This is a genomic window from Nostoc sp. PA-18-2419, from assembly GCF_005869855.1.
GTDB lineage: Bacteria > Cyanobacteriota > Cyanobacteriia > Cyanobacteriales > Nostocaceae > Nostoc.
In genome coordinates this window covers 57,672-115,342 of sequence record NZ_SZNH01000016.1, presented here as the reverse complement: position 1 = coordinate 115,342, position 57,671 = coordinate 57,672, and the positions used below count along the sequence as shown (strand labels likewise).

The following is a 57,671-nucleotide window of genomic DNA, read 5'->3' as shown; positions in this document are numbered from 1 at the left end:
CATGGCAGGAATTAACAGCTCAAGCCTACGATGCACCCCACCGTTGCGCGGCCCTCAAGGAAATTGACAAAGTAACAATTGATTACGAAAAAGGCAACCCAGCACAAGCATTGCTGTTTTTGGGTTGGCTGGCAAGTCGGTTAGAATGGCTGCCAGTTTCCTATCAAAAGGAAAGTGGAGATTATGACATTACTAAAATTCGCTTTGTTGGCCACGAGCAGCGACAAGTAGAAGCCGAGTTAGGCGGAGTACCTGTTGCCGATATTGGTGAGATTATTGGTGACTTGATTGCTATCCGCCTGAGTTCCACAAATCCCCAAGCAGATTGTGGTACAGTCATCTGCTCAGAAACAGGTGGTTGTATGCGGATGGAAACACACGGTGGTGCCCAAGCCGCAGGTCTATTTCAACAAGTGAGTTCACTTTCGGAACAAAAGGCGGAAGCATTGCTGAGTCAGCAGGTGCAACGCTGGGGTCGGGAGTCACTTTTTGAAGAAAGTCTCGGAGTGATCACGAAAACTTTTAAGATTGAGAGTTAAAAGTTAGGAGTACAGACAAGGGTTAACCTTTGTCTGCACAACAGTTAGGAGTTATAATTCATAACTCCTAACTCCTAACTTTTTTATGTCTGTAATCATTGCTGGAGAACGTAGTGGGGTGGGCAAGACAACAGTTACGCTCGCCCTTTTAGCATCTTTATGTCGTCGCGATCGCTCCGTGCAATCTTTCAAGGTTGGCCCAGATTACATCGACCCCATGTTTCATCAACATGTAACTAATCGTGCTTGTCGAAATTTAGATCCAGTACTAACTTCTGAAACTTACGTGCAACAATGTTTTGCCCGTCATAGCCAACTAAGTGAATATGCCGTAGTAGAAGGAGTAATGGGGCTATTTGATGGAATTGGACATAGGGAATCTGGCATGGAGCATGGGAAAGAAAAGCGAAAATCAACTGATTTTGCCAGTACCGCACACATCGCGCGACTATTAGATTTACCTGTGGTGTTGGTAATTGATTGTAGCCGTTTGTCTGGCTCTGTGGCCGCGATCGCCCACGGCTACAAATCTTTCGATCCCCAAATTAAAATCGCTGGGGTAGTTTTAAATCGAGTGGGGAGCGATCGCCATCTATCTCTGCTCAAAGACTCCTTAAAATCCCTACAATTACCGATTCTCGGTGTGCTGCGGCGTCAAGATAATATTACAATTCCCGATCGCCATTTGGGTTTAGTACCCACAGCCGAACTTCGCCAACTCGATGCTGTTATCAATCGCCTTGCCGATTTAGGAGATACCTGCTTCGATTGGCAGAGCCTATTACCCTTGTTAAAATCAAAACCTCTCCCCATCTCCTCATCTCCTCATCTCCCTACTCCATACTCCCCAGTCCGAATTGCCATTGTCCGCGATCGCGCTTTTAATTTCTACTACCAAGACAATCTCGATTTGCTGCAACAACTTGGTGCAGAACTAGTTTACTGGAGTCCTCTAGTAGATGCTGAACTACCAAAAGATGTCCAAGGAATGTATTTTGGGGGTGGTTTTCCAGAAGTTTTTGCTCAGCAATTAGCAGAAAATATCACCGCCCGTAATGCGGTGAAAACAGCAATTCTCAAAGGAATGCCCACAATTGCCGAATGTGGTGGATTAATGTATTTGTGCGAGCAAATTACCGATTTTGAAGCTAAATCTTGGCCAATGGTGGGAGTTTTACCAACGTCTGCTCTGATGGGTGGACGTTTAACTTTAGGATATCGGCGTGCTGTAGCTTTGCAAGATAATCTTTTGGTGAAGGCGGGTAAAACTATTTATGGACACGAGTTTCATCGTTCCCGTTTAACTTCAACTCCCAATCAGCCCCTATTTGACACTTCTCGCTACGATTCTGAAGAAAATATGGGATACGAAGGATGGGGTTTGCCTATGAACGTTTATGCTTCTTATGTTCATTTGCATTGGGGAGAAAGTGTAGAAATACCACAGCAGTTTATTCAGCAATGTAGAAGTTATAGCAGTCTTATTTGAATAATAAAATTATTATTCATTAAAAGCTTTTGTTATTCAAAAACTGTAATTCGTAATTTATAATAAATATAAAAATTATTTAAATATAGCTGTACTCATACCCTTTAGGATATTTTGAAAGGATGAATGCTAGGAATAGTAGTAGTTCTACCTCCTGCCTTGTCTTCGACACGCTACGCGAACTGTCTCCTGCCTCTTGCTATATTGATAGAATTAAATAACTATGAAGCGTTAACATCAACATTCTCATTCAGCTTGCGAATCAACCGCGATAACTCACGAATGATATTCACTGCAATATCTGGGGTTTCTTCAATGGCATCATACAATTGCTCTTGAGTTAGTTCTAAAAATTCACAAGGTTCCAAAGTGGTGGCAGTGGCGGAACGAGGTTGAGTATCAAATACTGCCATTTCACCAAAGTATTTTCCTTGTTCTACCTCTGCTAGCTTTTTATTGCCGATGTGAACTTTGACTCGGCCCGAGACGACAATGTAGAGCGATCGCCCTTCTTCTCCTTGCCTAAAAATCGTGTAATTAGCTGGAAACGATAGTTCGTTCATCACTGAAGTCAGCCGTACAATAAAATCATCCCGCAATTCCTTAAAAATCGGGACTCGGCGGACAAATAATAAACGGTCAACACTAGTTAGCATAATTACAAGTTGAAAAAATTAAACGTTACTAATACTATGTAGGGGCGTACAACTGTATGCTCCTACATAGTATTAGTAACCGGATTTACTGTAAAGTCAGAGCGCGATTAGTTATATTAACCGATGTCGATCGCTAGTTGCCAAGAAGATTTCAGACTTGAGTGACAGAAATTTACTTAGCATTTAACGAAATCCATCTTGAATTTAATTCATAATTATTAATTAAATTTGGAGTGCCTAAATTCTGGATTGGCTGAGATTTGAACTTTGATGAGTCAGGACTCACTACTGAGTAAGGTAAAACTATTAATCACTTTAATTTATCATTTTAAAAAACAAGAGTATTTGCTCTTATTCGGTTAAAAGTCATAATATTGACACCATGAACTCCCAGGGTACCTTGCTGAGAAAAAAATCACCAATTTGATGCGAATTTAATTGGAGGCGTAGTTTACCACCGTAGGCATCACTCTTCAAAATCCTCAAAATTGGGAAATTGGCTAATGACTAGCGAACTTCAATTAATTGTCGCTAGGCAAAACAATCACAACATCTCCTAAACTGCCATCACATCGAGAAGCAGAGAAGGACTTCGAGCAAAGAGCATTGAATCATTGTGAGTAACGACCATGAGTTGGCTAATTAGTACGGTAATTATTGGGGTCTCTGTCGCTTTTGCAACTACCTTTGACGACAATTTATATTTGACGGTTTTTTTTGGAAAAGTTAATCGCACCTTTCGTCCTAAGCATGTTATTATCGGTGAATTTCTCGGATTTACTACATTAGTTTTTGCTAGTCTCCCTGCTTTCTTCGGTGGTCTGGTTATTCCAAGTACCTGGATTGGTTTATTAGGTATACTTCCCATCGCCATTGGTATCAGTAATTTGATCGGTCGAGAAGACAGTGGAGAGATAGTGCAAGATGTGTCAATAAATTTACCCTCTCTTAGCAAATCTGGGCGGCAGAAAAAATCATTGTTGGCAATTATCCGCGACCCACAAACATACCGTGTTTCAGCAGTTACTATTGCCAATGGTGGAAATAATATTGGGATCTATGTACCATTGTTTGCTACTAGCAATCTTCCAAGTTTGAGTGTAATTGTGTGTGTTTGCTATTTGGCTATTGGAGCGTGGTGCTTACTTTCTTATAGCCTAACTCGTAATCCTTTGATGACTCCCGTTCTAACTCGCTATGGTCGAAAAGTCTTTCCCTTTATCTTAATTTACTTGGGACTGTCTATCTTGATTAAAAGTGAAACATATCGACTTTTACCGAGTTTGGCAATGCTTTCCCATTAGGCATAACACCATCGCCTCATGCTTTACTTCCTACATTGGGATACTATACTTTTTGATTCGCCGCTATGCATCTGTGCAATTAGCTACTCAAAACTCTTGATGGGTATCATGTAGCTGATTTGCTCAAAAAATCGACCTCTGGTTTCCCATCTGTAAAGCATTTATTCATCACCTGTATTTATTATTTTGAATAAAAATAATATTTGCTGTTATCAATTAGTATATTTAAAGTGAAAATCAAGCACATTATTGGTAGCTCATACAAAAGTAAGTTCATCACTGCAAATGACAATAGAGAGGAACTAATGAATAAACCAAATCTAAAAAAATTAACTCAGCGGATCTTAACTGCCGTATTTCTAGTACTTGTAGTAGCATTTTTATTAGTTGACCAGCCTAGCGCTAAAGCTAAAACACTAACACCATCCATACCCAAACAATCCCAACCAGCTTTAGAACCAGCTCCGGTAATACCTCCAACTGTATCGCCAGTTTTGGAACCAGCTCCGGTAATACCTCCAACTGTATCGCCAATTTTGGAACCAGCTCCAGTAATGCCTCCAACTGTATTACCAGTGGAGTCGGTAGCAGCGAACGTTAAACGTTTACTAGCAACCAAAGAATGTGTCGGGTGTAATTTGACTGGTGCAGTTCTTAAAGATGCAAATCTGCAAGCGGCAAACTTGGAAGGTGCAAATCTACAAAAAGCAGATTTTGAAAGAGCGAACTTACAGCAAACAAACTTGCAAGGARCAAACTTACAAGGAGCAGATTTAGGCAAAGCAAACATCGCCGGAGCAAATTTGGCGGGAGCAAACCTGTTTGATGCAGACTTAGAGAAGGCTAACTTATTGGGAGCTAACCTCCAAGCGGCAAACTTGCAGGACGCAGACTTAGAAAACACAAATCTCACAAACGCAAATATGCAGGGAGTAAACCTGATGGGAGTTGACTTGGAAGACGCCATCAGACCGGAAGGATTCGTTGTTCAGTAATTAAAACTGCACATCTACAGCGCGAAATCAACGTGCCTGTGCTACTTTTATCAGCGAAATAACTCCACATAATCAAAGTATTGACAATCCCATTGGCTAAAGTCGGTGGGATTGTTGCTTCATAGTCTTTTGTGAGGACTAGAATTATGAAAAGTACTAGATTGGCTGCCAGGGAATGTTCTGGAAATGGAGCTTTAGAGTATTTATCGTATTCCTGGGGTTCTGGGTACTCCTGGATTTAGTTTCCCGCTTGGGAGCAGAAATTTTTTGGTTTGAGGAAGTCGGCTACCTGCGAGTATTTCTAGTCCGGCTAGTGACTCGTGGTATTTTGTGGGTAGTGGTAGCTAGTGTTAGTGCCGCCTATCTACTGATAAACCTGGCTCTAGCACAACGGCTAAAGTATCCCCGGTCTTTGAAGATTGAAGAAGTTAAGCTTAAAAGTGACTCAAAAAACTTTCTCAGTCGTGATTATTCCAGACGCGAGCGAATCTTAAGACCTGAGACGCAAGCCTTAAAACCATTAAAATTACCGTGGTTGTTGCCCCTAGTTTTGATATTCAGCTTGTTGATCGGGTTAATGCTGGCTCACTACGGGCAAATTGCTCTTTCCTACTGGCATTCTCCAATTGATAACACTAACTTACCAATTCCCGCCCTATTCCGACCGCAGAGAATCTGGCAACTTTTAAGGCAGATTGTCTCTCAAATTTGGTATCTCGGCTTAATTGTGGCAGGGGCGATCGCTATTTTAATTTATCCTGGATTTTTACTCGCAGCGATCGCAGTTATCTTCAGCACCATTTTTGGGTCGATACTATTTCAAAACTGGGCAAAAGTACTCGAATATTTTCACCCTACTACTTTTAACACTACTGAGCCTTTATTTGGTCAAGATATCAGCTTCTATATATTTTCCTTACCGTTTTGGCAACTGCTGGAACTCTGGCTGATGGGATTATTTTTGTATGGCTTTGTCGCCGTCAGCCTAACTTATCTCCTGTCAGCTGAGAGTTTGAGTCAGGGCATTTTCCCTGGCTTTTCACCCCAGCAGCAGCGTCATTTATCTGCTATGGGTGGCTTGTTGATGCTCTTAGTAGCTTTGAGTTATTGGCTAAGTCGCTATGAACTGGTTTATTCTACCCGTGGAGTCAGTTATGGTGCTAGTTATACCGATGTCACCGCCCAGTTGCCAGCTTACACTCTCTTATGCGTTGTGGCTCTTGGCATCGCCTTTTACCTACTTTGGCGAACGTTGTTCTGGAAACCCAAATCTCAGTATCGCCGCTTGGTGGTTTACGGATTAGGCGTTTATCTAATATTAGTTCCTGTAACTGACGTTGTTCTTCCAACTGTGGTGCAATATTTAATTGTCCAACCGAATGAATTACAAAGAGAGCAACCCTACATTCAGCGTACTATTGCCTTGACTCGTCAAGCATTCGATTTAGAAGCGATCGATGCTAAAACCTTCAACCCCCAAGGAACATTAACTGAAGCTGATATTCAAAAAAATAACTTAACAATTCGCAATATTCGCCTTTGGGATGAGCGACCACTACTAGAAACCAACCGTCAGCTACAACAAATTCGACCATACTATCGGTTTCCCGATGCCGATATTGATCGCTATACTCTGAAAACAGAGGTTAGTTCAGACAGAGCATCTGTCCCCGCAGCGTCGAAACCGGAATTAGTTGGAGTAGAACGGCGTCAGGTATTAATTGCTGCACGAGAATTAGACTACGGTGCTGTACCACAGCAGGCTCAAACCTGGGTTAACCGCCATCTAATTTATACCCACGGTTTCGGGTTTACTGTTAGCCCAGTGAATACAGTAGCGCCGGGTGGGCTACCAGAATATTTTGTCAAAGATATTAGCAGTGACAGTAGCGCCCTGACAACTTCTAGTCAAGGTATTCGTGAAAGTATTCCCATTGTAAAACCCCGGATTTATTACGGTGAAATCACTAATACTTATGTGATGACTGGTACAAAAGTTAGAGAATTGGACTACCCCAGTGGTAGTGACAATGTTTACAACTCTTACGATGGACAGGGGGGGATTAAAATTGGTTCAGGATGGCGTCGCTGGCTATATGCCATGTATTTGAAAGATTGGCAGATGGTCTTCACCCAGGACTTTTTACCCGATACAAAACTGCTATTGCGGCGGAATATCAAGCAAAGAATTCAAGCGATCGCCCCTTTTTTGCAATTTGACAGCGACCCTTATTTGGTGACTGCTGATGCAAATCCTCAAAATACCAATCCAGATTACCCAAATGGGAAAAATTATCTTTACTGGATTGTGGATGCCTACACAACAAGCGATCGCTATCCTTACTCAGACACAGGTAGCGAGGGTATTAATTATATCCGTAACTCTGTGAAAGTAGTGATTGATGCCTACCACGGCATCGTTAACTTTTATATTGCTGATCGCAGCGATCCAATTATTGCCACTTGGTCAAAGATATTTCCCAACACCTTCAAACCGCTCAGCACCATGCCAGTTAACCTCCGCAATCATATCCGCTATCCTGAGGACTTATTCAAAATTCAATCTCAGCGGTTGATGACCTACCACATGACCGATCCCCAAGTATTTTACAACCGGGAAGACCAGTGGCAAATTCCTAACGAAATCTATGGCAGCGAACCCCGTCCAGTAGAGCCGTATTATTTGATTACTGGTCTACCTACTGTAACCTTTGAAGAATTTATCCTGCTTTTGCCCTATACTCCCAAACAGCGGACTAATTTAATCGCTTGGTTAGCAGCGCGATCCGATAGTGTTAATTACGGGAAGTTATTGTTATATATTTTTCCTAAAGAAAAACTAATCTACGGCCCGGAACAAATTGAAGCACGGATTAACCAAGACCCAGTAATTTCACAGCAAATTTCTCTATGGAATCGCCAAGGTTCGAGAGCCATTCAGGGAAATTTATTAGTAATTCCCATTGAGCAATCGCTACTTTACGTCGAGCCAATTTATCTAGAAGCTACACAAAATAGCTTGCCAACTTTAGTGCGAGTAGTTGTGGCTTACGAAAACCGGATTGTGATGGCACAAACATTAGAACAAGCATTACAAGCAATTTTTAAACCAGAAGTCACACCACCTGCTGCGATTATCCGTCCAGTTGAAGAAGGAACACCGACAGGGCAGTGAGGGGACTGGGGAAGAGGATGGGGGGATGGGGGGATGGGGAGGTAGGGAGAAAGTAATTTGGCGTTATTGAATTAAGGGATGATTTAGCAACTGATAAAATTCTTCTCCATCCCCCCTGCCTGGCTAAATTCATCGCCCTGTTCTGCAAAACTAGTAATTCTCCTTTCCCCCTACCTCCCCATCCCCCTACCTTCCCAGGGACTTCCAGAGAATAAATTAACCAATTTATTTAGATGATAGTTTTCTTTCTCCCCCTGCTCCCTGCCCGCCTGCCCCCCTGCCTACACAACGATTGATTATTTTTTTAATTGTCAGTCCCCCATCCCCCTCACTAAATTACTGCTTGTACCAAGTTTTTCGCCATTGCTGCATTTGTTTAATTTCTGTATCTTGTGCTTTGATAATTTCTTGGGCTAATTGCTTGATTTCGGGGCGCTTAGACTTAGTTAAGGCATCTTGTGCCATTTTTACAGCGCCTTCATGGTGAGGAATCATCGCATTGATAAAACGCAAGTCAAATTTAGCATCAGCTGCACCTAAGTCTTGATTCATCATCATCGCTTTCATTTGGTCAGATGACATCTCCATAGTGTGACCCATTTGACTGTCATAAGCCATTGGTTTAGTTCCTGCACTCGGATACCAAGCTTGTCGCCACTGCTTCATTTGAGTAATTTCTTGGTTTTGAGATTTGATGATATTGTCTGCTAGTTTTTTAATTTCAGGACGTTTAGATTTTTGCTGTGCTTCTTCGGCCATTTCTAAAGCCCCTTGATGGTGTGGTGTCATCGCATCGATAAACCGTAAATCAAAATTAGCATCGGCTGGGCCTAAATCCATTCCCATGCTGTGATTCATGTGATTGTCGCTAGCATTGGTAGCAGTTGCGTTTGGGGCTTGGGTTTGGTTCTGAGAAGCAGCATTAGAACAGGCTGTGAGTAATCCACTTACTGAAGCGATCGCCGCAAAGGTTAATGCCAAAAAACCGTTCCTCAAAGATAGCAGTTGCATAAGTTTCATTCAACAGTTTCATTCTTCTATATTTACTTGTTAACTGTACAGCCAAAAATGAAATGAGGATTAAATCTCAAAAAACCTTTTAATTTTCAGTCAAAATTGTGTAAGCTTCATTAACTAAGTGCATTTTTTCTTGTGCTTGTTTTTGGAGTTCCGGCTTACCAACAAATAAATCTGGATGCCATTTTTTTACTAAAGTTCGATAAGCTTGCTTTAGCTCAGTTAAAGAAGCATTGGGTTGTAATTCTAAAATACTGTATGCGCGAGTAATTTTATCCTTTTGTGCCTGGGTTTTGGGGGGATTTGATACTTGATTTTTTGGAGTTGTATTTTGCTGTTTGCTAGTTTGAGAACCAGGCGCTCGCATTTCTGCTTTCATTCGTGCTATTTCCTCATCAAGTTCCCAGTTATAAAATTTCGCCTCCACTTCTTCTGGACGTGGAGAAGCAGAAGTTTTTGGTGGTGGAGAAACTTCCTGACGAGGAGACTCTACCTTTGTCTGGGCTTGGGGAGAATCTTTAACTTTCTCTGGTTGTGGGGAATATCGATTATTAATTGTTTTTGATTTAGGGATTTGTTGATAATGTTGATAATTTACAGGAATTTTTACCTTTTCTAACTCTCGTAGTAAATCATTAAAAGTATTTTGTAACTCTTGTAACTCTTCACGTTTATTAGTAATTTCTAACGATTCTTGAATGACTTCCAAGTAAATTACTTTTTCAGCTTTTTGCTCGTATGCAGCCAAAATTGCTAATCCTTGACTATTAAAATCAGATAAATAATCTTTTGTTGCAGCTATACAGAGTTTAGCAACTTGCTGATGATAAGATTCATTGGCTGATTTTTCTTCTTGTTCTTGAATATTTTTATTTAATAAATAAGAAATACTGCCAACCACAGCAGCACCCACAGGCCCCCCCAACAACCAACCAATACCACCACCAACTGCGATGGAACCAGGTTCAATCAAATCATTATTAGTTGGCTTGGGAGGTAATGTGATTTTGGGTTCGCTAGGAAAGGGAATTAATAAATCTTCTGGTCTTTCTGCTTGAAAAAATTCGTAAGCTTGATCAAGCCATTTCACTGTAGCTAATTGTAATTGATTCAAATCTTTTTTGAGAGTATTTTCCCATGATTTAAAGTTATTTTCTGCGAGTGCAACTGCACCATTAGCTTGATATTTTGTTAGCAAATTGGCTAAATTTAACCAGTCACGTAATTCAGAAATACTAGTACTAAAGCCTTGTTTAATCAAATTAACAGCTTTTTCTTTTATTTCAATTTTGGTATTTTGTTTATCAATAAATGATTTTATTTCATTAGCAATTAAATCAATTTTCGCTTTTAATAATAGTTGAATTTGAGTGGCGATCGCCTCTATTCTTGGCAAACGTACACTACCACGATTTTGTTGTAAAATCCCCACAATATTTTGTAAAGCCGTTTCAAAAGCCACCAAACCGCTACTATTAGCTTCTGCGACATCGCCTTTTAATCTAGCTCGTAAGGCGGGTAAAGCATCAACACGATATAAATTACTAAAACTTGAAGGTAATTCGGCTCGAAAACTTTCCGCAACAAAGAGCAAACGGTTTTGTACTTGTTTTTGTTCTTCAAGTTCGAGTAAATTCAGAAAATTGGCAACAAAAACAACTGTTTTAATCCCTCGGTCTAATAGCCAATCTCGCAAACTTTCCCGTTCGCTCAAAGTCATTAACTTACGTGCATCCAATAATTGGATAACTAAATCTGCACTTAAAAGTTGCTGTCGTACTAAATTATCTTGTTCTTCTCTATCATTAGTTCCCGGTAAATCGAGAAATTCTACACCCATTTCTAAAAAGTGATGGGGACAAAAAACTTCTACAGATACTACATCTTTTCGCATCTGTCTATTACCATCAAGAATAGCAAATTGCTGTAAAACTTCCGTCCCACTGTGGTAGATTTCAGTACCATCTACCAACATAATACGAGTCTGCACATCAGTACTATATTTAATAGTAATCGCCGCACCTGTAGTAGGAATTAAATCAATCGGTAACGTGCGAGTACCCAAAATGGCATTTAATAGTGTAGATTTACCATGATTAAAAGGACCAAATACCGCAATCCGAAAACTAGGATTAGTTAAATAATTGCAGATAGAAATTATATCTTGATGCAGTTGCAATTTACATTCTAAATTTAGTAATACAGATGCTTTTTTTAGCAAATCTGCTAGTTGTTCATACTCTGTTTGCATACTTTCTGAATTTTAGTTTCAATTTCAAAAAATTTAACAAAATACTCTATTACAAGTATTCTTCTCTGCGCTTCTGTCTTGGAAAGTTCTGATGCCTCCGGCAAGCCGCCCTCCGGGCGCCTACGCCGGAAGCCGGCGCTCAGACTTTCCGCTGCGCCTCTGCGTGAGATTATTCTATATTCACAACCTAAAAAACAGAAATTTAGAATATTATGAACCACAGACAAACAAATCAGTATTTATCTGTGGTTTAATTCTTCATTTCCTTACTTTTCTAGAGATAAACATCAGAAAAAACTCTTATTTTAATTGTGAAAATTTATTATATAAACAGCAAAGTGCAGATAAAATAAAGGTTTTCACAAATAATTAAACATTACTTCATTTAGCTATAGTAAGCTAATAAATTACTATAAGCCGCCTCAATTTTTTGCAACTGAGCTATTACATCTTCTTGCAATACTTTTAATCTTTTGAACTCACTTTCACGATTAATTTCCCGGGTTTCTTTCTGCTTAACCAAATTATCCAATTCAGATTTACGAGAAACAATATCATCGTTAATCCGCTTATTCACCTCTCTTTCGTAAGAGTCAAAACACTCCTTCACCGCATTGTATACAACTTGAGATTGCTCATGCGCTACTTGAGGTAGATATTTGACTAACTCTTTTTTAGCCGTTTTCACTAACTCTTTACGCGCTTGATCTGCTTGCAAAAACCCTACTCCCAAACCTAGCAGCGCAAACCCAATAGGCCCGAGAAAAACACCCGTCACCGCTGTAATTATCCCGCCTATACCAATTACAGTGAAGTAATTTAACAAGATATTTTTCCAATCAAATCCACTTCCAGCTAGTGCGACACCAGCAAGATTTCCCTTAGACAGTGACAATAATCCCATTGCCCATTTTGCCCAAGCAGGTGAGTTATCATCTTCAGTAGTGCTAGTGGTATTGACTTTAATATTTTGTCCCGTAATTTTTTCGGTGATTTTGTCTGTTACTTGACTGTAAGATGCACCATATTGTGCAGCACTGTAAGAAAGTTCTTTAAAAGCTGCATTGATATCTTTTTGGGCGGTTAATGTCCAAGCAGCAGATTTGTCAGTAATATATTGCTCAAAAGCTTTTTGCAATGCAGCGTTAAAAGCTTCGCGTTTACCACTGCTGAGAAAATCAAACAAATTTAATTCTGGTTGATAGCGTAGAAAATCATTTTCAAAAGTATTACCTAAGTTTAAAACGTAGCTGCGGAAGGATTCAGAAATAGTTCTTGCTTGAGTATCTCTGGTATTGAGAATTTCTTCTTGAAATTGATCCCGAATATTTGTAAGTTTGTTAAACTCAGGTTCTACTGAATCAATTCGTTTTTTCAATTCATTTACATTTTGGTCGAGTAATGGTATTCTTCTTGCAACAGCTTCGCGAGTGTGATTAACAGCTTGTCTAGCTAAGGTTCTGATTTGACGAAGTTCTGCGATCGCTCTTTCTCTGGTAAGAAAAGTATTCAGCGATCCCATAAATTTGGGAAAACCAGTCCCCTCTAAATCAGCTTGGGGATTCTTCAACCGTCGTCTGAGTGCTTGAATGGATGAAAGCTCGAATACGCGCTCGTCATAAATATTTTGGCCATCTACAGAACAATATTCTGCTAAATTTGCTTTAAATACTTGCCGCAATCTTTCTTCAGATGCTTTTAATTCCTCTATATCGTCAGGATCAATTAATGATTCTTTCACTTGATCCCAAGCATTAACTAAGAAGAAAACTGTCAATCCTCGACCTTTGATGTAATTTTCTAAATACCGCCGTTCACCCAAGGTACAAGGTTGAGAAGCTCTCATCACAAACAAAATTGCATGGCAATTATTTACATAGCCCAATGATAACTCGTTTCGCGCTTCTGTATCATTCAATCCTGGACTATCAACAATTTCAATTCCCTTTTCTAGTAACGTTAAGGGATATTCGACTACTGCATAATCAACATCAGGAAATGCTTGCTTTTTCTCCTGTTCTAGTTTTTTTGCTTCAGTCGGATCGATAGTATATTTATATTTAAAATTTTGAAAATCCAATTGTTCTGGACTTTTGCCATTATTAAAATGAATTGTAACTTTCTTTTCTACTCCATAGCGTAAAACTGTTAACACTGCTGTACAAGGGTTAACGTCACTTGGCAATAAGTTTTCTCCAATTAAGGCATTGAGGAACGTACTTTTTCCCCGTTTCATATCGCCCAACACTAAAAGGCGAAATACACCTTGACGGAGGTTTTTGCTAGCTACTGTAATATCATCAATATCTCGTTCTAAACTGAGTTTTCCTGATGAAGAATCCCCAGCCAACTCAGCTTTATCAATTATTTCAGCAAGTTGACTCAAACATCCAGAAATTTCTGATCGCACTTGAGCAACACGGTCTAAATCTTTGATAAATCTGTCAGTTGCTACCTGCTCGCTCATAATAGTCACACCCGGATTAAGGATTGATTTTTTTGGATTCAAAAAATAACTTATAAGATATCCACCGTAATGCAGCAACAATAATAAACCCAGCTAATACTGAGGGTATCCTAACTGCAACCAACGCAACCACACCAAGACCAAACAACTTCCCACCAAGAATTAGTTTTTTCATCCAAGGTTTTTGGGAATTTTCCGGCTGATGCTTAACAGTTTGATGAAAAAGCGCACCAGCAGTATAAATTTTAGCTTCCATTTCTCGAAGTCGCAATTCAACTTCTCGTTCTCGTAATATACATTCTCCTAGTTCAAGTTATTTTTGGCGATGCCTACAGCAGGCTACGCCTATGCTTTTAGATGTCATTGCTGTTCACGCCATTGCAAACAAATAATCTCAGCATCCATCAGCTGGAGTTAGCTCCCACAAAATGTATTCACTTTCCGGAAATTTGTGGCAAAACAAAAATTACCGTCTCACCAAAAGAATGACTTGCGTAAAAATAAGAAATACAAGTCAGTATTGTTATTTATGGAAAATAGAATCATACCAAGGAGAGATGTTTAATGGAGTGGCGTGCCATTCTTGAACTAGAGGTGATCCCTTTGATAACCGCTTCGACTTACACATCATCAGATTTTAAGCAAATCAGCTGTTAATTATCCCACTGCTATAAGCCAAAATTTTTATAGAAGAAAACAAAGGTAGAGTCAAAATGGACATCAAAAATGGCTTTGTCGGCGCTGTTGGCAATACACCTCTAATTCGCTTAAACAGCTTCAGTGAAGAAACAGGGTGCGAAATTCTTGGTAAAGCAGAATTTCTTAATCCTGGTGGTTCCGTCAAAGACCGCGCTGCACTTTACATCATCGAAGACGCACAAGAGAAAGGTTTACTCAAACCTGGTGGTACCGTTGTCGAAGGAACCGCTGGTAATACTGGCATTGGACTAGCGCATATTTGCAACGCCAAAGGATACAAATGTTTAATTATTATCCCGGATACTCAATCACAAGAAAAGATAGACGCACTCACAGCCTTGGGAGCAGAAGTTCGTCCCGTTCCCGCTGTACCCTATAAAGACCCAAATAACTACGTCAAACTATCTGGTAGAGTAGCTGCCGAATTAGAAAACGCCATTTGGGCAAATCAGTTTGATAATTTAGCTAACCGCCGTGCCCACTACGAAACCACAGCGCCAGAAATTTGGGCACAGACAGATGGTAAAATAGATGCATGGACAGCTGCAACTGGTACTGGTGGTACTTTTGCTGGTGTGGCGTTGTACTTAAAAGAACAAAATCCAGCAATTAAATGTGTTGTTGCTGACCCTTTGGGTAGTGGACTTTATAGCTATGTCAAAACAGGCGAAATCAAAATAGAAGGAAATTCCATCACCGAGGGCATCGGTAATGGTCGTGTCACAGCCAATATGGAAGGCGCACCTGCGGATGACGCCATCCAAATCGATGACAAAGAAGCTTTACGGGTAGTTTATCAATTGCTGAAGAAAGATGGCTTGTTAATGGGTGGTTCAACGGGTATTAATGTTGGTGCAGCTGTTGCCATAGCCAAGCAATTAGGCCCAGGACATACCATCGTTACTATTTTATGTGATAGCGGTTCCCGATATCAGTCGCGGATATTCAACCGCGAATGGTTAGCCTCAAAAGGACTTTCAATAGATTAGTTATTAGTCATTAGTCATTAGTTTCTGGCTTTTAAAAAACGACAAACAACAAATGACCAATGACCAAGAACAAATGACCAATGACCAAGGACAAATGACAAACATTACTCAATCATCAAATTCCACAATAGACCAACCTTCTTCTTTTAGATGCGTGCGGGTTTGTCAAAATCGCACTTGTAAAAAGCAAGGCGCTGCTAAAGTTTTAGCAGCTTTCACGGCTTTGTCAATTCCTGGGGTAACAATAACAGGTACCAGCTGTTTGGGACAATGTGGCAATGGGCCGATGGTACTAGTATTACCCGATATGGTCTGGTATAGTGGCGTTCAGCCCGATGAAGTATCTCTACTGGTAGAACAGCATTTGTTAGGTGGTCAAAGAGTCGAACAGATGCTCTATTATCGATTCCATTCCTAAAAATCAAGTCTGCACTGTTGTTGAGTGTCAATTTGAGATTTTAGATTGCCGATAATCTAGCGTTAGCGAGTTATCAAGCTTCGTTTAGCCTTCCTGCTGTATCTGTTTATCAGTGGGGTGAATCGAAAATCTAAAATCCTTTTATCCAAAATTGTTTGACCTAAGTGAGGCATTCGATGAATATCCAGGAACTGCGTCAATCCTTAAAACAGAAGTGGCTGAATTACTACGAGCAAAATATTTCTTGGTTGGTTAAAATCCGAATTTGGGCTACTTACAATGGTTTGCGGCGTCCTTCGTCTGGTTTTATTTTAGCAACGCTGTCTGTTTTGGAACCGCAGTTTGATGAGATACTTACTTTTATGATGGATTTAAATAATAATCCCGATAAAATAGTCGCAGCTTTAGGCCTCAACTTCAATCCCGATCAAGAGTTATGTTTAATCAAATCAGAAAACCAAGTCGAAAGTGAGGTATTAGAGGATAAATCCCACGATCGCCAAGCTGTACCATTGGTTTTAAATACTACCAAAATTGTGTCTGATTCTCCTGTGAAGACGCTACAATCAGATTTACCACGCTTACAGCAACCAGTAATATTACTTACAGATACTACTGAGCTAGCTCCTACACCCAAACCTGGGACATTAGTTGCAGTTATTACTAAAGTTACTTCCAATAGTTCTCTAAAAACGTTAGATTCAGTCCAGTCAGACTCCGGTTTACTCTGGGAAGATAAACCACTAGAATCACCCCTTGAACAGTTAGCTTCTGGAGGAACGCTGACAATTACCTCCCAGGTAAACAGCAAAGCCAAAACTATGCCAGCGGTGGCATTGGCGACTAAATCTAGTAATAGCAGACCAGTGCGATCGCTGGCAATTACTACGGAGATTTCTAATAATAGTAAACCAGTGCGATCGCTGGCAATTACTACTGAAGTTTCCAAAAGTACCAAGCATCTTAATACACCATTACAAGAGATTAAAAGCAAAGTAAATGTATTACCAAGCACCAATGCCCGGAGTGTAGCTTCTTGGGTAGATGAGTTTTGTCAAGGTATGAGATGAGATTGATACTAATTCGTAATTTGTAATTAAGTAGCTCAACCTAATTAAACGTGAAATGTCATTATCAGTGGAACGGAGTGAAGCGTACCACTTCCCTACAGGACGCTACGCGAACGTGGAAGCAAGCTACGCAGAGCGTCTCGTAGGGAAGTAATCGCAAAGATTCTATTTTACGTTTTTCAATCGGGACTTACTTAAGAATACTTAAAAATTATGATACAGGCAGTTTTCGACACTCATAGCTGTAGTCACACTCTTTAGGACATAATGACATGCGTGAATGCTAGAAATAGTTACAATTATTACCTCCTGCCCCCTGCCTCCTGCCCCCTGCCTCCAAATTGAATTAATCAGCCTAAATAAGCCTTTTTAACTCGTTCATCGCTAATTAATTCTGATGCTGCACCTGTTAAAGTGATAGAACCGGCTTCTAGAACATATCCGCGATCAGCAATTTGTAAAGCCAGATTTGCGTTTTGTTCGACTAATAAAATAGTCACGCCAGTCGCCCGTAAATTTTCAATAATTGAGAAAATTTCTCGGACGATCGCTGGTGCTAAACCTAAGCTAGGTTCATCTAAAAGTAAGAGTTTTGGTTTACTCATTAAAGCGCGAGCGATCGCTAACATTTGTTGTTCACCACCGCTTAGAGTTCCTGCTAGTTGATTGCGTCTTTGTGACAATCGGGGAAATTGCTCAAATTGCCGCCCAATATCTGCTTTAATCTCTGCTTGATTGGAGCGAATATAAGCACCCAAAAGTAAGTTATCAAATACTGTTTGCCGCGCTAATACTCTGCGTCCTTCTGGACAATGAGCAATACCAAGTTGTACAACTTCATGAGCTTGGCGGCGGGTAATATTTCGTCCATCATAGATAATTCCACCGCTCTTATGATTAACTATCTTAGATATAGCCCTGAGTGTAGTAGTCTTCCCAGCACCATTAGCACCAATTAAAGTCACTACCTCACCTTTTTTAATACTTAAATTAATTTTCTTCAGAGCTTGAATACCGCCATAATTTACATCAAGTTCTTGAAGTTCTAAAATTGTATAATTTGGTGAATTATCGCTGTTCATCGGCGGTTGATACCCATAAATATGTTAATTCAAAACCTAATTATTGCATTCTATCAATCGTGCGATATTGAATTGCTTCCGCCACATGATTGGCTTTGAGCTTTTCCTCTGCTGCCAAATCTGCAATCGTTCGTGCTACTTTGAGAATGCGATCGCTTGCTCTGGCTGATAAACCTAATTTTCTAATTGCCGCTTCTAATAAATTACGACTTCCATCATCTAGTTTGCACCATTTTTGCAGATGACTACTTTGCATTTGGGCATTGCAACGCAGATTTGCTTCTGTTTGAAAACGGGTAATTGCGCGATCGCGTGCTTGTTCTACTCGTTGGCGCACCGATGTTGAACCTTCTCCCGTCGGTTGCTGGGTAATTTCTTCTGGTTTTAAACGATTCACTGCCACTTGTAAATCAATCCGATCCATCAACGGCCCAGAAAGTTTTGCCCAATATTGCTCGCGTTGGCGGGGAGAACAAGTACACTGTTGAATAGTATCGCCATAGTAACCGCAAGGACAGGGATTGGTACTCGCCACCAAAGTAAACTGCGCCGGAAACATTACCGATAATTTGGTGCGGGAAATCGTCACGTAACCATCTTCTAAAGGTTGACGCAGAAATTCTAAAACATCGCGTTTAAATTCGGTGAGTTCATCTAAGAATAATATGCCATTGTGAGATAAAGAAATTTCACCCGGACGAGGAAAGCTACCACCGCCTACTAGAGAAGGACCGGATGCTGAGTGGTGCGGACTGCGAAAAGGGCGATCGCGTACTAAGGAACCGCGATTTTTCAATAAACCAGCCACCGAGTGAATGCGAGTCACTTCCAAAGATTCAGCAAAACTCAGGGGCGGCAAAATTCCCGGTAACCGTCGTGCTAGCATGGTTTTGCCACTACCAGGCGGGCCGACAAAAATTAAATTATGCCCTCCAGCAGCAGCAATTTCTAAGGCACGACGCGCGTGAGTCTGTCCTTTGACATCTTGTAAATCTGCGCTAGGGTTAGCTACTGTTGCCATTTCCGTTGTACAATTAATCTGTACAGGTTTGTAACGCCCTGGATTGTTTAAAAACTCCACCACATCCGAAAGATGTTGGCAGCCATAAACAGCCAAACCTTGAACTGCCGCCGCTTCTTGGGCATTATCAGCAGGGAGAACTAAACCTGTAATTCCCATCTTTTCGGCAGCAGCAGCGATCGGCAATACACCAGCCACCGCACGCAAAGTCCCATCGAGAGACACTTCCCCTAAGAATAAATAATCCCCGAATAAATCAGCGCTAACTTGCTCAGAAGCCGCCAAAATTCCCATGCTAATAGGTAAATCGAAACAAGGACCTTCCTTGCGTAAATCTGCTGGAGTTAAATTAATCACAATTTTTCGCATGGGAAAGGCAAAACCTGCATTCTTCAGTGTTGCCTTAACTCTTTCTCTCGATTCCTGAATTGCTGAATCAGGAAGTCCCAAGACCACGATTCCCGGTAATCCTCCTGACACATCGACTTCCACCCCTACTTTAACAGCATCGATACCAACAATTGATGCACTCCAGACTCTAGCAAGCATTTGTTATATAACAGTAAACCTTTAGCATCTCTAGCAGATGAGTCGGGAGATACGCATGGGTGAAATCACACAGATGATTTTCAGAGCGCAAAATTAGTATCAGCGAGTAAGGTGGGCACTCTCACCCACCTTGATCACTCTAACTTGCTACTGGTTCAGCAACGGTTGCAACTGAGTAAACACTAACTTTTTTCCGGGTTTTACCCTTTCTTTCAAACGTTACTACACCGTCGATTAAAGCAAATAGAGTGTCATCGCTACCAATACCGACGTTGTTACCAGGGTGAAATTTGGTGCCGCGTTGACGCACAAGAATATTTCCTGCACGTACAGTTTGACCACCATAACGCTTGACACCTAAACGTTGGGCGTTAGAATCACGACCGTTGCGTGTACTACCTGTTCCTTTCTTATGAGCCATAATTTCCTTTGGTGTATCTACTTCTATTTATTATTCTGCAACGGTTTCAGCTTCTTGGGCAGGAGTTTCATCTATGATAGGGCTTTCAGGAGTTGCTGCTTCGGAAGCAAACACTGTACCGTTAAAAGTAATTGAGTCAATGAAAAGTCTGGTAATTTCTTGGCGATGTCCGCGCTTTTTCCGGGTTTTCTTTTTCGGTTTCATTTTGTATACCAGGACTTTACGACCTCTGAAATGTCGCAGTACAGTCCCTTCTACAGTCGCACCTGATACTAGCGGCTGTCCAATGGTGACTTCCCCATCGTGCTGCACGAATAATACTGATTCTATTGTCACTTTTTCATCTGGTTGGGCTGTAAGCAGTTCAATATCGTAGAACCGCCCTGGCTCAACTCGTACTTGTTTGCCGCCAGTTTCAATAATTGCGTAGGTCATGAAATTGTCCTTGAAGTTGCCGTACAGGTAGCTGGTTTTGCCAGCTTTTGCTAATGTGTCTACCTGTTCCGAGCAGGAATTAGACAGACAATCTATAATATTATTCTATTAAAAGGTTTTAAGTCAAGCTATTTAAGCTTTGCTCCTATAGCCGTACTTACATAGCTTAGGACATAATGACAAGCGTGAATGCTAACAATAGTAATAGTTCTACCTCCTGCCTCCTGCTACAATTGACAAAAAAAGTGACTCTAACAGAGCCACTTTCAAATTTACAATCTAAAACTCTCTAATTTGAAGATGTTGTAGGTGTAGTTGGTTCTGAAGTTTGTAGCTCTCTTGGTGTAGAAGTTTGTACTGATGCTTCAGAAATCGGTGTCCATTCGGTGTGGAAGGCTCCGGGCTTATCAAGTCGCTCGTAGGTGTGCGCCCCGAAGTAGTCGCGTTGGGCTTGAGTGAGGTTTTGGGGCAAGCGATCGCGTCGATAGCTGTCAAAATAATCTAATGACGCACTGAATGCTGGTACTGGAATTCCCAGTTTTGCTGATGTTACCAACACTTCGCGCCAAGCTGTTTGTCTGTCGAGAATCGTCTGCTTGAATTCTGGAGCCAACAGCAGGTTAGGTGGCGCGGGATTTACGTTAAATGCGTTCTTAATCTTATTCAAAAATCCAGCACGAATAATACAGCCACCCTTCCAAATCCGCGCCAATTCACCCAAATTCAAGTTAAAATTGTAGGCTTTTGAAGCTGTAGCTAATAGTGCCATGCCCTGAGCGTAAGAACAGATTTTTGAGCAATATAGGGCATCCCGCACCATGTTAATAAAGGCTTTGGTATCTCCCTCATACTTGCCAGAAGGGCCTGTAAGTATCTTGGATGCTGCTACCCGCTCTTTTTTGAAAGAAGACATGATCCGCGCGTTCACCGCTGCAATCATTGTCGGAACAGCAACCCCCAAATCCATTGCAGTTTGCACTGTCCAGCGTCCGGTTCCCTTTTGCCCTGCGGCATCAACAATCAAATCGACTAAGGGTAGATTTGTTTCTGGGTCAATGTATGGGAAAATCTTTGACGTAATTTCAATCAAAAACGAATTGAGTTCGTCGGTGGTGTTCCATTCGGCAAAAACTTCGTGTAATTGATTATGGTCTAGTCCAGCAGCATTTTTCAGCAAGTCGTATGCTTCTGCAATCAGCTGCATATCGCCGTATTCAATGCCGTTGTGTACCATTTTGACGTAGTGGCCGGCACCACCAGGACCGCAATAGGTTACGCAAGGGCCATCATCAACTTGGGCAGCAATTTTATTAAAAATTGGTGACAGATATTCGTAGGAGCTTTCTGTACCTCCTGGCATCAGTGAGGGGCCATTTAGCGCGCCTTCTTCACCACCACTCACACCCATACCGATAAACCGAAGTCCAGCGGGTTCTAATTCCTGAGTGCGTCGTTCTGTATCTTCAAACCAAGAGTTGCCACCGTCGATAATGATATCGCCTTCATCTAGCAAAGGTCTCAGTTGAGAAATTACTGCATCTACTGGCTTACCAGCTTGCACCATCACTAGAATTTTACGGGGACGTTCCAATGAGGCGACAAATTCTTCTAAAGTAAAAGCGGCTTTGACGTTCCGTCCTGGCGCACGCTGCGCCATAAAGGCATCCGTTTTTTCTCGGGAGCGGTTGTAAACTGCAATTGGGAAGCCATTACGCTCGACGTTTAGAGCGATGTTCTCACCCATAACGGCTAATCCAATCACACCAAAGCTTTGTAGTGTCATATATTTGTTTGGCTAACTCTTGCAGATCCTTTCATCTTTTAGGGTAGTCCGAGATTTTCGCCGATCTCCTAAAGAAGACCTTAAGAGTTGATCTCAACGACAAAAATCCACAACTAACACAGATAATTAATTTTAAGTTGTATCTAAATCAACAATTGAGAGAGGAGAATGGGGGGATGAAGGAGTGTGGGGAGTGTGGGGAGAGAGGGGGGAAAGGTTTCTTGCCCGTCCTCCCACACCTCCCACCCCTCCCACACTTCCTGTTTGCCCAATACTCCATGCCCCATACCCAATCCCTAGTCAAAGGAGTAACCCAATAATGCTGGCATATGTCCTAGCTTTGGTGGTCGGTCTTGGTAGTTTAGCCATTTACATAGCAGCTTTCTTTTTCCCAGAAATCCACCGTAAGAATGATTTTATTTGGAGTGGTGTCGGGCTGTTCTACGCTTTAGTCTTATGGGTGTTTGCACGACGCATTTCTGGAGGTTTGTTGCTGGGTCATGTGGCTAGCGTCGCTCTTTTGGTCTGGTTTGGCTGGCAAACTCTTTCGTTACGTCGGCAACTAACACCACAGGCACAACAAACTCAAGTACCTAGTCCTGAGACAGTGAAAACTGGCATTCAGGAGCAGGTAAATAAATTGTCCTTTCAGGAACGGCTAGGTCAGTTGCAACAGGATATTGGTAGCACCTTGAGTGGCGTGAAAGACAAGGTGCAACAGAGTGTGAGTTCAAAGCCATCCACAAAGCCCAAACCTGAAGATATTACCTCTGTACTGAGGGAGCAACCTGCTGTTGAGATTATCGACAATACTACTCCCATACCAAAACAATCAGTACAGAGGACTGTCGCTACTACCGACACCCAAGCAAAAACTGAGAGTGTACCAGAAGCGATTCCACCAAATCCCCCATCCTGGGAAGTGGTGGAACCAGTGGAAGCAGATACCCAAACTGAGAACCAAGAACAGATTTTTCCTCAGCAAATTGCTCCAGATGCACCGCTAGCTTCGCCACCCGAAACGCCACCGGATGCAACACCACCAAATAATCAGGCTAGTTAAATTAAATGAAACCCAACGTTAATTTAAATGTAATGTTGGGTTTCACTAAAGATATTACTAAGGTGTCGGAACAACTGCGTAAGCAAGCTGATCAAAGATATTGATAATTTCAAATTTTTCAGTGTGACTGATGAATGATGAGTGTCAACAATGGAATATTTTTTTATTTGTCAGTCCCTGATGAAGCAGAAGCAGCTAAGCATCCAGCATTTACAACAGATGTAATTAGGATAGAAAAATCAACATAACTCGAAGAACTGCAAAATTAAATGCGATTTCTGCCTGCTAGCAAATTAGCGATCGCCCTACTAATTCCCTGACCTGTAAACTGTTGGTAATAAGTAAACCCAGGTGAAGGATTAACTTCAAAACAATACCATTCACCTTCAGGTGTCCGCCGCAAATCAATGCCGCAAAGAGGTAGATTTATCGCTTTTGCCAATCCTCTACACTGCTGTTCTACTTCTTGGGGCAGATGACAAGCACGAATTTCTGTAGATTCGTCCTCCTGTGCAGCGTAACGATAATCATCAGCTTGAGAAATTACCTCGCTGGCGAAAATCTCTGCACCTACGACATGGACGCGATAATCTCTACCGGGTATGTACTGCTGGAATTGAGTCGGACACCAACAGACATTTTCCAGTCGCTCTAAATGCTCAGCTGCCAAACGCGAGACTTGACTACGAATACCACTAATTGATTTATAAATGACATTGCCGTGACGTTGCCAAAAAGCTCGCACAGCTTCGGGGTCTGTGGTCACAAGGGTTTCAGGAACTTTAAAGCCGAGCGAGCAAATTTGTTCTAGTTGGTAAGGTTTGCAACCATTAGCAGCCATCGCTGACGGACGGTTGATCACAAATGCAGGTGTAATTTCTGACCAACCCATCAGAGCATCATCAACTGCGATCGCATGTTGCCAAGCTGGACTATTTACACCAGCTTGGGCTATTTGGGGAAGGCGACGGGAGTCATAAGGACGCAGGTAGGCGGCGGTAATTTCATTCAAGTTTATTTTTTGATACCAAGTACAAATTTGCCCTTGAACAGGTAATTCTGAGACATTGCCTACAGAAAGTTCAAGTTCAGTATCTAAAATATCTCGTTGGTCAAGGAATACCGTAGGTATGTTGACCCGAGTCAGTTCTGAGTAGACTGCTGCCAAAGGAGATTCTTCGCTAATACCCCACAATAAAACTAGCATTTGGCATCACCTCCACTCAAATACTCAAGTATGGCATCAGCTACATTTGGTGCAGATATATCAGCCCACAAATCGGCACCCAAAAACTCTGCTGAGGATTCGCTGCTGCTAAAATGAACAGTCAACAAATCAACTTGAGCAGCATCAGCAACGCGTCTGGCGTGAGATGCGAGGGTTTTTTCAACTTCACCCAAACAGCGCGTGCCTACTACCGTCACTTTTACCCCAGGTTTTTCCATCACTTGGGGACGCACACTAGCCAACAGTGAACTTTGCCGTCGCACCGGACGTACTCGAATACCGAGTTGAGCAGCTGCATAAACCCACTGTTCCGGTCGCCAAGCAGGCCCTAACAAATATGTTGGCGTTGGTCTGTTCAAGACTGGACATTTTAAACTCGACAACCAGGAAATTAAAAACGCATTCATTTCCGCAGCTATATATACTCGGTCTTCAGGGATGATGTGCAGAAGTTCCTGTTCAAAAATGGAAGGTAGGCGAGTCAGGACACCAGTAATTTGCTCAAGAGCAATCATAACTCCACCTACCACTGCTGAGGAGGATGAGGAGGATGAGATAGTATTTTCTCCCTCATCTTCCCCATCTCCCTCACCCCTGACGTAGTGTCGCCATCCAACCACAGACAAATCTTCGGGTGTCAGGAGACTGGCACCATAAGCCGACCAATTAGCAACCAGCGCCTCGGCGGCTTTGTCATGGCGACTGGCGACAACAACCAACACGCTTGCTTAATTCCTTGGTTGATTAACTACTTGTTGACCGACACTTGGGCGTTCTTTGGCTTGGATAAAAGACTGCCCATTGTGCCCATTTGCTGTGCGCTGTTCTATTTGATCGAGACGTTGAGCCATCAAACCGATTAGCCGTTGTAAGTCATTTGCAGCCTCTACTGGAGTAGGATTTGCAAGTTGGTCTGTTTCAGGAAGCTTCTCAGCCTGAACTTTCTCGAAGTCTTTATCTTTTTGAACTTTCTCGAATTCTTTGACTTCTATCTTCAGTTCCTTGCTATCTTTGAACACTGGGCCTGAAAGCTTAAACAGGCTTCCACCAGTAGATGTAGGTAAAGAATACGCCAACTGATCGAAGTCAAGATTAGGAGCGTCTAAATTCTGAGGCAGGAATGTGCCTCTATGTTCAGGCGTCAACAATAGATTAACTGGGGTAGCCGCAGAAGGAGAATTTATAAAGATTTCTACATATCCGCGAATCTCTAACTTTGCTGCTTTGATGATCTCTATGTTGGTGACATCAGGCAGTAAAGTAATCAAAGCCGTGTCATTAGCTCCAATGCCCACAGTGAACGTAAATCTGCTAGGATCCCCTGGAACAGGCGTTAAATCGCTAAAGTCATTAGTTCCTTTGACATCACTGATTGTCACAGTGTCGGTTACATTTAATTCAGGTGTAGTTGCAGTAAATCGCAACGTCAGTTTGACATCAAAGCTGCTAGTATTAGCGATAGTCAAAAAGTAACCTTGGATAACTGTGCGAGCAACGGCTTCAGTACCAGGGGCAGTAACGGGTGTAATTGGTTTGACTAGCAGTTCAAAGGTTGAGACCAAAGTTGGTTCGGATCTTCTGATAATTTTAGTTCCGTTTGAGATATCTGTCATATGTTGAATTACATATAAACTACATCTCTAATCTAATTGCCTCAACCTAGTGACGAACAGTACCCCTGAGGGTACTTTTTCCATAAAAAAAGTGGTTCCGCAAAACAGAACCACTAAAGCTTTCACAAACCGATTATTATTTAGCGAGCTGCGCCTTGAGCAGAAGCAGCATCAATAGGTTTCATCAAGTACAGCCGCAATAACTGCCAGCCATTGGACATGTAAAGTGGCAGTTTTTGGAAGAATTGGAGAAATTTGGGAGTATTAGAGTTGGCGATCGCACCCAGCTTCTCATTATTGCTGATACAAGTGTCCAAACGTCCATAAAACTCTGGATTTTCCACATCCAGCATCAATGGGAACACTCTACCTGCGGTTTCATTGGTCTTTTTAATTACATAAATGTCGTATTCTCGCGCATCGAGTCCAAGGGTGGCATAAAAGTCCTTGCGTTGGATGTCATTGAGATACATTGTTACAAACACTGATAACAAGAAGAACCGACTCCATAGCCTTGCCTTCCAATCATTCAATATTTGCGGTTGAGATTTCATCACCGCATCGAAGAAATCACCGTGACGGTTTTCATCTTGACACCAGTTTTCAAAGAACCGGAAAATCGGATAAATCCGGTCTTCGGGATGTGCTTCTAAATGGCGATAAATGGTGATATAGCGCCAATAACCAATCTTCTCAGAAAGATAAGTCGCGTAGAAGATAAATTTTGGTTTAAAGAAGGTATAATTGCGGCTCTTAGTCAAAAACCCTAAATCTAGGGACAGATTAAAGTCAGACATAGCTTTATTCAAAAAGCCAGCGTGACGTGCTTCATCCCGTGACATCAGATTAAAGCATTCTGCTAAGACGGGGCTTTTGTCTTTCAAGCGACGGCCGAGTTCTTTGTAGAGCAAAAACCCAGAAAACTCTGCTGTACAGGAACGTTCTAAAAATTCAACAAACAACCGACGAGTTTCTCCATCAATATGATCCCAGGATTGTTCAAACTCGGCATCCCGAACAAAATGATGGCGGTTGTAGTCAGTGCGAAACTCTTGGAGAATGGCTCTTAACTCGTCCTCGTTGACGGAAATATCCATCCGCGCCATTTCATCAAAATCGGTAGTATAAAACCGAGGTGTTAACAGGGTTTCTCTTGCTGGGACTTTAATTCCTGGCCGTATTTCTTCAAAGCCTGGTTTTTTGAGGGAATCTACCATGTCTTGATTGCAATGAGTGTCTTTATTATCTTGAGTACACCATAAAACCAAGGATGCTGGTCTGGGAATACTCAACAGCCGACAAATAATTCATTTGTATAAAGTTCAGTCTACCAAGGTGCGGGTGATAAACTAATAAGCTAAACATTAAGAGTTGCAACAATAATTCAACGTTTTGCGGAATTGACAATGGGCAATTAGTAGTGAAATGAACATAGACAAACCGAGATATTACACCTAGTCCCAGCGATTATAAATCGCGGTTGATGTTGCACACAAACTCTTTTTGGCTCTGCGGACTCAAGAAATTTGAAACCTATGCTGGTGAGTAAAGTCTCGTGTAGCTGCGATTTACATTCGCCTGATACTACTGTGTAGCTTCCGGTCACTTAGTACTATTACAGTAATTTTCTGTGGTTCTTACTACAATAAATAAAATGGTCTTATCAATAAGTTAATCATTTTAAAATTTACAATCCATGACCAGCACGATTACTAAATACTTCTAATCACTCTACTCTAGAGCTTGCACCATTATTAACAGTTATCTGTTATCTAGTTATCATTTTTGTCCCTTGGGTTCAAGTCCCCCAAAAAATTTGGTGGTAAGCGTTGGTGTGCCGTAACATCACACCATACGCCTGATAACTGTTCGCTGTTCGCTGATTTAATAACCATAGAAAAGGCACTTTCTACAACAGAAAAATCAGGTTTGAGCAAGTACTCAGCAGTGCCCAGACTATAAAATTGTCATCAAACAACTGGTGCAAGATATGAGCCTAGCTATTCATACTGGTGTTAAAGAAAACAGTATGGGAAAACTATCTTAGATAACAACAGCAAATCCAAAGGGTTGACAACAAGATGAATCCTGAAAACAATCAAAATAAAGACCGAGTTCTTGTCTCTTACATCTTGTGTGGAGTCGGATTTTTTGGCTTGGGGGGGCTACATCGCCTATACAACGGTAAAATCGGCACAGGATTGTTATGGCTGTGTACTTTTGGTTTATTTTATGTAGGGCAGGCTGTGGATTTGCTTCTCATCCCCGGTATGGTTGATGAATACGAGAACAAACTGAGACTAAAAGCAGGTGTATCTCCCTTCGGTGTACCAGTCAATCAACCAATTATCGCCTCTCAAGTTCACCACCCAAGTGGTAATCAACTGATGATAAAACTAATTGATGCCGCTGAAAGTAGGGGTGGTACTCTCACTGTTACTCAAGGGGTGAAGGCTACGGGAGCCAGCTTTGCTGAAGTAGAAAATACTCTTAAAGAAATGTATAAATCAGGTTATGTAAAAATTGATAACGACCCCAATACTGGAGCCGTTACCTATCATTTCCACGAACTTTAATTGTTCTTTGTCACTAGTCATTTGTCTGATATACTAATGACTAATACTTCGGCTTTGCTCAGTACAAGTGACGAATGACTAATTGATACCTAGCCACTTTTGACCATCTAAACGCTGCACTAGACCATATACCAATAGGTCTAGTGTAACTTTGCGTTCATCAATTAAGAATGACTCAAGAGTGCTGGGTTTTTTACCTTCATTACAAGAAAAACCCTTTTTGCCTTGAATATCTTCTTCGGGAAAATACAAATTAAAATTGTACAGGCCGTTTTGCAAACTGCCGATAATTTGCCAGGATTCTTCGGCTGATTCAAAGCCTTTGATTGGGACTTTTTGCTTGGCAAGAGCCACTTTTAAATCTTTTACACCTTGTTGAGCGATCGCTTTTTGTAAAGCTGGCAAGTAGTATTGCTCGATGAACTCTACAAATGGTTTATCTTCAACAGCTGGGGCTTTTTCTTTTTTAGCGGCTTTAGCTGCGGGTTTTTCTTCTGCTGTGGCATCGGCAGGGGGGGTTTCTTCTGTTTTAGCTGCGGCATCTGGTTTTTCTCGCTTGCGTGAGGCCGCAGCTGGTTTAGCGGCATTAGGGTTATCTTCGGGGTTTGCGGCTTTAGGATCTGGCGTGTTGGCAGTAGGGATGTCTGTCGCTTCGGGTGAGTCTGTACTAGGAGCATTTTCTTCGGCGACACTGGGAGCCTGCTTGTCAACAGTGCTGGGAGCTACCTCTCCGGCTTCATTGTGATTCGGTTCTTCTGCCATTACTCAGGTCAATCCTTTAATCTTGCTTGATTGAGCGATCGCTCACCTGGAGATATCGGGTATTTTCATTTTGACATACTAGTGCAGTTGTCAAGCGTGGGCAGTGGCAGAGGTAAGGGGATTTATTTTTTGGAGTTCCCTAAATAGCTGCGATCGCTTCTGTAATTTTTTAAGGATCTACACGTTCGCTCAATAACCAAATCAATCAGACTAGTACAGCAGAGCAGAAATAAACCAACCATTTTAAATRTCTGAAACCCTTGCGAACAGCTAATTAYGTTAGCGCAGCGTTAGCCAGGAACGAGTGTCATTACGTAGCTTGTCTCTCGCCAGAGGCGAGTATTACGAATTACGAATTACGCCTTGCGTTACTAGAGTTAGCGGTGGTGGCAAACTTAATATTTTTCCAATTTAATTTTTCTAACCGATTGCATTTTTAATATTATCAATCAATTCATCAATCCTTGATTTAGTGGTATTCCAAGAACACACAAAACGTACTCCTCCCACACCAATAAATGTATAAAATTGCCACTTATTTGCTTTTAAGCTCTGAATCACTTGTTCTGGTAATTTGACGAACACAGCGTTAGCTTCTCTAGGAAGCATCAAGTCAACGCCTTCTATATTTAATAGCTGATTTTCTAAATATTCAGCACATTGATTGGCATGTCTAGCATTTTTTAGCCAAGCACCAGTTTCTAATAAACCCAACCAGGGAGCAGAAATAAATCGCATTTTTGAAGCTAATTGACCAGCTTGTTTACATCGGTAATCAAAATCCTCTGCTAGCGCTTTATTGAAGAAAATAATTGCTTCACCTAATGCCATTCCATTCTTAGTTCCACAAAAACACAACACATCCACACCAGATTTCCAAGAAATTTCAGCAGGACTTTTATTCATTGCGGCAACTGCATTGGCAAAGCGAGCGCCATCCATGTGAATTTTTAAGTTATACTTTTTGGCAACTTCTCTAACTTGCAAAAGTTCTTCGATAGAATATAAAGTTCCTAATTCAGTTGATTGTGTAATGCTAATAACTTTAGGTTTAGGATAATGAATATCATTACGCCTAGTGACAATTGCTTCTATCGCCTGTGATGTTAACTTACCATTTTTTCCTTGAGCAAGTAGCAGTTTAGAGCCATTAGAAGCAAATTCTGGGGCGCCACATTCATCTGTTTCTATGTGAGATGTCTCATGACAAATGACGCTGTGATATGACTGACAAAGTGCAGCTAATGATAAAGAATTTGCTGCTGTACCGTTAAAGGCAAAAAATACTTCACAATCAATTTCAAAGAGTTCACGAAAGTAATCTGCGGCTTTTTGAGTCCATTCATCATTTCCATAAGCAGGAACGCTACCTTGATTTGCCCTAATCATATATTCCAGGGCTTCCGGACAAATACCAGAGGAATTATCACTTGCAAACTGCTCTAAGTAGCTAGTCATGATTTGGAAGTTAATTTTTATCAGTATTTTTTCTCATGTTAGTGAATAATTTTGCCACCTGCCAACTCAACATTTGGACTATTAAATGTGTTGTTAGTTTTCTTCTCTACGATAGGCTACGCCAATGAGGGGTTTAGCCCACGCTTGATAATGCGGCTGAATTATTGCTTTTGTGATGTCCAGAGAAAACTTGAGTCGGAGTTTGTGGTTACTGATACATTCAATTACTTTCAGACGTTCAACTACTGTGATGACTTCGTCAACTTGATGTTGAGGTATTTTGCGATGTTAAAGCTTTTAACTGAATATTATGCTAAAAAAATAAAGTTTGCCAATTAAAACGCCAATCATATACTTATAATGTACTACACAATGCCCTACGAATAACTATGACATCACCATTAGGTATATTTGTCGTTTGTCATTTGTTATTTGTTCTCTGTCTTTGAAGTTATAAACGCCGGAAGTCAGTGCTAGTGACTTATGTGTTTATCTTTTGCAAATGATTAATGACCAATAACCAATGACTAGTAATTAATAACTAATGACTGAACCATTAATTGAACTCAAAAGTATTTCTAAGTCCTTTGGTAGCCACAAAGTTCTAGATAATGTTGATTTGACAATTTACCGGGAAGAAGCATTAGGAATTATTGGCCCATCGGGGACTGGTAAATCAACGATTTTAAGGGTGATAGCGGGGTTACTGGCTCCTGATGAAGGAGAAATTTATATTCAAGGAGTGCGACGAGAGGGTTTGATTGAGGATGGGCGCCAGTCGCTTGGTATTGGTATGGTATTTCAACAAGCGGGATTATTTGATTCGCTGACGGTGGAGGAGAATGTCGGATTTTTACTTTATCAAAATTCCAAGTTACCGCGATCGCGCATTCGAGATTTAGTAAAAGAAAAATTGGAAATGGTAGGCTTGCCGGGAATAGCCGACCTTTACCCAGCAGAACTTTCCGGGGGAATGCGAAAACGAGTTAGTTTTGCCCGGGCGATTATGTCTAACCCCGATAATCCTAAAGAAGGTGCAGAAGTTTTACTGTACGATGAACCAACAGCCGGACTCGATCCGATTGCTTCAACAGTAATAGAAGATTTAATCCGCTGTTTGCAAACTACACATGGAGTCTGTAGTACCTATGCTGTCGTTACCCATCAAGACAGTACTATACGCCGTACAACTGATAAACTTATATTTTTGTATGAAGGTAAAGTACAGTGGCAGGGAACAGTTGATGAAATATACAGCACAGAAAATCCTTTGATCAAACAATTTATTAGTGGAAGTGTCGAAGGGCCGATTCAGGTTCTTGGTTAGAAAGTTAGGAGTCAAAATTTAAGAGTGAAAAACTCATAAGTAGCTCAATCTAAATTAAATGTGAAATGTGATTATGAGTAAAACAAAGTCAAGCGTACCTCTTCCCTGCAGGACGCTGCGCGAACGTGGAAGCAAGCTACGCAGAGCGTCTGGTAGAGAAGTAATTACAAAAATTCTGATTACGTTTTTCAACGTTGACCTACTTAACTCTTAACCCTTAACTAATAACTACTAACCAAAGCAACAAAAACCTCTTTGGCAAGGTTCCTAACTTATAATTCATAACTCTTAACTAATAACTAATTATTGGCTGAAAGGAAAAAATGCGAGAAATCACAAGCCGCTTCACATCTGGGCGAACACTTAGAGAAGGTTCTGTAGGATTGTTACTCCTAGCAGGACTAGGGGTATTTGGAATAATATTTTTGTGGTTAAGTAAATTCACTGTTGCTCGCGGTTCATACAAAGCTATTGTCGAATTTGCTAATGCTGGAGGAATGCAAAAGGGAACGCCAGTTCGCTATCGTGGCTTTAAAGTAGGAAATATTTCTCAGATCAGGCCAGGAGCAAATGCCATTGATGTAGAGATTGAAATTCTCCAAAAAAACCTGATTATTCCTCGTGATGTAGTGATAGAAGCTAATCAAAGCGGACTAATTAGCGAAAGTGTTATTGACATCACACCAAAAGCAACGCTTCCCACTCAGGTGGCGATCGCTAAACCTCTAGACAAAAATTGTGATTCGAGCCTAATAGTTTGTAATGGCTCTCGATTAAAAGGTCAGCTTGGTATTAGTGTTGATGAACTAATTCGCAGTTCAACTGAACTAACCAATGTATACAAAGATCCAAAATTTTCTAAAAATGTTAATGGAGTTTTAGAAGCCACTACAGTCGCCGCAAATAGTTTTACAGATTTAAGTCAGGATTTAAAAGGTTTGAGTAAAAGTTTGCAACAACAGTTAAATACATTTTCCGCCACTGCTAATTCAGTGCAGCGGGCGACTAATCAACTTAATGTATCCGCAACTGATACAGTGAATAAATTCGGTGCAACTGCAACTCAAGCGAATCGATTGCTGAACAATTTAGATAACTTGTTGACAACAAATCGGTCTTCACTGGTTAGTGCGCTGAACAATATTACCGAAACTAGCAACCAATTACGCGTTACGGTTAGTAGTTTATCACCAACTATCAACCGCTTCACTAAAGGAGAATTACTAAATAATTTAGAAGCCCTCTCCAAAAATGCGGCACAAGCCTCAGCTAATTTACGTGATGCTTCCAAAACTTTAAATGATCCAAAGAATATCGTAGTATTGCAACAAACTTTAGATTCAGCACGGGTAACATTTGAAAATACCCAAAAAATTACATCTGATTTAGATGAATTGACGGGCGATCCTACTTTCCGGCAAAATCTGCGGCAACTTGTAAATGGTTTAAGTAGTTTGGTATCTTCTACACAACAGATGCAGCAACAAATGCAGGTTGGTACTACTCTAGATTCTGTAAAAACTGCTGTGAGTAAACCAAATAAAATAATTCCTACTCCAGCACTCAATCAAGAGGAAATATCTGATAAAAAACTGTTTTTAAAGTTGCGATCGCCAATCACCGAATCTCATAAAAATCCTGATGTTTATGCAATTAATTCACCTCCTGCTTTTGAGAGTATTACCACTAATCCTCAACTAATCCCTACTCAGCTTGTCCCTAACTCATCTCAAGAAAACCTCTTAAAACAGCTGCGGGAATATGGCAAGCAACGAGAGCAGTTAAAGACAGAAAAATAGACAAATTTCACATTAATCTGTTGAATTCATCTCGGAATTTTTCTTTACTAGAAACGGATAAATGAATAAATAAACACCGCTGACTGCCAATGTTGACATAAAAAATAAAAACGACATTTCAATCAGATTGTGAATCCAGGGAGCAAACCATCCCAACAATCCTCGATACTCCAAAAAATCGGTAGCATTAAAACCATACTTCAATAACTTGCCGTTTTGAGCATCAAGATACCACTCAAACAAACGTTTTTGATTTTCAAATCGATAAATACCTAAAGATGGCAAATAAGTAATTTCATCAATATCCTCTAAAGTGTTAATTCCCTTTGGATGCTGCGAGATAAATGCTTGTGAAGCCTGTTCTAAAGAGAGCAATGATTTGGTATTTTTTGTAATGGTTTGTGTTGGTGCTTTACCGTCAATCGTAGGTAAACCAGAACTGAAAGCTGGTGGAAGAGCAATTATTTCAATCACGTAAATTCCAATCACCACAGCAAAGTAAAGTCCAACCCATCGATGAATTGTTCTCGACCATCTTGAGAGAAACTGCTTAATTCTCATCATGCCTCCTAATCTTAACTGAAAATTCTGTTCCGCCCTTCATTTTGAAAGTCGATGACTGATAACCATTAACAGGGTTTTGCAAAAACTCAATATAATCTTTGAGCGGCTCTTTAAAGGTTTTGACATTATCAGAGATAACGATTCCACCTTCTCGGATTGATGGATCTAGAATTTTTAATACATCTAATGCTAAGTGTATCCAGCCATCAATCAATACTAAATCGATAGTTTGATTAAAAGCTTTTAGTGTTTTTAAACCATCGCCTTCTCGAATCTCGACATAGTTTTCTAATCCGGCTTCGGCAATATTTTTTCTGGCTTGCACGACTTTCTCATGTACAATTTCGGTGCCAATAACAATGCCGCCACCATTGTCTCTCACGGCAGTCGCTAGATAAATTGTAGAAATTCCAAATGAACTACCAAACTCAACAATAGTTTTGGCATTAATTGCACGGGCTATTAAATACAAAAATTCTCCTTGGTCTGGTTCAATGGGAATATATTTATCGTTGTAATATTCAGTTTTTGTGCTATCCCACTGAATGCCCTTACCTAAAAGTAAGCCAGGAAGCTTGGGCAAGTAGTGGAGAATTAATCCAGGTAATTGTTTATTAGCTTCTGCGTGGAGTCGATTTAAAACAGTTTTAACTTTCACGTCGTTGAGTACGCTTGGTTTAGATAATTTGCTCATAGTTATCAATAATTAGATTATTTCAAGGTAAATACTCCGTACTTCTTGAATACTTTACCTGGTTCAAGCTTGTCTATGCCTTCAACGATCGCAATTAAATCACCGCTAGCAGTTAAAATGCGAAAGTTTCCTTTTACAGTCTCAAACTTGTATTGTTGTGGTTGCCCTGCCAAGGAAATTCTATCTTGAGACTTTGTGAAATTTTGAATCAGAGCATAATCAGCATCTCCTCTACCGACATAAAACGGTTCAGCTTTAGGGTTAGCAACAGTAATGAAGCTACCCAACAGAAATTCATTCTTTGAACCTTTGGTTGCAATTAAAGTATCGACCTCACCAACGCCCAAAGTTTTCGGACGTATGGGAAACTGACCCTTCTTATCTGATACAATTTCAAAGTTCACGCCAGTCAGGTCAGGAGATTGACCAAAGCCAGTCACTGTATCATTGCCACTAGTGCCTGTGAAGTATCCTTCAATCGCTTCTCCTTGGGTATTTTTGCCATACTGCCCTACTTTTTCATAGTGATCTAAGGCAGATTTGAATTTTCCTGCTTGAATTAATTTGACAACATCGGGATTTGCCAGCAGATAAATTTCTGAGTTGAAACCAGCTTTTTCCTGATTCTCTATCTCAGTTGCTGAGATTTCACTTGCAGTGGATTGATTCGTTATCATTGATTGACAAGCAACGGCGATCGCACTACTGGTAATTAACAAAGCACTGAATAAAAATGGTTTCATTGTAATTATCTGGTTAATGATTAACAACTAATAGAATGTTTGAGCAGCATTAATGATGGTAAAGGATTTACATACACATCAGCCTGATGACAGGGGTAAAACTTTGGTTTCAATAATCAAATCGGCATTCCGGAAATAGGGCAGTTTGGCAATCCAGGGAATCCATCGCAGGGCATTAAGTCGATGGGGATAACGATAATTTTCCTGCACTAATGAAACCACCTGGGCGATCGCTAATCCCATTCCATCGATATCGCGTTCATTTTTGACAAACCACTGCATTGGCGCACCTAGTTCTGCCAACCATTTAGCGACTTTTCCTTTACTCGCGCCTCCCACGACATCAAACATGAATGTGGCGTTAGGAAACCGTTGACGTAATTGATTAATTAATTGCTGGACTTGCTCAACAGTAAAGTACATGAGCAATCCTTCGGCAATAATCAATAGATGCTCAGATGGGCAATTTGGTAACTCGTCCATCCAGCCAAAATCTAAGGCAGAACGACTGATGAAACAATGCTGTTGTGTTTCACTATCCAACTGACGACGCAGATTTGTCACCTCAGGCAAATCTAAATCGAGCCAGCATTTGCAGCCTTGCCCAACTCGGTAATAACGAGTGGATAATCCAGCACCAAGTTCGACTACAACGGCATCAGCATAACTGGCAATGTGTCGCCGAGCAACTTGATCAAACGTATTTGCCCGCACTGCCCAACTGAGTTGAGAAAGCGGTTGATAAAAGCGATCAAGATCGGTGTCCCAGGCGATCGCTTGCCACCATTCAAACACTTTGGGATCGCGAAATAACGCATCAGTCTGGCGTTGATGTTCATCCACCCGCGCGCGGGTAGTCATCAACATAGTACGCGGAACACCTGTGAGTTTTGTCGAAAATTGAGTCATATAATGAATTACCCTGACAAAATAGTAGTTCTAGCCAACGTGGACTATCTTGAAACTTCCTCTAACTATCCTCCTCAATTCCCTCTTAGCAAGGTAGGAAGAAATCTGGCTGCTTCCCTCTCCAAGGCATCAGCAAGGGTTCCGTGGGGTTAAAACTGCACTGAAACCGAGCCAATCACCGTGAATGGTTCGCCAAAAGTGTTACCTCCGCTTCGCAGATTCGATACACTTTCGATGTAATTGACATCAGTGAGATTTTTGAAGTTAAGGCCAAATCGCCAATTATTACGTCGATAAAAAATTGCGGCATTGGTAGTCAAATAACTATCTACCTGAAAGCTATTAGCCAAATCTCCCTGTCTCTGGCCAACATAATTGAATCCAACTCCTAAGCCTAAACCCTGCAAATTACCGCGCTGAATTTCATAAGTTGTCCATAAACTGGCACTATGTTCAGGAACACCATATAACCTATTACCAACTAATTCCGGATTGGTATCGGCAGTGACTTCACCATCGATGTAGGCGTAGTTAGCGATGATCTTCCATCCCGGTAATATTTCTCCTGCGACATCAAATTCAACGCCATGACTGCGCTGTTCTCCAGATGCGATGGATGCAAGCGGGAAGTTAGGGTCTGTGACCGATACATTTTGTTTGGTAATGTCAAAATATGCCAACGTGGCAAACAGTTTACCGTCTAGAAACTCTGTTTTGACACCAAACTCATAGCCTTTACCCCGTTGTGGTTGCAAGGGTTCACCCGTTGCTGTATTTGTCGTATTGGGGGTGAAGGATTCTGAGTAACTGGCATATAAAGATACAGCTTTGCTCGGTTGGTAAACAATCCCCACTCGTGGGGTAAAAGCATCATCATTTTGAGTTGTCTCACCCGGTTGTGTCACCTGCCCCGGCAGATTGACTGTTTTTGATTCTATGATGTCGTAGCGGATGCCTGCTAACAACTTCAAATTCTGGAACAGCGAAATCTGGTCTTGCAAATAGAACCCCCAGCGATTGGATGTTGTATTACTGCCACCATAGGGCGGTAATGTATCCTCACTGGGTTTAGCTACTCCGTAAACTGGATTGAAAAGATTCAGCGGTAGAGGAGTATTAAAATCAAACACCGTGAAAAAAGTTGCATCACTGTGGTTGTAGTCTGCACCGAATAAAAGAGTGTGATTGATAGAACCCGTAGCGAACTCACCTACAACGTTGGCTTGCAGAGTATAGTTCTTGTCGTATCCCTCTTGGGAGGCGAAGAAGCGATTCACTGTACTTGTTGGTTCGTCAAAAGAAAGGGGAAGGGCAACAACGTTAAAATCGTAGTCATAGGAAGAATAGCGAAACGCATTGCGGAATTTCCAATTTTGATTGAACCGATGCTCCAAGTTATAGCCAACATTTAGATATTCATTTGTCACCGCATCACTAGGTTCGGAGTTAATGCGATCGCGTGGGACATCAGCTATCCTATTACCAATAGCCGGGATACCAAAATCAGCCGGACGATTATTGTCAATATATTCCAACGATATTCCTAAGTCGGTGCGATCGTCTATTTTCCAAGCAAGTGTAGGCGCAATAAAGATCCGCCGATCTTCTTGGTCAAGGTTACGAAAGCTGTCCAATCTCTGATACAAACCATTCAGACGATAGAGTAGTTTCCCATCTTCGGTTAACGGCCCAGAAAAATCAAAGCGAGGTCGAACAAAACCCTGGTTTCCCACTTGTAATTCTGTTTCGTAAAACGGCTCGGATAAAGGCTGCTTGGATACCGCGTTAATCAATCCTCCGGGTTCAATCGCACCATACAAGATAGATGCCGGACCCTTGAGTACTTCAATCCGCTCCAAATTGGCTACTTCTAAAGGCGCTTGCACAACGCCATACCGTCTCAATCCATCGCGCAGAATCGGGGCATCAGTAAACCCCCGAATGCTGAAATCTGCACCATTCCTGTTGTTTCCATTTCCTTGGTTAGTGACACCACTGACATTGCGGAGCGCTTCCTCTGTGCGTGTGACTTGCTGATCTCGAATTATCTCTTGAGGAACTACCTGAATTGAGAATGGAATGTCCCGGATTGGGGTATCAGTTCCAGTGGCAGTGGAGGCATTTGGTACACGATACTCATCTTGCTCCCCCGTCACCACCAATTCAATCGGTTTATCAGTTTGTGAGTCAAGTGGTTGGTCGGGCTTGGTTTGAGTTCCCGGCTGTTGTACTGGTGGTTGCTGTGGCATCTGTGCCGAAGATGTAACTGGTGTCAACCCGAAAATCAGCCCTTCGTCACTATCAAACAACTCAACAATAGGTAAACCCGCCTCACCCGTTACCGTTACTCGGATAGTATTGGCATCCAGATTTGTTACCGTTATTTCATTAACACCCGTAATTGGCTTATCCGAACGGAATGTGAATGCTTCGCCCGATGGTAGGCGCAGTTGAGCATTAGGAATGTCAGTGATAAAGCTATTGCCAGCACTGCGGTTTACCACTTGCAACTGTTGACCAATGGAAGTCTGTAGAATTATCTCTACACCTTTGTCGGTAGGATTTGCCTTGACTCCCGTCACTTGTACAACTTCTGAAGTCGGCGCTGTTTGAGGTGCTGGAGCCTGTACTAACTGTTGAGCGCTAGTGCTAGGAAATCCTACTTTACCCAGTCTGGGAATCTCTCTAATCGTTCTGGAATTGAGTAGTGCTGAGGCAACAAATTTACCCTGTACTTGTTTGTTTACTTCAGTAGCCCTTACACTTATTCCAATGCAGAGCCAAATAGAACTTGTGACCAAAATAATCTTTAATATTTGGTTCAATACCATTTTCCACCCTACACCTGCTCTCCAGCTACTACTTACTCTCAATCAAGCAGCGAATAGCTCTTATTCCCTGAAATTTAGCTATCAGCTACTTGAGAATAGATATTACAGGAGATTACCAAACAATTGCAAATAATTATCAATATAAATTGAGAACAAAAAATAAATATAAGTATAATTTTGATTCTTTAGTGTGATTTAAGTTACAATACTTTTGTTAAAGTTAATTGAAAACTATTTTATAAATAGAAGCTTATTAATGACATTTATATACAATTTGCTAAATTAATTCCCATAATCACACTGGCAGTAAGGGACTTCTAAATATAAAATATTCCATCGTGGAAGCAGGAGAGGCTCTTGAAGCAAGGGGGAAAATATCCAATAACCAATGCACCAATGACAAATGACAATCATTGCGATATTGATTTCTCTGACAACAATTGTGATGATGCTTCAGGTTCAACTACATTCTCAGAATCACCAGATTTAGAAAAACCATCTGCTGCATCTTTAATAAAACCAGCCACAGGTACAGCGATTACCAAACCTAAGACTCCACCAATATTAGTGCCAACAAGCAAAGCAATTAATACCCATATTGGTCTAAGACCAGTAAATTTACCTAAAAGACGGGGTGCGATCGCCTGATCGATCAACTGGTCAATTACAAAAGCCATCACAAAAACTTTCACTGCTAGCCAAAAGTTATGTGAGGCGATGATTAAAGTGATTACGACAAGACTGATGGCATCACCAAAGGGAATTAGGCTCAAAAGTCCAACCCCCAAACCAAATAATAAAGCAAACTGGACTTGAAAAACTAAAAACACTAATGTTTCTGAAACTCCCATCAGCAAACCCAAAGTTCCCTGACCAATCAAGTAATTTTTAAAATTTTGCTGAATCGACTCGTTGACTTTTTGAGCCAAACTTCCAGGAAATTTCTTGAACAATCCTGACCAAATTCTCGGTCCATCTAACATTAGATAAAAAGCTAGCACTACTATAATTAGTGCCTCCGATATATTATCAACTGTATCAATAATAATGCTTAAAAGTTTATCAGAAATAAACTCTAACTCATGGGGCAATTGATTAGTAACTTGTGTTAATAATTGTCTAAGATTTACATTTAATTTATGATTAAAAAACCACTGATTTAAAATCTCTAGTTTTTCTTCGCTAGAATCAATCCATTGGGGAAGGACTTTAGMCATCTCATTAAATTGTTCTAATACAATAGGCAATAAAATAATACCCAAACCTATAAAAATTAGCGATGCTAAGATAAAAACTAATGTTACTGCATAGCTGCGTTTAACTCCTCGGCCTTGGAGAATTGAAACAGGGTAGTTTAAAAGGAATGCCAGCAAAGTAGCCAATAAAAGAATTGTCACCACAGGCTGCAAATTTTGAAAAAGCCAGAATACTAGCCAAGCATTCAGAAAAATTAAAGGAAATAATAGTGTTAAAATTAACCATTTAAGTAGTTGATTGAGCGAAAAATTCATATTTAATAAATTTGGTAAAACGACAAAATATTTCCTTACTCTCCACTCCTTACTTTCCTCAGCCATTAGTCGAGTCATAATTTTCAGTAAAAGCTAAAAGTTGCTCATCATTTATCCTTCCTGCTTGATATAGAGTATTAGTAATTTCTGAAAGAGTTAAAACCGCATGACCGCGATAACCATTTTGCTGTAATCTATCTTTCACACCTTGTCCGTGGTCAATAAATACCACAATGTCATTAACATTTAATCCTGCTGATTCTAACTTTCCTGCTCCTTCCATCACACTTTTGCCACTAATGAGAATATCATCAATGACGACAACTGTTTCACCAGGATGAAAATTACCCTCAATTACTTTTCGAGTTCCGTGGGCTTTTACCTCTTTTCGAGGAAAAATCATTGGACAATTAAGGCGCAAGGCTAAACCAGTAGCAGTAGGTAAAGAACCGTAGGGAATACCTGCTAACCTATCAAAATAGAGATTCTTCAAAATCTCCTCATAAGCACTGAGAACTTGATTGAAAACTTGGGGATTGGAAATAATTTTGCGTAAGTCAATGTAATAAGGAAATACAGATCCTGATGCTTGGACAAAGTTGCCAAACATAATGCAATCAATGTCATAAAGTTGTAAAATCAAATCCTGCTGGGGATGCTGATTTAGCAAACAAACATCAGGAAACCACACAGAACAAGTAGAATTTTCGTGAATAATTTCAGTTTTAATTTGATTAATTTCTGCGCGTAAAGACTGAATTTCTTGAGCTAATTGCGGGTTAGCCAACATATCTTGAGGAACAGGAATCAGCAAACCATCACCGTTAGTATTCAAGCCTGCTTCTAAAATTTGCTTTAAGTTTGGCTCCTCTGACCAGATGCTACGTGCCATAATAATTCTTTCAGGAGCAACTGCACGAATTAGAGCCAAAACTTCAGAATTTGTAGTTCCCACTTCCAAACCCAATTGCTCTGGAGTTCCCCAAGTTTTTGATTCTTTGACTACCTGTAAATAAAGAGGTGATTCGTTTGTTGGATATTGCTGTAAACTTTCTGCTCCTGGATTAGAAGTACAGCATAAAATAAATACAGCTTTATCAGGATAAACCAAAAAAGGTACTACATGATCTTGTCCTATATAGGGACTAAGAGTGATTGCATCCACCTGCCATTTTGTAAACACAGTACGAGCGAAGATGTTACTTGTATTTAAGTCACTATGTTTGGCATCCAAAATAATTGGGATGTGGGCTGGAATAGCTGCTAAAGTTTTATCTAAAAGTTCTAAACCTGGAATACCCAGTGCTTCGTAAAAGCCAAGTGTTGGTTTATAAGCACAAACAAAATCAGAAGTTTCAGAAATAATAAATTGTAACCACTCCCATAAACCAGCAATGATATCTTCCGATTTATAATGAGTAGGCATCATTTCTGGATTAGGATCAAGTCCTACAAATAGTAAGCTTTGAGTTGTTAAAATATTTTGATTTAATTTATCAAAAAAGTTCATACTTTTGGGGTTTAAAAAAGGATAAATATCTTAATTTATAATTTAGCTTCTACCTGTTACATAAATTTTGGCAAATAATATTTTTCCTGCATGAGGTAACAGATACACAAAGAGTAAATAGATACTTATATATTTGGCAATTAGTAAATTTATTTATTCTAAGACTTTAATTTCTAACTCCTGGAAAGACTTGGGTTAATCGCCTCTCTACTGCTAACAATCTAGATTCGTGCAAACGATTCATAACCCAGATCCTCCCAATAGCCTTTAAAAGACGATAAATAACTAATCAGTGTAATTTTAGTCACCCATTTAGTTTGCTTATAACCAAGTTTAATTGGTGAAGCTAAACGCAAAGAGGCACCATTTTATACTGGCAATGTATCACCGTTTTTTTGATAAGCTAACAAAGTCTGGGGATATAACGCTAAAGCTATATCCCAACTTTCATAGTAGCCATCAGCTGATTGAAAGTAAGCATATAGAAAATATTGCAATAACTCAGTCCATAGCTTGTACTGAATTTTAACCTGATTTGGTACTAGTTTTTTACAAAGTTATAATACAAGGAGTGAGGGAAAGAGTTGCGGTTATAACTATTCTCGGAGTACATAGCCTACGCCACGCACTGTATGAATCAAGCGTTTTTCATGATTTTCTTCTAGTTTTAGACGCAAGTAACGGATATAGACTTCAATAATATTGGAATTACCCATAAAGTCATAACCCCAAACTTTCTGTAGAATTTGGTCTTTAGTAAATACCTGACGGGGATGTAAAAGTATATACTCTAACAAATCAAACTCTTTTGCCGTTAATTCAACTGCCCGATTACCTCGGTAAACTTGGCGAGTACGAAGACTTAAACTTAAGTCTTCAAACTGTAAAATGTCCTGATTTGTTTCTTGAGTACGGCGTAAATGAGCACGGATTCTAGCTAGCAGTTCTTCAATACTAAATGGTTTGACCACATAATCATCTGCTCCGGCATCCAAACCTGCTACACGATCATTAACTTCATCCTTTGCTGTCAATAATATTACTGGTATAGAGATCCCAGTTGCCCGCAACCGACGACAGATTTCTAAACCTGACAGTCCTGGTAGCATCCAATCAAGAATGACTAAATCCGGTGATAACTCCCGTGCTAAAGTTAAACCAGTGATTCCATCATGTGCCACATTTATATTGTAACCTTCGCTATTTAATTCCAATTCAACAAATCGCGCTAGTTTAACTTCGTCTTCAACTAAAAGAATATTTACTGACATATTTTTGCTCTGATAGCAGATATATAAGGTCAGAATAGAATTGCTATTTTCAGCTATCTTTTACTAACTATCGGAACTTAGACATTTTTGAGGCACAAATAAGCTTCAAACCGATACAGGGCAAGGAAAATACACAAAAGGATCAAAAATGCTTGAAACCCAGATGTATTAACGGGACTTAAAGAAAAATTAAGCTCAAATAAAGCCCAAACTGGCTTTGTAAGCAGTAAATACGTCACGGTTGAGGGTCAACCAATCGAAAAATCGATCAGACATAGCTATTCTCAAGGCTTTATCAGCTTCAGTAAAGGTGTTGAAAGGTTTGCTTGCCCACCTATGCGTTAAAGCTATGCTGAGATAGTATTATACTCTTTTTTCCTTTTCTGTTTTGTTTAAGTTCCGTTAAGAAAACGTGTACTGAGTTTTTTCACAAATCAAATATGAGTCCTATACAAGTAAAGTTATTGTAAAAATACTTCCTTCTCCTAACTTGGATTGCACAGATACATTACCCCCCATACCTTCTACAAGTGTTTTAACAATTGATAAACCCAAACCAGAACCTCCAGTGGCTTGAGACCGCGATTCATCTACGCGGTAAAATCGCTCAAAAATCCGTGTTTGATGTTGTAAAGGAATGCCATACCCTTGATCAAAAACTTGAATAATCGCTTTGTCATGAGCTTGATTTAGCTTTATATTCACGGGCATACCAGCTTCAGAATACTTAATAGCATTATCAATTAAATTCAGCAATACTTGTTTAAGACGACTGTAGTCTGCTTTCACTTCAATGGGGTAAATTGTTGACTCAATTGTAATTAAGCGATCGCTATATTTTTGTGCCATCATAACGACTTCTTCAACTAAATCATTCAGTACATAAGATTTCATCTGAAAATGCAAATAACCACTATCTGCTCGTGCTAAATCAAGTAAATCTTGTAGCAGGCGAATAGTACGTTCAGTTTCCGATGCAGCAGTTTCTAGAGCTTCTTGTTGAGTTTCTGTTAAGTTATTTTGCCGTCGCAAAACACTTTGCAAATAACCATGTACAATTGTCAAAGGTGTTCGTAATTCATGAGAAACGTTACTCACAAATTCTCGCTCTTGCTCCCAAGATTGCCAGAGGCGAGATAGTAACATGGTTAAAGTTTGAGCTAATTCTTTGACTTCACTGGGTGCATTATCAACATATAATTGTGCTTGTCCTAAATCTTTTACAGAAATAACAGAAGTCATTTGATTTAGCTGACGCAGTGGTTGCAAAGAACGTCTAATATAAAATGTTATCATAGCTATCATCACAATAATTGCCGAAATACTAGCAATATTCAAACTCTGCACCATTGCCACAAACATCGTTTGTTCACGAGTAATATCCTGCGCTACAAAAAGCTTACCCAGTAACTTACCCTGCACTTGCAAAGAACTACTACTTAAAACAAAGTAGCTTTGATTAACTTTGTAAATTTGTCCTTTAATCTGCATATTACTCAAAGACATCAACTGAGTCACTGTAAAATCAGATAACAAATTCAAACTTATAGATTTTACCAATGTTTTATTATCATCACTTTTTACCCATAATAATATTTTGGTATTTCCTAAGTTATTAATAGCCTTTTGCAAACCGGTTTCCGGTTGCATCATTTCACTATAAATTTGTACATCATGTGGCAAGCGTTGAGCGATTTGTTCTATATTCTGTTTATGACTATCAATTAAAAATTGCTGCATGTTCCAACGAGTCCATGCAGCAAGACTACCTAATATTAAAGCTGAAAACGTAGCAATACCAACTGTTATCCGTAATTGCAATGAGAATGGGTCAAGATATATCCAAGTTTTTTTGGTTTGATTCACTATTTGAGTTTGAGCTTCTAAAAAACATGTTTATTTCTATTTTATTATTTAAATAGGAATGTATTACAGCCCAGCAAACCACTCGTAGCCTTGATCTTCCCAATAACCCTTAGTAGGCAACAAATTGCTGAGGAATGTAATCTGAGTTACCCACTTACTTTGCTTGTAGCCTAGTTTAATTGGTGATGCTAGACGGATAGGCGCACCATTTTCAATTGATAATGGTTGTCTATTCTTTTGATAGGCCATAAGGGTTTGGGGATGTATAGCAGAGGCTATGTCCCAGCTTTCATAGTAGCCATCCGCAGATTTGAAGTAGACGTAACGAACGCTTGACTTAGGCTGTACCAGCGCAACTAAGTCTCGTAATCGCACACCTCCCCATTGGACAATCGCAGCCCAGCCTTCAACACACACATGACGAATCACCATTGAAGTCAAGGGAAGTTTTTGAATATCCGCCATGCTCAATTGCATCTGGTTACTAACCTCACCATCTATCGTCAGGCGAAACTGTGTTGGATCAATTTGCGGCGTGGAGTCGAACGAGTTAATCAACAACTTATCCGGCTCAATGGCACTTACAGGAAATTCAGGTACAGGCTTTTGAGTTAGTAAGAGTGTTTCAAAACTTTGATTCAGTGGCTCAAATATTTGCCCCACATTATCTGAGAATAAATTCGATCCACAGCCTCCAAGCAGGAAGCCTAACCCCGAAATTCCAGATAATTGAAGTAACTGGCGACGGGATATGGTGCGTTTGGGAAGAATCAGACTCATAAGACCTCTACACAAACATAGACTTAATTAGACGGAAACTTCCCACCTTGAGGGCGAGTAAGGAATGAGCAATTGTAAACAATATGACTGTGGGAACAGTAATAAAGTGAACAGTACGTAGAGTCTGCCAACTACCAAACAGAGAGGAAAGCCAATGAAGTTGGACAGGCTTGTACATGGCAAGTCCACTTAAGATTGCCAATAACAGAACTGGAATGATACTAGTGTAAACTAGCCGATGCCATGCGTAGTTTTTGCGCTTTGGATTCTGGCTGACTCGCAATGCTTTGAGGTCACCACTATCAGCAAACCGACGCTGCCAACGACGAGTGACTAAAATATAGAGTCCATACCAGAGCAAGTTCAGTGAAAAGAACCACATAGCAGCAAAATGCCACTTTCTACCACCGGCTAGCCAACCTCCCAATAACAGAAAGTCGGGAAAAGACCAACCGCCACGCCCACCAAACACCGGATTGGCGTTGTAGATTTGCAAGCCGCTAGAAATCATCAGAATGAGGCTGATGATATTGACACAGTGAAAAGTTTTTGAAAGGAAAGTCTGATGTGGTACTGAGCGGACTTTGCGTTTAGATGAAGTCATGGCTATTTCACATTGGTAAAGTTGGAAAGAATGGAGCCAGCCAAAGTTGCACTTGGACATCCCAACCCAGCACAATGGCAATTGCTGTCACCACGATCGCCACACCGCCCAGCCGTTGCAATACTGCACTATGGCTTTGGAGGTTGAGTAATCTTTGGCTGATGACTCGCCCACCATAGGCGATCGCCAGCAGTGGTATCCCTGCTCCGACTCCATAAGCAACTAGTAGCCCAAATGCACCTGCGACTTGATGGTTAACTGCTGCTAATACCAGAATTCCCCCTAAAACAGGCCCAGCACAAGGAGTCCACAATAGCCCCAACTGAGTTCCTAGCCAGAACTCTCCTAGAAGTCCTACTCGCACAGGTTTTTTTGTCCACTTGCCAAAGGGAATGTAGCTAAACAGTCGGTAACTCCAATTAGGGAAAATTGCTAACGTTCCTAAGAATAAAAGGAGTGCGATCGCTAAATTACGCAAAAAAATAGCCAAGCCAGTAAACCAGGCTGCTGTAATCCCTAATAAACTACCTGCCAGTGCAAACCCAGCGACTAATCCCCCCACCAGTGCTACTGCACCGTAAGTATGAGATTGGAGCGATCTGCCCAACAGTACTGGCAGAATCGGTAACACACAAGGGGAAAGCACATTCAAAACTCCACCCAAGAAAGCAAGACCGATTGATAGAGTAGAAGTTGCCATAAATTTCCTCTACCCTAATAGCTGGCGGATAGTCTGCTCTGTTTTTTCGTATGCCCCTTCGCCAACATGGTCATACCGTAGCGATCCCTGAGAATCGGCTAGAAATAGATGAGGCCAGTACCCATTTTCGTAAGCGTTCCAGGTTTTGTACTCATTATCAACCGGAACTGGATAAGTAATTTGATGTTGCCCTAAAGCCTTTTTTATATTGTTTGCATCTCGCTCAAAGGCAAATTCCGGCGTGTGGATGCCAATCACCTTTAGCCCGTGCGCCTCATACTGCCGATGCCATTTAGTGATGTAGGGTAAGGTGCGCTGGCAGTTGATACAAGCAAAAGTCCAAAACTGTATCAGGACAACGCTGCCTTTGAGGTCAGCAATTGATAAAGGAGTAGAATTAAACCACTGACTGATACCCTGAAACTCTGGCAGATTCTTGCCCGGTGGGGATAGCACTACTACCGCGTCAGAGGCTTGCGTCTTACTGCGATTTGCAGCAAAGGGAGAAGGGGGATTCACTTTTCTTAAGTTGGAAAAAGCTGTTGTGGCTGCACCAATTCCGACAATCCCTAACCCAAAGTAAAGTAACTGACGCCGTCGGAGATGGCTGTGATTCATAAGAATTTTTCCTGTTGAAGTCAAAGCGCCAAAGCCTAAGAACTAGGAATGAGGATTTTCCTAGTACCCAATCCCTAGTATTTAGTTAAAGAAAGGAAATGTGCCAAGCAAGTAGCGGCTAGGGATTGCTGGGAGCGGGCGATTGCTTCATGGCATCGCCTGCTTTATCTTTGCTCATGTTGTCATGGCTCATGGCACCGCCTGCTTTATCTTTGCTCATGTTGTCATGGCTCATGGCACCGCCTGCTTTATCTTTGCTCATGTTGTCATGGCTCATGGCACCGCCTGCTTTATCTTTGCCCATGTTGTCATGGCTCATAGCACCGCCTGCTTTATCTTTGCTCATTGCAGGAGAGGCATCGGGAGAAATCTGATTGTTGCTTGCAGGACTGCTAGAGCAGGCGGTGAGGCTAATAGTTAAGCCCAAACTAGCAATTAGACAAAGTACTTTCCAGTTCATAGTCTTCTTTCGTCCTTTGGATATTTGTATTGATTAAGAGGAAATTAGTTATAGGCAGATTGAGCAAGGATTTTGGACTCAATCAGACTGGGTGCAACTGCGATCGCCCTTACATCTGCATTGTGGTCAAATAACACCATCGGTTTTAACACAACTTGGAATAACAGCAATCAAGATTGTCACTCCCTTGGAATCTCTTTGCAGCCGACAACATCCAAAGTATCTCACTTTGGTCTGAAGATCATCTGAAACTAAGGCATGATTTTCATGAATTTTTCACTTGAGAAAATTTAGTTTATTCTCAGTATTTTCTCAGGGAATTATGGTATGTCAAGGTTACCTGACTTTCCACATCTTGTCAAATTCTATGATGGTAAATTAGACGCTGTAATCACAACAGTCGAAGGAAAAAAAGTCTGACATTTTTGCTGTTGCGGACAAATTTCACACAGATAAGGCTGAGTTGTTGGCGGTGGTGAATTGGGATAAGGTGATTCCCAACTCAGCCATTGTTGCATCTGGTGTAATTTATAGTGAATTAACTGATGCACAGTATTTTCTAGCTGTTCCCAGGAATATTGATACTCTTTAAACTCTGGTAAAACACAATAAACCGCCGAGTCAACTGCTACCTTTTTCTGATACCAAAGCATATAACTATAAAGAGCAACTTGAGCCAATTGTGCTGATGGATCTACTGGCTGATAAGTTTTATATTCAAGTACACATAATCGCTTAACTTCAAAATTATAGACCAAACAATCAAATTCTCCTTTTACCCTTTGTTGTGTGCCATCAGGTAGCTGAAAATAATGCTCAAGCTTACGTTCTTGAGAAACAAAAGTGTTATGAATAACTGCTTCTGCACTACAATAACGTCGATTGACAATCAGTAGTTCTGCAAAGCGTCGGATTAATCCTTGTAATCCTTGCCAAACTTTGTACAGTGGTTGCGCTGTACTTGCATCTTGTTCAACAGCTTTTTCTAGATAAGTAGAAAATTTAATTTCATAAAAAAGCTGTTGTAAACGAGAGGCAATTTCGTCAATATTTAATTGAGATATACTAGTTTTGAATATTTCTGTAAATCTTGACTCACTAACAGCTAATTTGATAAAAATATCAGCTAACTGATGAAAGCTATTCCCAATATCAACTTGATTATCTGGTGGTATGAATAAAGTATTACCACCAAATTTTTGATGGAGATAAAATAACCGAGGACACTCAAAAGCGACTCTGACTTTAGTAGCTGTTAAGGATATATTTTTGGAATCATCAGGTATCTTATTAAAAATATTACTGACAAAATCAGGATGATAAATTTTTAACAAATGTTGATGAACAGCAGCCAAATATACTGTATCCATTGCTGCATAGTGTAGTTGCTTGTCACTCAGAGGACGCTTTCCCCAGTCACTTCTACCTTCTTCTATATCTACATCAGAAAATTTGCAAAGTTCTGTTGCTAAAGTTTTTAGTTTTAAATTAGATGTTTGTAATGTTTTAAGGCTAATCTTTCTTGCTAACTTAAGAGTACAGGTAATATTTTGTGCAGATTTTTCACCCAAGTACTTCAAATCAAAACTTGCATTGTGAAATACTTTCTCAATTTGAGAATTAACCATGATTTGGCGAATAAAGAGTGCAATTAAATCAGGTTTATCCAGCACATCAAGAATATAAGCAAACTTTCCTGTAGAGTCTGTGGATTCTGCTAATATCTGAATTAATGATAATTTGGGATATGAAGTATTCCAATTAGCTACTTCTGTATCTAGCCATAGCACTTTAGCCAAGGCGAATTCTGCAATTTGTGTCTGGATTTCAGAAGCTTTTGTTAGATAGTGCATTGGCTAAAATGTTATCAAGGTTTATCTATCTAGTGACTAAACATATTAACTGGTCTTCTAACTTAGATTTAGGGTTAATAATTTTTACTTTCTTTTCCTGGCATAATAAGTCAATTAGATGTTGAGTTTCAGTTTTTTCTACATTAGAGAATTGATTAACTCCTTGTGAAATTAAGGTAGGTACTCCCATATATCCTTGGGTTTTTACTAAATTCAATAAGAAATCTTTAACTTGTCGCAAATCTTTAATTGTCTTACCTGGATCGGGTTTTTGTTTAGTAACAATTCCTAAATCTTGCAATAAAGTACATTGTTCTAAAACTTTAGAGTCACGAATTAAAGATTGTAATACTGGTAAAGCTATTACTTTACCAGCAACAAATAATTCCTGAGCCTGTGCAGAATGAACTAAGCTATGGTATGTTGCTAAGTAGTGAACTGAAGTGAGATTTGGTTTAATATGAATATGCTTAGTGCCAGTGAAAATCTGACTATAAATTTTATATCCAGCCAGCTTTGCATTTCCTACACTTCCAATTCTAATTAAATATAGACTTTGACAAAGATTTTGCTGAATCGCTTTTTGACAAGCATTCATCACACTAAAAAAACTTCTCATATTACCATCTTCTGTCCAGACTATTCCTACATTTTCTCGTTTAGATGGCAGTTGATAACTTAGTGAATAGCCTGCATAAGCTCCAGTGATGAGTCTATGTTTGATTGCTTGTACTTGTAATACTTCTAAAGCTTCTTGCACCATCCTGATGAGATCGGGTGCTGCTAACAGAGATATTTTATCTATCTTCGCTTGAACTTTTTTATATTCTTGCTGCCATAGCAATTGAAATTCAGCTTGTTCTCTTTCTTCTGGAGTTATTGGAGGCTTTGAATCAGGTGTCTTACCGCCATTAATCAATGAAAGTTTATATTCTTGATACTCTAATCTGCCGAGAACAAACGCATTCCTTGGCATAGTTTTACCGCCAGGAAAATTTTCCTCTAACAATTGTCTTTTTAAAGGAAAAATAGGTGAATCAGGTTTAGGATTAGCTTCTTGATGTAAAGGTTGTAATCTGTAAGCCCAAAGTGCTTCTACTTGAGTGAAATCAATGGATTTTAGCGATATCAATCGCTCTATTCTGGCTTTGTCTGACTGTTGAATGTAACGATAACTTTGCTTCCAGCCGTTGGTAACTATACTGATGATAATGAGAAAATTTTTCAGATTTTCACTGTGAATAGTAGTATTGATATTAAATAAAGCTTGAGGATTAGAAGGCCAACTAGGCAAGGTTTCAACTTGGTCAAAGCATAAAACAATCGGTTGAGTCGCAGTAGAAATTTTGCCAAAATTAGCCAAAATATTCTTTGCTGCGTCTTCTGCATCAATGCAGTGTTTAAGCCTCAAAGCTTGCATTGATTCTTCGCTTAAATTATCTCCTCTTAACCATTCACAGGCTAAAAGATACAGTTCTGGATCTGTGAGATCGTGTAACACTCCAAAAAAAATATCAGGATTGTAGATACCTGCTTTTAAATAAGTCTTTTTAAGATGGTTAATAAACTTTTGGCGATCGCCTAATAATAATTGCCAAAAGCTATCATTAAAAAGCTGCTTTTTCAGATTGGTTTTTGTGAAAACAGATAAATTTTTCAGCCACAGTATTAACTGAGAGTCCTCCTGTCCTTCTGGTACTTGAATTAAACTATCAACTGTATTCCTTAGCACATGACGCCACATATAATCGTTATCGACCCAAGGCCCGATATAAGCAAAGAAAGCTTTTGAGTTAAAGGTGCGTTTTAACCTACCTAAAAGATAGCTTTTGCCAGAACCAGAATCACCTACAAGTAAAACAGTACGACTACCATTATCTGTAGTTACTAAATTGAGAAATCCTTCAATTTCTGTTATTGCTTCTTGATGAATTGACTCAACTATAGACTCTAATTCATAATTTTGACCCCAAAAATTACCCGTCCTCAAATTTACTAGGTCAAACGGGTTAACCTCGCGTTTAATAATATCGTCGATAGATGCCATAATTAATTAAAATAATTGAGCAAACTTAACTTTTGACGAAAAAAGTGTATGTATTGTTAGTTCACAGTGATAAAGAACAGCGAACCACCCACCTTTTGTAAAATTCCAGCATCAATTTGTTCTGGAGTGTAGGGTGTCGGGTCTAATAAAGAACTTAAATCAATTTGATCGCTCGCTTGCAAACGATATAAAGCTTTATCTAATTCATCTCGTGAAAATGGCGGTTGTAATTTTTCTCGCAGATGAAAAATTGGTAAATAATTGTCAGTACCCAATTCTCGGTCTAATTTCTTAATAATTTCTAAAATTTCTTGATCACTGATTTTTTCATCGGCGGTATTGACGGTAGGTAGTGAACTAGAAACTTGCTCAGGCTTGGTCTGCAAAGTTTTTCGTAAAAAGCGTAGGTAATTACCCAGCAATTCTAGGCTGATGGCTGGTTGAACACCTTTGTTGGGGCTGTAATCATCCCGTAAATACTCGATTCCTCGTTGAGTTAGCCAAACTTCAGCTTTAGTTTTTTTAATGCCTCTTTCAGCTTCAATCAAACCCCGATCGCTCAACACTTCCAATATCTCATTTCTTTGTGCAGCTTTTAGTGAAGTGATTTGACTAGGAGCGATTTTACCCGAAGCTTTAGCGATTTTCTCTAATACCTTGAGTTCTTTATCTGCGATGGGCACTTCGCCTGGATTTTTGAGTACGGCTTGACTAGGCGGTAAAATTTTAACTGCGGTAATCTCGCGGGTATAGTCTACCAGTTCGCGATCGCCCAATGCTTTACAAATTTTATTTTTCTTAGTTTTAAAACTATCAAAGGCATTAAGCCCTGCTCGATAATCGGTAAATCCCAATAACTTTAAGAGAAACTTTAACTCTTGATTATCCATGCCAGTAGTTTTACCTGTATAATCAGCAATACTGTAGCTAGAAGATAAAAAATTTACACGTTTTTTATCCTAGCTATAATTTAGTGCGAATGGCTACAAGTTGTTAAACAACGTATTACAACCAGCATCTAGCTGAACAGTATCGATTAGAAGTCGCCCAATACTTTTAAAACTTGATACTTTGCAGACTTTACGATTGGATAGAATTTTCCCAATGCTTGGATAAACTTTGCTTCAATAGCTTCCAACTTTTGTTGGGGTATAGCATCCAAGTGTTCAGAAGTTTTTCGACGAATGATAAAGATAACTTCTCAAGGGTCGTTGGGGTTGAGCCAAACCTCTTTATCAAGAAATCCACGATACTTATCCATTGCTGTTGTCCAAATTTCTGCATCTTTGTGGATAAAATTTTGCTGTAGATCAGAGGCAACTTTAAACTTGAGGAGTTTTATAAACACGTCCTTCGATGCCTGGTTCGCGAATTTGCCAAAATAGAGCTGTAGGCTAGAATAACTACGCTCTCAGCATAGCTCGATCGCCTAACTTAGGAGCAAAGGTCGGCTGGTTTGAAATAAGTTAAGAGGAAGGGAGTATGGACAGCAACAATTGGTTGCAACAACTAATGATGGTGGGTCTTGGTACAACGTCTTTAGTAGCAGAAAAACTGCGGCAAGTCAGCGATGATTTAGTTAAAGACGGTAAGCTCAATCCCGAACAAGCCAAGGCGGTTATAGATGATATTGCCCAGCAGTTAAAGTCAGAGCAAGGAAATTGGGACGTGCAGATGCAACGGCAAATGCGAAATATGATGCAGGATTTCGGGGTGGCTCGTCAGTCGGAAGTGGACGAACTTCGGGGGAGAATTGACCGTTTAGAACGTCAAGTACGCGATTTAGAAAATAAGCTTTGGCGTTAAGTTGTCCTTTCTGATTTAAACTAAATGTGTCTTGTTGGTAATGTTTTGACCAGGCTACCTAAGTAGGGAGAACTGATTTTGAAAGCAATTTTCCTGAGTGTGGCGTTCATACTCATGTGTGTTGTGCTTTTGGTTGTGGGGCAAGTAGGCAGTAAACAGAATACTGCCATTGCTGACCAGTTAACCTCAACACCCCCAGCGCCCACAATTCTAACTGAAAACAATATCTTAATTGCGAGTAATACTATGTCTGATGCCAATGCCGTAACCACCCCCTCTGGATTGAAGTACGTGGAGTTAAAAGAGGGCACCGGAGCGACTCCTGAACGTGGACAAACGGTAGAGGTTCACTATATCGGCACTTTAGAAGATGGTACTAAGTTTGATAGCTCACGCGATCGCGGTCAACCTTTCAAATTTAAAATCGGTGTCGGACAAGTAATCAAAGGTTGGGACGAAGGACTAAGCACGATGAAAGTAGGCGGTCGTCGTAAGTTAATCATCCCGTCAGAGTTAGGTTATGGTTCTCGTGGCGCTGGTGGCGTAATTCCACCCAACGCTACCCTGCTTTTTGATGTGGAATTGCTAGGAGTTAAGTAGGAATTAGACATGGGGAATGGAGATAATTAGTAATACTCCATACTCCATGCTTTATTTAAACTATTTTATTAATAACTACTTGGTCAAACTAAGTTTTTGAACCAGGTAAATAATTGTTATTTGAACCAGGCAAATAATTATTACTAGAACCAGATGAATAGTTATTTTGTCGAGCTAGATTCTTAAACTTTGTAAACTGTGGATCAAATAAAAGCTTAACCGTACCTGTTGGGCCATTACGGTGTTTAGCTACAATTGCTTCTGCAATTCCCCGATCAGGACTATCAGAATTATAATAGTCATCCCGATACAACATTATTACTAAATCCGCGTCCTGTTCGATACTTCCACTTTCGCGTAAATCTGATAACATTGGGCGTTTATTAGTACGTGCTTCCACTCCTCGACTCAACTGAGATAAAGCAATAACTGGTACAGATAATTCCCGTGCTAAACCTTTAAGTTGACGCGTAATTTTTGACAATTCTTGGACACGATTATCACCTGCTCCTTCCATTAATTGCAAGTAATCTATTACAACTAATCCTAATTCTGTTCCTTGTTCTGCTTGCAGTCGCCTTGCTTGACTACGCATTTGTGTAACAGTAATATTCGGCGTATCGTCAATAAAAATTGGCATTTCTGAAAGGATACCAATAGCACGGCTTAAAGGTTCCCATTGTGTTTGGCTAAGGCGACCACTCCGCAGATAACCACTTTCAATTTGTGCCTCGCTAGCTAATAAACGTTGTGTCAGCTGTTCTTTAGACATTTCCAAACTAAAAACAGCAACTGGTAATTTATAAGCAGCAGCGATATTATGAGCAAGGTTCAAGCAAAAAGCTGTTTTCCCCATTGACGGCCTGCCAGCGACAATAATTAAATCCGAACGTTGAAAGCCGCTGGTCATGGCATCTAAATCGTAAAATCCGCAGGGAATTCCAGGTAAAGCAATGCCTTGATTTCTATCTTCAATATCCTGGAAATTATTAATTAGTGTATCAGAGATATGAACTAAACCTGATTGCGGACGCTCTTGAGTAACGCCGAAAACTTTCTGTTCTGCTTGGTCTAAAACAATTGGTAATTCGGTTTCTGTTTCGTAACCGAGATGCACAATTTCATTGCCAGCTTTAATTAATTGTCGCCGCAGGTATTTTTCCATTACTAAGCCTGCTAAGGCGTCAATGTTCACAGCTGACACTGTGCGGTCTACCAAAGTTGCTAGTTTATTTCTGCCACCAATGCGAGCAAGTATTTCATGGTCAGTCAGCCAACTTGTAACCGAGAGTAAGTCTGTGGGTTTGCCTTGTGCGTGGAGTCTAACTGCTGCTTGATAAATATCTTTGTGAGCGCTGATATAAAAGGCTTCAGGAACAAGGCGATCGCTAACTCGACTAATCGCTTCTGGATCTAGCAAAATACCCCCCAAAATCGCTTCTTCTGCCTCGATATTTTGGGGTGGTAAGCGATCGCTACCAGACGAGTGAAAACTCAGTTCTTCAGCCATAAAACGATTTTAAGTTTTGAGATTTTGCTAGTACAGACGCGATTAATCGCGTCTGTACAAAAGTTAGGAGTAGAGACGCGATTAATTCTTGTCTGTAATTCTCTCCATCTCCCTTATCCTCCCGTAACTTAACTAGCCACAACTTGAATATCAATTTGCGCTGTTACTTCCGTAAATAACTTGATTTCGGCTTGATAAGTACCAAGATGGTTAATATCAGGAATGGTAATGCCACGGCGGTCTACTTCTTGACCGGTGGCTGCCTTAATTGCATCTGCAACATCTTGAGTCGTAACTGTACCGAAAATAGCTTCGTTTTCACCAACTTGCTTGGGAATTGTCAAGCTGACAACTTTTTCTAAAGTTGCTTTTTGCTCAACAGCTTGTTGCTTAAGCTCTAATTGCCGTTGACGTTCTTGCTCGCGACGGCGTTCTACTTGCTTGAGAATACCAGGAGTGGCATGGATTGCCAATTTCTGGGGAATCAGATAATTACGAGCATAGCCAGGAGCTACTTCCACTAAGTCGCCAGATTTTCCCAGCTTACTGATATCCTGATTTAAAACTAACTGCACGCGTTTCGCCATCGTTTTTCGCTTTTCCTGTAA

At 40.4% G+C, this 57,671-nt stretch carries 48 protein-coding genes and 4 pseudogenes (1 of these 52 only partly in view); 14 read left to right on the top strand and 38 right to left on the bottom strand.

The genetic code is table 11. The features are described from left to right. Together opcA and FCR06_RS17765 are read left to right on the top strand one after the other, a co-directional pair. Positions 1-539, top strand: the end of a protein-coding gene (gene opcA / locus FCR06_RS17770) for a glucose-6-phosphate dehydrogenase assembly protein OpcA (protein ID WP_138502011.1). Its footprint begins 826 nt before the window's first position; only the last 539 of its 1,365 coding nucleotides appear in the window; its start codon lies off the left edge, out of view; it ends in the stop codon at positions 537-539. A gap of 85 nt (positions 540-624) precedes the next feature. Further along, a complete protein-coding gene (locus FCR06_RS17765) occupies positions 625-2,028 on the top strand; it encodes a cobyrinate a,c-diamide synthase (protein ID WP_138502009.1) in 1,404 nt (467 codons plus the stop codon). A 221-nt stretch (positions 2,029-2,249) separates the two neighbouring features. Here the strand turns inward: FCR06_RS17765 and FCR06_RS17760 are convergent, their stop codons facing one another. Beyond that, positions 2,250-2,684: a cyclic nucleotide-binding domain-containing protein gene (locus FCR06_RS17760; RefSeq protein WP_138502007.1), complete on the bottom strand. Its 435-nt coding sequence runs from the start codon at positions 2,682-2,684 to the stop codon at positions 2,250-2,252. A 629-nt stretch (positions 2,685-3,313) separates the two neighbouring features. On the opposite strand from FCR06_RS17760, the gene FCR06_RS17755 reads away from it, so the two are divergent. The 3 genes from FCR06_RS17755 (at position 3,314) to FCR06_RS17745 (ending at position 8,158) form a co-directional block, all read left to right on the top strand. Continuing rightward, positions 3,314-3,988, top strand: a complete 675-nt coding sequence (locus tag FCR06_RS17755; RefSeq protein WP_138502005.1) for a cadmium resistance transporter — start codon at positions 3,314-3,316, stop codon at positions 3,986-3,988. A gap of 305 nt (positions 3,989-4,293) precedes the next feature. Next, the gene (locus tag FCR06_RS17750; protein ID WP_138502003.1) at positions 4,294-4,983 is read left to right on the top strand and encodes a pentapeptide repeat-containing protein; all 690 of its coding nucleotides are present in this window, start codon (positions 4,294-4,296) and stop codon (positions 4,981-4,983) included. A 175-nt stretch (positions 4,984-5,158) separates the two neighbouring features. After that, a complete protein-coding gene (locus tag FCR06_RS17745; RefSeq protein ID WP_138502001.1) occupies positions 5,159-8,158 on the top strand; it encodes a UPF0182 family protein in 3,000 nt (999 codons plus the stop codon). 336 nt (positions 8,159-8,494) lie between these two features. Here the strand turns inward: FCR06_RS17745 and FCR06_RS17740 are convergent, their stop codons facing one another. The 4 genes from FCR06_RS17740 to FCR06_RS17725 all read right to left on the bottom strand — a co-directional run bounded on the left by FCR06_RS17740 (position 8,495) and on the right by FCR06_RS17725 (position 14,149). Further along, positions 8,495-9,169 carry a DUF305 domain-containing protein gene (locus tag FCR06_RS17740; protein WP_189523468.1) on the bottom strand — a complete coding sequence of 225 codons (675 nt, stop codon included), beginning with the start codon at positions 9,167-9,169 and terminating at the stop codon, positions 8,495-8,497. A gap of 88 nt (positions 9,170-9,257) precedes the next feature. After that, on the bottom strand, positions 9,258-11,426 hold the full coding sequence (locus FCR06_RS17735) for a dynamin family protein (protein WP_138501997.1): 2,169 nt from the start codon (positions 11,424-11,426) through the stop codon (positions 9,258-9,260). A gap of 385 nt (positions 11,427-11,811) precedes the next feature. Next, positions 11,812-13,893: a dynamin family protein gene (locus tag FCR06_RS17730; RefSeq protein ID WP_138501995.1), complete on the bottom strand. Its 2,082-nt coding sequence runs from the start codon at positions 13,891-13,893 to the stop codon at positions 11,812-11,814. 16 nt (positions 13,894-13,909) lie between these two features. Continuing rightward, positions 13,910-14,149: a hypothetical protein gene (locus FCR06_RS17725; protein WP_223280178.1), complete on the bottom strand. Its 240-nt coding sequence runs from the start codon at positions 14,147-14,149 to the stop codon at positions 13,910-13,912. 457 nt (positions 14,150-14,606) lie between these two features. Between FCR06_RS17725 and FCR06_RS17720 the strand changes: the two genes are divergently transcribed. From FCR06_RS17720 to FCR06_RS17710, 3 genes are all read left to right on the top strand, one after another. Continuing rightward, positions 14,607-15,581: a cysteine synthase A gene (locus tag FCR06_RS17720; RefSeq protein WP_138501993.1), complete on the top strand. Its 975-nt coding sequence runs from the start codon at positions 14,607-14,609 to the stop codon at positions 15,579-15,581. Positions 15,582-15,675: 94 nt separating this feature from the next. After that, positions 15,676-15,999, top strand: a complete 324-nt coding sequence (locus tag FCR06_RS17715; protein ID WP_138502069.1) for a (2Fe-2S) ferredoxin domain-containing protein — start codon at positions 15,676-15,678, stop codon at positions 15,997-15,999. Between the two features lie 176 nt (positions 16,000-16,175). Next, a complete protein-coding gene (locus tag FCR06_RS17710) occupies positions 16,176-17,069 on the top strand; it encodes a DUF5331 domain-containing protein (RefSeq protein WP_138501991.1) in 894 nt (297 codons plus the stop codon). A gap of 350 nt (positions 17,070-17,419) precedes the next feature. Here the strand turns inward: FCR06_RS17710 and FCR06_RS17705 are convergent, their stop codons facing one another. The 5 genes and pseudogenes from FCR06_RS17705 to gndA all read right to left on the bottom strand — a co-directional run. Further along, positions 17,420-18,151: an ABC transporter ATP-binding protein gene (locus FCR06_RS17705; RefSeq protein ID WP_138501989.1), complete on the bottom strand. Its 732-nt coding sequence runs from the start codon at positions 18,149-18,151 to the stop codon at positions 17,420-17,422. A gap of 40 nt (positions 18,152-18,191) precedes the next feature. Continuing rightward, the gene (locus FCR06_RS17700; protein WP_138501987.1) at positions 18,192-19,721 is read right to left on the bottom strand and encodes a YifB family Mg chelatase-like AAA ATPase; all 1,530 of its coding nucleotides are present in this window, start codon (positions 19,719-19,721) and stop codon (positions 18,192-18,194) included. Between the two features lie 139 nt (positions 19,722-19,860). Then, the gene (gene rpmA / locus FCR06_RS17695) at positions 19,861-20,142 is read right to left on the bottom strand and encodes a 50S ribosomal protein L27 (RefSeq protein WP_138501985.1); all 282 of its coding nucleotides are present in this window, start codon (positions 20,140-20,142) and stop codon (positions 19,861-19,863) included. A 30-nt stretch (positions 20,143-20,172) separates the two neighbouring features. Then, positions 20,173-20,577 carry a 50S ribosomal protein L21 gene (rplU, locus tag FCR06_RS17690; protein ID WP_138501983.1) on the bottom strand — a complete coding sequence of 135 codons (405 nt, stop codon included), beginning with the start codon at positions 20,575-20,577 and terminating at the stop codon, positions 20,173-20,175. A 361-nt stretch (positions 20,578-20,938) separates the two neighbouring features. Next, positions 20,939-22,360 (bottom strand): annotated as a pseudogene (gndA, locus tag FCR06_RS17685) (NADP-dependent phosphogluconate dehydrogenase); the annotation flags it as partial. 319 nt (positions 22,361-22,679) lie between these two features. Here gndA and FCR06_RS17680 point away from each other — a divergent pair. Continuing rightward, positions 22,680-23,423: a Ycf66 family protein gene (locus FCR06_RS17680; protein ID WP_138501979.1), complete on the top strand. Its 744-nt coding sequence runs from the start codon at positions 22,680-22,682 to the stop codon at positions 23,421-23,423. 265 nt (positions 23,424-23,688) lie between these two features. Here the strand turns inward: FCR06_RS17680 and FCR06_RS17675 are convergent, their stop codons facing one another. From FCR06_RS17675 to acsF, 4 genes are all read right to left on the bottom strand, one after another. Next, positions 23,689-24,630, bottom strand: coding sequence for a RimK family alpha-L-glutamate ligase (locus tag FCR06_RS17675; protein ID WP_138501977.1), 942 nt, complete (start codon positions 24,628-24,630; stop codon positions 23,689-23,691). Next, complete coding sequence (locus FCR06_RS17670) at positions 24,624-25,373, bottom strand: hypothetical protein (protein ID WP_138501975.1); 750 nt, start codon at positions 25,371-25,373, stop codon at positions 24,624-24,626. Before FCR06_RS17670 ends, FCR06_RS17675 begins: the two co-directional genes overlap by 7 nt. A 6-nt stretch (positions 25,374-25,379) precedes the next feature. After that, on the bottom strand, positions 25,380-26,264 hold the full coding sequence (locus tag FCR06_RS17665) for a hypothetical protein (RefSeq protein WP_138501973.1): 885 nt from the start codon (positions 26,262-26,264) through the stop codon (positions 25,380-25,382). Positions 26,265-26,404: 140 nt separating this feature from the next. Then, the gene (acsF, locus tag FCR06_RS17660; RefSeq protein WP_138501970.1) at positions 26,405-27,481 is read right to left on the bottom strand and encodes a magnesium-protoporphyrin IX monomethyl ester (oxidative) cyclase; all 1,077 of its coding nucleotides are present in this window, start codon (positions 27,479-27,481) and stop codon (positions 26,405-26,407) included. Positions 27,482-28,345: 864 nt separating this feature from the next. On the opposite strand from acsF, the gene FCR06_RS17655 reads away from it, so the two are divergent. Then, on the top strand, positions 28,346-28,840 hold the full coding sequence (locus tag FCR06_RS17655; protein ID WP_138501968.1) for a TM2 domain-containing protein: 495 nt from the start codon (positions 28,346-28,348) through the stop codon (positions 28,838-28,840). A 78-nt stretch (positions 28,841-28,918) separates the two neighbouring features. Here the strand turns inward: FCR06_RS17655 and FCR06_RS17650 are convergent, their stop codons facing one another. Next, a complete protein-coding gene (locus tag FCR06_RS17650) occupies positions 28,919-29,602 on the bottom strand; it encodes a DUF2996 domain-containing protein (RefSeq protein ID WP_138501966.1) in 684 nt (227 codons plus the stop codon). Positions 29,603-30,022: 420 nt separating this feature from the next. Continuing rightward, the gene (locus tag FCR06_RS17645; RefSeq protein WP_138501964.1) at positions 30,023-31,060 is read right to left on the bottom strand and encodes a low specificity L-threonine aldolase; all 1,038 of its coding nucleotides are present in this window, start codon (positions 31,058-31,060) and stop codon (positions 30,023-30,025) included. 544 nt (positions 31,061-31,604) lie between these two features. Here FCR06_RS17645 and FCR06_RS17640 point away from each other — a divergent pair. Continuing rightward, a complete protein-coding gene (locus FCR06_RS17640) occupies positions 31,605-32,387 on the top strand; it encodes an ABC transporter ATP-binding protein (RefSeq protein ID WP_138501962.1) in 783 nt (260 codons plus the stop codon). Positions 32,388-32,710: 323 nt separating this feature from the next. After that, positions 32,711-34,186, top strand: coding sequence for an MlaD family protein (locus tag FCR06_RS17635; protein ID WP_138501960.1), 1,476 nt, complete (start codon positions 32,711-32,713; stop codon positions 34,184-34,186). Between the two features lie 12 nt (positions 34,187-34,198). On the opposite strand, the gene FCR06_RS17630 is transcribed toward FCR06_RS17635, so the two are convergent. The 20 genes and pseudogenes from FCR06_RS17630 to FCR06_RS34615 all read right to left on the bottom strand — a co-directional run bounded on the left by FCR06_RS17630 (position 34,199) and on the right by FCR06_RS34615 (position 54,495). Continuing rightward, positions 34,199-34,750 (bottom strand): PepSY domain-containing protein, encoded by a 552-nt coding sequence (locus FCR06_RS17630; protein ID WP_223280177.1) that lies wholly within the window; start codon positions 34,748-34,750, stop codon positions 34,199-34,201. Then, complete coding sequence (locus FCR06_RS17625; RefSeq protein ID WP_138501958.1) at positions 34,737-35,444, bottom strand: O-methyltransferase; 708 nt, start codon at positions 35,442-35,444, stop codon at positions 34,737-34,739. Before FCR06_RS17625 ends, FCR06_RS17630 begins: the two co-directional genes overlap by 14 nt. Positions 35,445-35,461: 17 nt before the next feature. After that, entirely contained in the window at positions 35,462-36,187 is a 726-nt protein-coding gene (locus FCR06_RS17620) for a hypothetical protein (protein ID WP_138501956.1), read from the bottom strand. A gap of 78 nt (positions 36,188-36,265) precedes the next feature. Next, positions 36,266-37,096: a class I SAM-dependent methyltransferase gene (locus tag FCR06_RS17615; RefSeq protein ID WP_138501954.1), complete on the bottom strand. Its 831-nt coding sequence runs from the start codon at positions 37,094-37,096 to the stop codon at positions 36,266-36,268. Between the two features lie 149 nt (positions 37,097-37,245). Then, positions 37,246-39,927 (bottom strand): TonB-dependent siderophore receptor, encoded by a 2,682-nt coding sequence (locus tag FCR06_RS17610; protein WP_138501952.1) that lies wholly within the window; start codon positions 39,925-39,927, stop codon positions 37,246-37,248. A gap of 410 nt (positions 39,928-40,337) precedes the next feature. Then, positions 40,338-41,438: an AI-2E family transporter gene (locus FCR06_RS17605; RefSeq protein WP_138501950.1), complete on the bottom strand. Its 1,101-nt coding sequence runs from the start codon at positions 41,436-41,438 to the stop codon at positions 40,338-40,340. A gap of 58 nt (positions 41,439-41,496) precedes the next feature. Continuing rightward, positions 41,497-42,948 (bottom strand): bifunctional orotidine-5'-phosphate decarboxylase/orotate phosphoribosyltransferase, encoded by a 1,452-nt coding sequence (locus FCR06_RS17600; RefSeq protein ID WP_138501948.1) that lies wholly within the window; start codon positions 42,946-42,948, stop codon positions 41,497-41,499. Between the two features lie 221 nt (positions 42,949-43,169). Beyond that, positions 43,170-43,430, bottom strand: a pseudogene (locus FCR06_RS33600) (molybdopterin-dependent oxidoreductase); the annotation flags it as partial. A 114-nt stretch (positions 43,431-43,544) separates the two neighbouring features. Beyond that, positions 43,545-44,219: a response regulator transcription factor gene (locus FCR06_RS17590; RefSeq protein ID WP_138501946.1), complete on the bottom strand. Its 675-nt coding sequence runs from the start codon at positions 44,217-44,219 to the stop codon at positions 43,545-43,547. Between the two features lie 195 nt (positions 44,220-44,414). Further along, positions 44,415-44,564: pseudogene (locus FCR06_RS17585) on the bottom strand (IS701 family transposase); the annotation flags it as partial. Between the two features lie 102 nt (positions 44,565-44,666). Further along, positions 44,667-46,085 carry a sensor histidine kinase gene (locus FCR06_RS17580; RefSeq protein ID WP_138501944.1) on the bottom strand — a complete coding sequence of 473 codons (1,419 nt, stop codon included), beginning with the start codon at positions 46,083-46,085 and terminating at the stop codon, positions 44,667-44,669. A 63-nt stretch (positions 46,086-46,148) separates the two neighbouring features. Next, complete coding sequence (locus FCR06_RS17575; RefSeq protein WP_138501942.1) at positions 46,149-46,865, bottom strand: molybdopterin-dependent oxidoreductase; 717 nt, start codon at positions 46,863-46,865, stop codon at positions 46,149-46,151. Positions 46,866-46,872: 7 nt separating this feature from the next. Beyond that, positions 46,873-47,469, bottom strand: coding sequence for a cytochrome b/b6 domain-containing protein (locus FCR06_RS17570; RefSeq protein WP_138501940.1), 597 nt, complete (start codon positions 47,467-47,469; stop codon positions 46,873-46,875). Between the two features lie 7 nt (positions 47,470-47,476). After that, entirely contained in the window at positions 47,477-48,169 is a 693-nt protein-coding gene (locus tag FCR06_RS17565) for a cytochrome c biogenesis CcdA family protein (RefSeq protein WP_138501939.1), read from the bottom strand. 9 nt (positions 48,170-48,178) lie between these two features. Then, positions 48,179-48,787 (bottom strand): thioredoxin family protein, encoded by a 609-nt coding sequence (locus FCR06_RS17560; protein ID WP_138501937.1) that lies wholly within the window; start codon positions 48,785-48,787, stop codon positions 48,179-48,181. 118 nt (positions 48,788-48,905) lie between these two features. Further along, complete coding sequence (locus FCR06_RS17555; protein WP_138501935.1) at positions 48,906-49,247, bottom strand: hypothetical protein; 342 nt, start codon at positions 49,245-49,247, stop codon at positions 48,906-48,908. 398 nt (positions 49,248-49,645) lie between these two features. Then, positions 49,646-51,100, bottom strand: a pseudogene (locus FCR06_RS17550) (PD-(D/E)XK nuclease family protein); the annotation flags it as partial. A gap of 25 nt (positions 51,101-51,125) precedes the next feature. Beyond that, positions 51,126-53,147: an ATP-binding protein gene (locus FCR06_RS17545; protein ID WP_138501931.1), complete on the bottom strand. Its 2,022-nt coding sequence runs from the start codon at positions 53,145-53,147 to the stop codon at positions 51,126-51,128. A 56-nt stretch (positions 53,148-53,203) separates the two neighbouring features. Next, positions 53,204-54,037 (bottom strand): transcription factor RcaD, encoded by an 834-nt coding sequence (locus tag FCR06_RS17540; RefSeq protein ID WP_138501929.1) that lies wholly within the window; start codon positions 54,035-54,037, stop codon positions 53,204-53,206. 311 nt (positions 54,038-54,348) lie between these two features. Beyond that, positions 54,349-54,495 carry a TIGR03792 family protein gene (locus FCR06_RS34615; RefSeq protein WP_317616828.1) on the bottom strand — a complete coding sequence of 49 codons (147 nt, stop codon included), beginning with the start codon at positions 54,493-54,495 and terminating at the stop codon, positions 54,349-54,351. Between the two features lie 134 nt (positions 54,496-54,629). Here FCR06_RS34615 and FCR06_RS17530 point away from each other — a divergent pair, with 134 nt between their 5' ends. Both FCR06_RS17530 and FCR06_RS17525 read left to right on the top strand, forming a co-directional pair. Next, complete coding sequence (locus FCR06_RS17530) at positions 54,630-54,953, top strand: phasin family protein (RefSeq protein WP_138501927.1); 324 nt, start codon at positions 54,630-54,632, stop codon at positions 54,951-54,953. A gap of 78 nt (positions 54,954-55,031) precedes the next feature. Next, positions 55,032-55,553 carry an FKBP-type peptidyl-prolyl cis-trans isomerase gene (locus FCR06_RS17525; RefSeq protein WP_138501925.1) on the top strand — a complete coding sequence of 174 codons (522 nt, stop codon included), beginning with the start codon at positions 55,032-55,034 and terminating at the stop codon, positions 55,551-55,553. 88 nt (positions 55,554-55,641) lie between these two features. Here the strand turns inward: FCR06_RS17525 and dnaB are convergent, their stop codons facing one another. Together dnaB and rplI are read right to left on the bottom strand one after the other, a co-directional pair. Further along, entirely contained in the window at positions 55,642-57,063 is a 1,422-nt protein-coding gene (gene dnaB / locus FCR06_RS17520; RefSeq protein ID WP_223280176.1) for a replicative DNA helicase, read from the bottom strand. A 128-nt stretch (positions 57,064-57,191) separates the two neighbouring features. After that, positions 57,192-57,650, bottom strand: a complete 459-nt coding sequence (rplI, locus tag FCR06_RS17515) for a 50S ribosomal protein L9 (protein WP_138501923.1) — start codon at positions 57,648-57,650, stop codon at positions 57,192-57,194. Between the last annotated feature and the right edge of the window lie 21 nt (positions 57,651-57,671).

Coding starts and splice junctions, on each gene's coding strand:
- FCR06_RS17730 (WP_138501995.1), bottom strand. CDS start 13,893: ATGAGCGAGCAGGTAGCAACTGACAGATTTATCAAAGATTTAGACCGT.
- FCR06_RS17555 (WP_138501935.1), bottom strand. CDS start 49,247: ATGAACTGGAAAGTACTTTGTCTAATTGCTAGTTTGGGCTTAACTATT.
- rplI (WP_138501923.1), bottom strand. CDS start 57,650: ATGGCGAAACGCGTGCAGTTAGTTTTAAATCAGGATATCAGTAAGCTG.
- acsF (WP_138501970.1), bottom strand. CDS start 27,481: ATGGTAGATTCCCTCAAAAAACCAGGCTTTGAAGAAATACGGCCAGGA.
- FCR06_RS17675 (WP_138501977.1), bottom strand. CDS start 24,630: ATGCTAGTTTTATTGTGGGGTATTAGCGAAGAATCTCCTTTGGCAGCA.
- FCR06_RS17755 (WP_138502005.1), top strand. CDS start 3,314: ATGAGTTGGCTAATTAGTACGGTAATTATTGGGGTCTCTGTCGCTTTT.
- FCR06_RS17625 (WP_138501958.1), bottom strand. CDS start 35,444: ATGAGCAAATTATCTAAACCAAGCGTACTCAACGACGTGAAAGTTAAA.
- FCR06_RS17540 (WP_138501929.1), bottom strand. CDS start 54,037: ATGGATAATCAAGAGTTAAAGTTTCTCTTAAAGTTATTGGGATTTACC.
- FCR06_RS17710 (WP_138501991.1), top strand. CDS start 16,176: ATGAATATCCAGGAACTGCGTCAATCCTTAAAACAGAAGTGGCTGAAT.
- FCR06_RS17725 (WP_223280178.1), bottom strand. CDS start 14,149: ATGGAAGCTAAAATTTATACTGCTGGTGCGCTTTTTCATCAAACTGTT.
- FCR06_RS17650 (WP_138501966.1), bottom strand. CDS start 29,602: ATGGCAGAAGAACCGAATCACAATGAAGCCGGAGAGGTAGCTCCCAGC.
- FCR06_RS17635 (WP_138501960.1), top strand. CDS start 32,711: ATGCGAGAAATCACAAGCCGCTTCACATCTGGGCGAACACTTAGAGAA.
- FCR06_RS17570 (WP_138501940.1), bottom strand. CDS start 47,469: ATGACTTCATCTAAACGCAAAGTCCGCTCAGTACCACATCAGACTTTC.
- FCR06_RS17745 (WP_138502001.1), top strand. CDS start 5,159: ATGTTCTGGAAATGGAGCTTTAGAGTATTTATCGTATTCCTGGGGTTC.
- FCR06_RS17645 (WP_138501964.1), bottom strand. CDS start 31,060: ATGACTAGCTACTTAGAGCAGTTTGCAAGTGATAATTCCTCTGGTATT.
- rplU (WP_138501983.1), bottom strand. CDS start 20,577: ATGACCTACGCAATTATTGAAACTGGCGGCAAACAAGTACGAGTTGAG.
- FCR06_RS17560 (WP_138501937.1), bottom strand. CDS start 48,787: ATGAATCACAGCCATCTCCGACGGCGTCAGTTACTTTACTTTGGGTTA.
- FCR06_RS17575 (WP_138501942.1), bottom strand. CDS start 46,865: ATGAGTCTGATTCTTCCCAAACGCACCATATCCCGTCGCCAGTTACTT.
- FCR06_RS17740 (WP_189523468.1), bottom strand. CDS start 9,169: ATGCAACTGCTATCTTTGAGGAACGGTTTTTTGGCATTAACCTTTGCG.
- FCR06_RS17545 (WP_138501931.1), bottom strand. CDS start 53,147: ATGGCATCTATCGACGATATTATTAAACGCGAGGTTAACCCGTTTGAC.
- FCR06_RS17655 (WP_138501968.1), top strand. CDS start 28,346: ATGAATCCTGAAAACAATCAAAATAAAGACCGAGTTCTTGTCTCTTAC.
- FCR06_RS17615 (WP_138501954.1), bottom strand. CDS start 37,096: ATGACTCAATTTTCGACAAAACTCACAGGTGTTCCGCGTACTATGTTG.
- FCR06_RS17640 (WP_138501962.1), top strand. CDS start 31,605: ATGACTGAACCATTAATTGAACTCAAAAGTATTTCTAAGTCCTTTGGT.
- rpmA (WP_138501985.1), bottom strand. CDS start 20,142: ATGGCTCATAAGAAAGGAACAGGTAGTACACGCAACGGTCGTGATTCT.
- FCR06_RS17680 (WP_138501979.1), top strand. CDS start 22,680: ATGCTGGCATATGTCCTAGCTTTGGTGGTCGGTCTTGGTAGTTTAGCC.
- FCR06_RS17530 (WP_138501927.1), top strand. CDS start 54,630: ATGGACAGCAACAATTGGTTGCAACAACTAATGATGGTGGGTCTTGGT.
- FCR06_RS17760 (WP_138502007.1), bottom strand. CDS start 2,684: ATGCTAACTAGTGTTGACCGTTTATTATTTGTCCGCCGAGTCCCGATT.
- FCR06_RS17715 (WP_138502069.1), top strand. CDS start 15,676: ATGACAAACATTACTCAATCATCAAATTCCACAATAGACCAACCTTCT.
- FCR06_RS17590 (WP_138501946.1), bottom strand. CDS start 44,219: ATGTCAGTAAATATTCTTTTAGTTGAAGACGAAGTTAAACTAGCGCGA.
- FCR06_RS17705 (WP_138501989.1), bottom strand. CDS start 18,151: ATGAACAGCGATAATTCACCAAATTATACAATTTTAGAACTTCAAGAA.
- FCR06_RS17700 (WP_138501987.1), bottom strand. CDS start 19,721: ATGCTTGCTAGAGTCTGGAGTGCATCAATTGTTGGTATCGATGCTGTT.
- FCR06_RS17630 (WP_223280177.1), bottom strand. CDS start 34,750: ATGATGAGAATTAAGCAGTTTCTCTCAAGATGGTCGAGAACAATTCAT.
- FCR06_RS17765 (WP_138502009.1), top strand. CDS start 625: ATGTCTGTAATCATTGCTGGAGAACGTAGTGGGGTGGGCAAGACAACA.
- FCR06_RS17600 (WP_138501948.1), bottom strand. CDS start 42,948: ATGAACTTTTTTGATAAATTAAATCAAAATATTTTAACAACTCAAAGC.
- FCR06_RS17720 (WP_138501993.1), top strand. CDS start 14,607: ATGGACATCAAAAATGGCTTTGTCGGCGCTGTTGGCAATACACCTCTA.
- dnaB (WP_223280176.1), bottom strand. CDS start 57,063: ATGGCTGAAGAACTGAGTTTTCACTCGTCTGGTAGCGATCGCTTACCA.
- FCR06_RS17620 (WP_138501956.1), bottom strand. CDS start 36,187: ATGAAACCATTTTTATTCAGTGCTTTGTTAATTACCAGTAGTGCGATC.
- FCR06_RS17735 (WP_138501997.1), bottom strand. CDS start 11,426: ATGCAAACAGAGTATGAACAACTAGCAGATTTGCTAAAAAAAGCATCT.
- FCR06_RS17665 (WP_138501973.1), bottom strand. CDS start 26,264: ATGACAGATATCTCAAACGGAACTAAAATTATCAGAAGATCCGAACCA.
- FCR06_RS17610 (WP_138501952.1), bottom strand. CDS start 39,927: ATGGTATTGAACCAAATATTAAAGATTATTTTGGTCACAAGTTCTATT.
- FCR06_RS17565 (WP_138501939.1), bottom strand. CDS start 48,169: ATGGCAACTTCTACTCTATCAATCGGTCTTGCTTTCTTGGGTGGAGTT.